Genomic DNA, 45,401 nt, shown 5'->3' with positions numbered 1-45,401 from the left:
GGGGGGGGGGGGGGGGGGGTGGGGGGGGGGGGGGGGGGGGGGGGGGGTGGGGGGTGTCCCCCGCATTCACGGGACTTGCGGCTTTCGCGCGGAGCGCGCCCTCCGGTGAGGACCGATTCACCGACGCCGCGCACAGCCGGGGTTGTGTGGGGGTCAGTTGGACGGATCACTGGGTTGGTTGGGGGGATGTTAGCTAAATGTCTAGAGGGGTTTGGCTTGGGGGGTGGTGGGGGGCAGCATTTCGGGCGTGAGTGAAATGAATCTCTTGGATGGGCGCGAGTTCGTCATGGTCAGTTCTACGGCCAGCGTGGTGGATCCGGCGGGGCCTACGCGGTTCGTCTATGAGGAGGCGGACGGGGTGGTGTGGGGGCGGTATGACGGGGACACGGTGGCGCATGGGCGGTTCGTGGGGACTCGGGAGGGGGACTTGGTCGAGATCTCTTACGTGCATGTGCTGAAGAGTGGGGGGCGGGCAGGGGGGAGGAGCAGCTCGCGGGTGGAGCCACTGACGGATGGGCGGCTGCGGCTGGTGGAGGAGTTCCGGTTCGACGGGGACGACACGCCGCAGGTCAGTGTGTGTGAGGAAGTGCGGTGAAGGGTTAGGGCTCGCCGCGCATCTCGGCGCGGCCTTCGGCGGCGCCGACGAAGCGCATCTTGCCCAGGGGGACGCCGGAGTCGGGGGTGGTGGGCTCGGCGGAGGGGCGGCGGGACTGCTGGCGGGGGGTGCGGTCGGAGGGGAGGACGTAGGGGCGTTTGAGGACTTCGTCCAGGATGAAGACGGTTTCGGTGGCCTTGACGGCGGGGATGCCGGCCAGGCGTTCGGTGACCAGGGCGTGCACGCCGGCCACGTCCGCCATGCGGATCTGGATCATGGCGTCGTGCTGGCCGGTGGTGATGGCGCAGTACTCGACCTCGGGCATCTGGGCGAGCTGCGCGCGGAACTGCTTCCACATCTGCTGGCGGACGGTGACGAACACCAGGGCGGTGATGCCGAGTCCGGCGCGCACGTGGTCGACCTCGGCGGTGAAGCGCTTGATCACGCCGTCGGCGCGCAGGGCCTCGAACCTCGTGTAGGCGCTCGCCCGCGAGATGCCGACCCGTTCGGCCAGGGCGGCGACCGAGATCCGGCCGTTCTCCCGCAGCACCTGCAGGATCTTCATGTGGATGGCGTCGAGCTGCAGCCCGATGCCGATACGTCCAACCAGCCCGCCTCCACGTGATGACCCGCCTGACATTTCGGTCATACCTGATTCCTATCCGCTAGATCCGTCTCGGCTTCCCGCCGCGAACCGGACGTTTCCACCCACAATCCTCGACGACACGCCAACAATCGTCCAGACAGCTTCAATTCCGGAGGACCCAGAATGGCGACCCGTTCGCGGCGCCGCACGGCGTGGCAGGGGAGGGCGGCTCTGCTGCCGGTCCTGCTCGCCGGCGCGCTATCTCTCGCCGCCTGCGGCGGCGGCACGTCCACCACTCCGTCGCAGGGCGGGCAGAGCGGCCCGGCCGCCAAGACCCTGGTCGTCGACGCCTCCTTCACGCTCAAGACCGCCGACCCCGGCCGCAACTACGAGCCCACCGGCCTGATCATCGGCAAGGCGCTCTACGACACGCTGCTGACCTTCGAGGGCTCCGACGTGACCAAGCCGGTCCCGTCCCTCGCCGAGTCCTACGAGCAGTCCGAGGACGGCAAGACCCTCACGCTGAAGCTCCGGCAGGGGGCGACCTTCTCCGACGGCTCCCCGGTCACCGCCGACGACGTGGTGTTCTCGCTGAACCGCGTGCGCGACATGAAGGGCAACCCGTCGTTCCTGCTGGACGGTGTGGAGGTGGCCAAGACCGACGAGTCGACGGTCACGCTCACCTCGAAGATCGCCAACCCGGCGCTGCCGTTCATCCTGCCCAACCCGGCCCTCGGCATCGTCAACTCCAAGGTCGTCAAGCAGAACGGCGGCACCGAGGACGAGTCCGACAAGGCGGAGAACTTCCTCAACGGCACCTCGGCGGGCTCCGGCCCGTACCAGCTGGAGTCGTTCAACGCGCAGTCGCAGGTCGTGCTGACCGCCAACCCCAAGTACTGGGGCCCGAAGAAGCCGACCTACACCAAGGTCGTGCTGCGCAACGTCGAGTCCGCCACCCAGAAGCTGAACGTGCAGCGCGGCGACAGCCAGGTGGCGCTGGACCTGTCCGGCGACCAGATCAAGACGGTCGGCGCCGACTACACGACGGTCAAGACGGCCTCCGCCAACGTCGTCTTCCTGCTCGCCAACCGGGACCCGGCGGTGAGCAAGGTCACCGACAACCCCAAGGTCGTCGAGGCGATCCGCAAGGGCGTCGACTACCAGGGGCTGCTGGAGCTGGCCGGTGAGGGCTCGGTGCAGGCGCCCGGCGTCATCCCGACCATGCTGCTCGGCGCGCTGCCCGCCGACCAGGCCGTCCAGCGGGACGTCGAGGGCGCGAAGGCCGCGCTGGCCGCGTCCGGGGTGAGCAACCCCACCGTCAAGCTGGAGTACCCGAGCGACCTGACCCTGCAGGGCCTGTCGTTCCAGCCGTTCGCCGAGCGCATCCAGGCCAACCTCAAGGAGGTCGGGATCACCGTCGAGCTGACGCCCGCCCCGGTGGCCACCGCACTGGACAACTACCGCAACGGCAAGGAGGAGCTCGGCCTCTGGTACTGGGGCCCGGACTACCCGGACCCGACCGACTACCTGGTGTTCCTGCCCGGCAAGACGGTCGGCCTGCGTGCCGGCTGGAAGGCGGGCGCCGACAAGGAGCTCGAGGCGCTCGGCGACAAGGCCGCCACCACCATCGGTGACGACGCCCGCAAGCCGCTGTACGCCGACATCCAGGCCCGCCTGAACGCCGACAGCCCGTTCATCCCGCTGATCCAGCCGAGCCAGAACATCGTGACCGCCCCGTCGGTCACCGGGCTCCAGTTCCACCCCGTGTGGACGGTCGATGTCGCCGCCCTCGGCGCCAAGTGACCCCACCCCTGGCGGCCCGGCCAAGCGCCGGGCCGCCGGTGGGCGGCACCCGCTGGCCCGGTTCCTGGTACGCAGGATCGTCGCGGCCCTGCTGCTCTGCGTCGGGATCACCCTCGTCACCTTCGTCCTGACCAACCTGGTCCCCGGCGACCCGGTGACCGCCAACCTCGGCCAGCGCGCGATGTCCGACCCGGCGATCGTGGCGCAGTTCCGCGCCGAGCACGGCCTGGACAAGCCGCTGCCCGCGCAGTACCTCACCTACCTCGGGAACCTGCTCCAGGGCGACCTCGGGATGAGCCAGCAGAGCCACCGCCCGGTGCTGACCGACCTCGCGGAGTTCGTGCCCTCCACCATCGAGCTGGCGGGCGCGGCGATCGTGGTGTCACTGATCGCCGGAGTGGCGTTCGGCGTGATCGCGGCGCTGCGCCGCGACCGGCTGTCGGACCACCTGCTGCGGCTGGCGAGCCTGGTCGGCATCTCGGTGCCGACGTTCTGGCTGGCGCTGCTGGCGTTCTACCTGTTCTTCTTCCGGCTCCAGATCGCCCCGGGCAGCGGGCGCATCGCCCCCGACATGAGCGCGCCGCCGCAGGTGACCGGCCTGTTCACCGTGGACGCCGCGCTGGCGGGCCAGTGGGACGTGTTCGCCTCGGCGGTGGGGCACCTGATGACCCCGGCGCTGGTGCTGGCCGCGTACACCATCGGCCTGCTCACCCGCTTCACCCGTTCGGCGGTGCTGGAGGTGCTCGGGCAGGACCACGTGCGGGCGGCGCGGGCCAAGGGCCTGCCGGGCCGGACGGTCCTGTCGCGGTACGTGCTGCGGTCGGCGCTGGTGCCGATCATCACGGTGGCGGGCCTGGCGTTCGGCAGCCTGCTGTCCGGCACGGTGCTGGTGGAGTCGGTGTTCGCCCGCCCCGGCATCGGCCAGTACGCCTACAAGAGCGCAACCACGCTGGACCTGCCGGCCGTCATGGGCGTCGGCCTGGTCGTCGGCTCGGTGTACGTGCTGATCAACCTGGTGGTCGACGTGCTGTACGGCGTCATCGACCCGAGAGTGAGGCTGTCGTGAGGCTCTGGGGGCGCCTGCCGGATGCCTGGCGCCGTCCGCTCGCCGTCGCCGGGGGCCTGGCCGCGCTGGCGTGGCTGGTGATCGCCCTCGCGGCGCCCCTGCTGGCGCCGCACGACCCCCTGGCGCAGGACCTGCCGCGGCTGGCCTCGCCGGGCCCGGGCCACTGGTTCGGCACCGACCAGCTGGGCCGCGACATCCTGTCCCGCGTGATGTACGGCGCCCGGGTGTCGATCCCGCTGACGCTGCTGCTGGTGGCGCTGTCGATGCTGGTCGGCGGGCTGCTCGGCGCGTGCGCCGGGTACTTCGGCCGGTGGGTGGGCGAGGGCATCATGCGCCTGGCCGACCTGGTGTTCGCCTTCCCCACCGTGATCCTCGCCATGGTGGTCGCCGCCGCGCTCGGCGCCAGCCTGACCAACGCGGTGCTCGCCGTGCTGGTGGTGGCCTGGCCCGCGTACGCGCGGGTCACCCGGGGCCTGGTGCTCGGGGTGCGCGAGCGGGAGTTCGTGCTGAGCGGCAGGCTGCTCGGGTTCTCAGCGTGGCGCTCGCTGCGGGTGGACGTGCTGCCCAACGTCACCGGCCCGGTGCTGGTGCTCGCCACGCTGGACATCGGCACCGCGTTGCTGCTGCTGTCCGGCCTGTCCTTCCTCGGCCTCGGCGCCAAGCCGCCGTCCCCCGAGTGGGGCGCGATGGTGGCCTCCGGCGTGGAGGTGTTCGACAGCTGGTGGGTGGCGACGTTCCCCGGCCTCGCCATCCTGACCGTGGTCCTGGCGTTCAACTTCCTCGGCGACACGCTGCGGGACGCGCTGGACCCCCGTACGGCACGGGCCATCAAGGAGCGTGCGCTGTGAGCCTGACGATCGAGGGCCTGAAGGTGTCCATCGGCGGGCACGACATCCTGCGCGGCGTGGACCTCGCGCTCACGCCGGGCCGGGTGCACGGCCTCGCCGGGGAGAGCGGCTCGGGCAAGACCATGACGGGCCTCGCCACCCTCGGGCTGCTCCCCCACGGCGCCCGCGCGTCGGGGCGGATCGCGCTCGGCGACCGCGAGCTGCTGAGCCTGCCGCCGCGCGAGCTGAACCGGGTGCGCGGCCGGGAGATCGCCATGGTGTTCCAGGATCCGGCGACCAGCCTGCACCCCATGCTGACCGTCGGCCGCCAGATCACCGAGCACATGCGGCACCACCTGCGCCTCGGCAAGGCGGAGGCGGACGCGCGGGCCACCGACCTGCTCGGCCAGGTCCGCATCCCCTCCCCCGCCGCCGCGGTGCGCCGCTACCCCCACCAGTTCTCCGGCGGCATGCGCCAGCGCATCGCCATCGCGGTGGCGCTGGCGTGCGGCCCCCGGGTGCTGATCGCCGACGAGCCGACCACCGCGCTGGACGTCACCGTGCAGGCCGGGATGCTCAGGCTGCTGCGGCGGCTGTGCGACGAGCTCGGGCTGGCGGTGCTGCTGGTGACCCACGACCTCGGCGTCATGTCGGCGGTGGCCGACGACGTGAGCGTGATGCGGGACGGCCTGGTCGTGGAGACCGGCCCCCGCGCCCGGGTCCTGCGCGAGCCGGACCACCCCTACACCCGCGCCCTCCTCGACGCGCTGCCCCGGGAGGGCACCGACCTGCCGCAGGAGGGCCCGTGACCCTGCTCGACGTGGACGACCTGGTCGTCGACCACCGCACGCCGGGACGCCCGGCCGTCCGCGCGGTCGCGGGCGCGAGCCTCGGCGTGGCGGCGGGCGAGGTCGTCGGGCTGGTCGGCGAGTCCGGCTGCGGCAAGTCGACGCTGGCCCGCGCGGTGTGCGGGCTCACCCCGGCGACCGGCGGCACCATCGCGTTCGGCGGCACCCCGGTGACACGCCTCGGGCTGCGCCGCAGGGACCGGGCGCTGACCGGGATCCAGATGGTGTTCCAGGACCCCTACTCGTCCCTCAACCCGCGGCGCCGGGTGGGCGCGCAGATCGCCGACGGGCTGGCGGTGGCGGGCGACCGGGCGACCAGCGTGGGCGACATGCTGGAGCGGGTCGGGCTGCCCGCCGGGATGGCAGGGCGCTACCCGCACGAGTTCTCCGGCGGCCAGCGGCAGCGGATCGCCATCGCCCGCGCGCTGGCGGCCCGTCCCTCGCTGCTGATCGGGGACGAGCCGATCTCCGCGCTGGACGCGTCCGCGCAGGCCCAGGTGGCGACGCTGATGCGCACCCTCGCGGTGGAGTCGGGCGCCGGGCTGCTGTTCATCAGCCACGACCTGTCGGTGGTGCGGCTGATCGCCGACCGGATCGCGGTGATGTACCTCGGGAAGATCGTGGAGACCGGCCCGACGGCGGAGGTCTGGGCCGACCCCCGGCACCCGTACACCCAGGCGCTGCTGCGCGCCATCCCCGCCGCCGACGGCCTCGGCACGCTGCCCGAGGAGTTGCCGGGCGACGTGCCGGACCCGGCGGACCCGCCGTCCGGCTGCCGGTTCCATCCGCGCTGCCCGAAGGCGATGGACGTCTGCGCGCGGACCGAGCCCGCGCCGGGCCCGGTGTCCTGCTGGCTGTACCCGCCGGCATGACCGCGGAGGTGGTCGCGGCCGTCCTCGCCAGGATGGCGGAGACAGGCCTGGACGCGATGGTGCTGCGGCCGTCCTCCGACCAGAGGTACGTCGCCGGGCGGGAGGCGGAGGGGTTCCTGGTGCTGGTGCCCGGCCGGGAGCCGGGGTTCGCGGCGGGCGCCGAGGAGGCCGCGGCGCTGCTGCCCGCCGGGGCGGCCAGGGTCGCGGTGGACGGCGAGATGCGGGCCCGCGAGCTGTTCGCGCTGCGGGTGGCGGCCGACCTGGTGCTGGCCTCGGCCGTGCTGGAGCCGCTGCGGGCCCGCAAGCGGCCGCAGGAGGCCGCCGCCATCGGCCGGGCCTCGGCGGCGGCCGACCGGGTGCTGGCCGTGGCCCGCGAGCTGCCCTGGTACGGCGCCACCGAGGAGGGCATGGCGCGGCGGCTGGCCGGGGAGTCCGGCGCCCCCGGCGTGGTCGCGGTGACGGTGGCCGCCGGGGAGAACACCGCGCGGCCCGGCCACACGCCGTCCGGCCGGGTCATCAACCCCGGCGACGCCGTGCAGGTCCGGGTCACGGCCGTGGACGGCGGCTACCACGCGCACGCCAGCCGCGGCTTCGTCGTGGCCGAGCCGCCCGAGGACTACGACGCGCTGCACGCCGTGCTGGTCTTGGCCGGGGACGCCGCGCTGGCCGCCGTACGACCTGGCGCGACCGCCGCCGACGTGGACGCCGCGGCGTGGACCGTGCTCGACGAGAGCGGCTACGGCCCGTACGCGACGCGCGGCACCGGCCACGGCGTGGGCCTGGACCCCCGCGAGCCGCCGTGGCTGGTCCCGGGGGACGGAACCCCGCTGGCGCCGGGGATGACGCTGGTCGTGGAGCCGGGGGTGCACGTGCCCGACCTGTACGGAGCGCGGGTGGGCGACGTGGTGGAGTGCACGGAATCCGGAGGGCGGCCGATGAACCGGGCGCCCCGCGCGCTGCACGTCCTTGATCCATAGTTTCAGCCGTCTTGCCGATTCACTGCCGGGGCCGCGAATGATGCCCATTTAGGGTGATCATGAGGCGGACGGGGGGGCGCGGTGATGCTCTGGCGCGACTGGTCCGTCCGGACCCGGGTGGCGGTCGCCACCGGTGTCCTGACGGCACTGGCCTGCGCGGGCGCGAGCGCGCTCGTCCTGTCCGGCCTGCGGGGAACCGCCGAGGGCGAGCTGCGGCACGAGATCGCCAACACGACCCTGACCATCGCGGCCCTGGCCGAGGGCGGCGTGCTGCCCGCCGTCCTGCCGGTGCAGGCGATCCCCGTGATCCAGGTGATCGACGAGATGACGGGCCGGATCCTCGCGGCGACCCCCCACGTGGCGGGCCGCCCGCAGGTGGCGCGCTTCTCCCCGCCGCCCGGCCGGGCGATGACGTCGGGCGAGGTGTGCCGCTCGCCCGGCTTCCCGGAGGGCTGCGCGCTCGTGGTCGTGCTGCGTTTCCCCCGCGACGAGGGGGAACTGCTGATCTACGGCGCCGACGAGGCCGTCCCGTGGTATGTCGACCGCTGGCTGCTCACCGCGCTGATCGCGGGGTCCGTCGCGCTGACCGGCACGACGGCGTTCAGCGCGTACCGCGCGACCCGGCGGATCCTGCGGCCGGTGGACGCCGTCCGGATCAAGCTGGCCGAGGTCACGGCCGACGAGCCGTCCTGGGGCCTGGCCGCGCCGCCGCTGCGCGAGGAGCAGATGGGCGACCTCGCCGACAGCGTGAACCAGACCCTGGACAAGCTGCGGCAGTCGGTGGAACGCCAGCGCCGCTTCGCCTCCGACGCCTCCCACGACCTGCGGAGCCCGCTCACCGCGATGCGCGCCCAGGTGGAGGAGGGCCTGCTGCACCCGGCCGACACCGACTGGGTGAAGACCGGTGAGGCCCTGATGAGCAGCCTGGACCGGTTGCAGGCCATCGTCACCGACCTGCTGCTGATCGCCCGGCTGGACGCGGGGGAACGGATCGTCCGCGGCTACATCGACCTCGCCGAGCTGGTCCGCACCGAGCTGAACCACCGCACCCGGCGCCGGCGCGTAGTGCTCGGCCTGGAGGCCGGCGTGGTGGTCAGCGGTGACCGCCTCCAGCTGGCCCGCCTGCTGACCAACCTGCTGGACAACGCCGAGCGGCACGCCACCTCCACCGTCACCGTCCTGGTGCGGCACGAGGCGGACAGGGCCGTCATGGAGGTGATCGACGACGGCGAGGGCATAGCCGCCGAGCAGCGCGAGATCGTCTTCCAGCGCTTCACCCGCCTGCCCGCCGGCCGCGCCAAGGACCAGCAGGGCACCGGCCTGGGCCTCGCCATCGCCCGCGAGATCGCCCAGCGCCACCACGGCACCCTCTGCCTGGAGGACTCGCCGACCGGTGCCCGTTTCGTGCTGAACGTCCCCCTGCTCACCATCCGGCCGCGGAAGGAGGCGCCCTCCTGACCTCGGTCACGGGCCGGTGATGCGGTCGCCGATCAGCGCCAGGTTCTGGATGGCCGCCAGGCCGTACAGGGCGGTGGTGTTGGTGGACACCCACGCCGCCTCCTCGGTGGGGTTCAGCGTCGTGGCGACCTTCTCCGACCGCCACGGCAGGTCGGGGGCGTAGCCGTCGCCGGTGTAGAACTCCCGCCAGGCGCGGGCCGCCAGGTCGTCGCGGCCGAGCCGCACCGCGGCGTAGGCGGTGAGGCGGGAGTGGCCCTGCCGCAGGATGAGGTTGCCGAACGCGGCCCCGGTCTCGGCGGTCTGCTCGGCGGCGGTGCCGTTGAACAGGCGGCAGTACTGCAACCACGCCGCCTCGAACTCCGGCATGTCGACGAGGTCGTCGAGCTCGGCGCAGATCTCCACCTGCCCGAACATGGCCGACAGGTGGGACACCGCCACCTTGCGCGCCGCCGGGGCGAACTCGCCGGTGCTGAGGCTGTAGAGCCCTTCGCCGGTGACGAAGCCGTTGGGCATCGCGGCGATGGTCCGCATGGTCGCCCTGAGCTTGCGTTCCGCGACCGGGTCGCCGCCGCGTTCCCACTCGGTCAGCCAGGCCGCGGCGAGGCCGGTCCAGTCGGTGCCGAGGCCGATGGCGAGGGCCTCGGGGTCCGGCTCGTACGGCTCGGTGCGGATCTTGCGCAGCGGGTCGAGCGCCAGGAACGTCCGGTCGGAGTCGACCAGCGCCCGCATCAGGTCGCCGGTGCGCTCGTCGGCGGTGAGGTAGTAGAAGATCCGCCGGTAGACGGCCGTGGAGATGCGCTGCTGCTTGGCGCTGCACCCCCAGTGCTGCACGTTGTGCCGGGTGCCGAGGCCTGCCCAGGGCCCGAGGTGGTACACGTCCACCTCGCCGGTGTGCCGGGTCATCGCCTCGGCGAAGCGGTAGACGTCGGGCCGTCCCGAGCGCAGGTAGGCGTACCAGAGCCACAGGTCCGGCGACAGCTCGGAGTTGTCCCAGGCGTAGCCGCCGACGTCGTACCGCCACACCCTGCGGTCGGTGTCGTAGGTGTGCATGATGTCGCCGTGGTTCCAGAAGCCGTACCAGTGGCGCTGCTCGACCTGCCCCTTGTAGTACGAGAACAGGAAGTCCAGGTGGTCCTCGACGGCCGCGGCGGCCGGGTGGGACCGGTCGGGGGGAGCGAACAGGCCGCCGAACACCTTGGCGGCCACCAGGTGCGCGGCCGGGTTGACCGGCTGCGGCGGGGTGCGCACGGCGTCGGCCATCGCGGCCAGCCGGTCGGCCGCGGGGGTCGCCGCCACGGCCCACAGCGTCAGCTCGCTGGTGCGGGCGATGCCGTACGGCGTGCCGAACCCCGGCTCGTAGTCCTCGTAGGTGATCTCCAGGCCCTGCAGCTGCTCGGGGTAGGTGTCCTGGCCCATGCCGTCGTGGTAGAACCGCGTGTCCATCGGGCCTGCCTCGGGCGACCACAGCCAGAGAGTCACCTCGGCCCGGTCGGACTGGGCGCCGCGGATGTCGAGCTGGGTGGGGTGGCGCTGCCAGAAGTCGCGCAGCCCGAAGACCACCCCGCCGGAGACGCCGCCCACGTACCCGCAGCCCGAGGCGCGCCGTCCCTGGTCGACGTCGACCCAGCCGTACCCCTCGCGGGTGCGCTTGCGCACGGTGAAGCCCTCGGCGGACAGCTGGCTGAGGGTGTGGTCGCCCCAGTCGGGGATGAGGTCGAGACGGCTGCTCACCCGGGTGTCCCAGGTGGCGACGTCCGGGAGCCTCGTCCCGGCGACCTGCGCCGCCCGCACGGCGGCCCCGGGATCGCGGCGCAGGCCGGTGATGCCCTTGACGGCCTCGGCGAGCATGCCGTGGCCCTCCCCCACGAACCGCACGTGCCGGTTGTACGTCTCGTCGCGCATGGGCACCTCGAACCGCACGCCGAGCCCGGCGACGAAGTCCCTCGTCCCGTCGCGGTCGAAGACGAAGGTGTGCACGACGCGGATGCTCTCGGCGCCCGCGTAGAAGTAGAACCGCACGGTGAACGGCAGCCACGCCCTGCCCTTCCTGCTCTGGTGGCGGCCCTCCACGCGGACGACGGCGCGGACCGGGCCGCGCTGCTCCACCGTGACCTTCCGTACGTCGCTCAGGTATCTCTCCCGCCGGGTCTCGCCCTCCTCGTCGTCCTTGATCGCGTCCTGCCGGAGGTTGACCAGGCGCAGCCCGCGCGCGATCTCCACCTCGCCCCGCCGGATGTGCGCGATCAGCTCGGAGCCCTCCTTGCGGACGCGGACCCTGATGACGCCGGTGTCCACGTCGAGGTGGTTCCTGGCGTCGGTGACCGTGACCGGCGTGGCGGGCGCGGCGGCCGTCCCGGGCCCGAGGGTGTAGCTCTCCGCCGGGGCGGCGGCGCCGATGGCGTGCGCGGTCCACTTCAGCGTCCCGTCGGGCCAGTAGGCGAGCGGCCAGCTCTGCACGGGCACGGCGGCGCCGCCGGCGGCGGTCAGCGCGAACGCCTGGTCCCTCGGCACCGCGCCCCTGGGCCAGGGGGTGCCCCAGGTGGCGCCGGCGGGCAGCGCGGGGCGGCCCTCCAGCCAGGTGATCGACACCTCCGGCACGGCGGCGGCCGACGCCGCGGCGGCGCCCTGGAACAGGGCCGGCAGGGGAAGGGCGGCGCCGGTGGCCGCCATGCCCTTCAGCACGTCTCTTCTGGCGATTTCTGGCATGGCTGAACTACACCTCCGTGCTCGGCTGGGTCAGGTCAGGCGTGCATTGCGGACGGCCGTGCGTCCACGGCGGCGGCGGCGAGGACGAGCTGGCCTAGGGCCAGCGGGGTGACGACGGGGAAGACCGAACAGACGACCACGGCCGCGACCACCGCCATGGCCAGCAGCGCCGTGCCGTACAGGTCGGCCCGGAGAGCCGAACGGAACACCTGGGGCCAGCCGGCCCCGGGACGCCACGCACCGGCGCACCGCAGCGCGAGCGCGGCGGCGGCCAGGGCGAGCAGGGGGACCACCACGGCGAACACCTCGCGGCCGGGCAGCCGGGACGTGACCGCCGCCCAGTCGAGGAACAGCACCAGGGCGGTCACGAGCGGCACGGCGAAGCCGAGCGGGCCGGACCTGGCGACGGCGAGCAGGCGGCGGGCGTACGGGCGCACGCCGACCGAGGCGCGGTCGCCGTCGCGCAGCAGAGCGCACCCGGCGGCCAGCGCGGCGAACGCGGTGACCAGCGGGAGGGACGCGAGGAACACCAGCACTCCCAGCAGGAGCGACTCCGACAGGAGCGTGAGGCGGCGGCTCATCCCTTCAGCCCCGAGGTGGCGAGGCCCTGGACCAGGAAGCGCTGGAAGGCGGCGAAGAACAACAGGATCGGGACGAGGGAAAGCACCGACAGGGCGAACATGGGGCCGAACGAGGCGGCGCTCTCCTGCAGGTCCACGAACATGCGCAGGGCCAGCGGCACCGTGAGCCTGTCCGGGGAGGACAGGTAGATGAGCTGGGTGAAGAAGTCGTTCCAGGTCCAGATGAACGTGAAGATCGCCGTCGTGATCATGGCGGGCTTGATCAGCGGCAGCGTGATGTGCGCGAAGATCCGCAAGGGGCCGCAGCCGTCGATCCTGGCGGCCTCGTCCAGGTCGCGCGGCAGCTGGCGGATGAACTGGACCATCAGGAAGACGAAGAACGCGTCGGTGGCGAGGAACTTCGGCAGCACCAGCGGCCAGAAGGTGTCGACCATGCCGAGGCTCTGGAAGATCGTGTACTGCGGGATCAGCACGACGTGCTGCGGCAGCATGATCGTGGCCAGCATGAACGCGAACAGCGGGGTGCGCAGCCGGAACCGCAGCCGCGCGAAGGCGTAGGCCGCCAGGGAGCAGGTCAGCACGTTGCCGAGCACCGCGCCGCCCGCCACGAGCGTGGAGTTGAGGAAGTACCGCCAGACCGGGGTGTCGGCGGGCCCGAACACCTGGGCGTAGTTGTCCAGGGTCAGCGACCCGGCCCACAGGCCGACGCTGGACGCGATGCGCTCGCCGGGCTTCACCGAGCCCGCGACCAGCCACACGACGGGGTACAGCATCACCGCGAGCGCGGCGATCACCCCCGCGTGCCACAGGACGCGCCTCCTCACCGCTCCTCACCTCCGTAGTGGACCCAGGAGCGGGCCGACCTGAAGATCAGCGCGGTGACGAGCGCGATGCCCGCCAGCAGCAGCCACGCCATCGCCGAGGCGTAGCCCATCTTGAAGTCGACGAAGGCCTTCTGCCACAGGTAGAGCGTGTAGAAGAGGGTGGAGTCGCCGGGGCCGCCGGTGCCATTGCTGACGATGAACGCCGCGTTGAACACCTGGAAGGCGCGGATGGTGTCCAGCACCAGGTTGAACAGGATCACCGGGGAGAGCATCGGCAGGGTGATCGACCAGAACCGCCGCCACCTGCCCGCGCCGTCCACCGCCGCCGCGTCGTACAGCTCGAGGGGGATCTGCTTGAGGCCCGCCAGGAAGATGACCATGGGGGCGCCGAACTGCCAGATGCCGAGCAGCACGAGCACCAGCAGGGCCAGGCCCGGGTCGGTGATCCAGCCTCCGGTGCGGACGCCGAACAGGGAAAGCACCTGGTCGGCGGCGCCGCCACCGGCGAACAGCGCACGCCAGACCAGGGCCACCGCCACGCTGGCGCCGAGCAGCGAGGGGGCGTAGAACGCCGAGCGGTACAGGCCCTGGGCACGGCTGGCGCGGTTCAGCAGCATGGCGACGGCGAGGGCCGCCACCAGCTGCACCGGCACCGACAGCACCACGTACTTCACCGTGGCCCACACCGCCGCGAGGAAGTGGGGGTCCGCGGTGAACAGCCTGCGGTAGTTCTCCAGCCCGACGAAGGAGGGAGCGGTGAACAGGTCGTAGTCGGTGAAGGACAGGTACAGCGACGCGAGCATCGGGCCGACGGTCAGCAGCGTCGCGCCCGCGATCCACGGCGACAGGAACAGGTACGCCACGCCGGAGCGCTCGCCGTAGGGGGCCGCGCGCGGCCGCTCCAGCGTGGACGGGCGTGTCATCCGGCGAGGACCTGCAGGGCCTCGGCGTAATAACGCTTGGCGGTGTCGGCCGGGGCGGCCCGGTCGTACATGACCTCCTGGTAGTACTTGTCGAACAGCGTGAAGAGGGTGCCCGCGCCCTTGGGCGGGGCGGGCGGGCCTGTCTTCACCTTGCCGGCGATCAGCTCCTCGTACGCGTAGACCTGCTTCCACGCGCCGGTCAGGGACTGCGAGATGGCCGCGCGGTTGGCCAGGTTGGCGGGCAGGCCGCGCGACATGCCGAGGATCTTCGCGGCCTCGGGGTCGTTGACGATGAAGTCCGCCAGCTTGAGCGCCGCCGCCCGCTGCTTGCTCCTGGCCGACACGCTGAGCAGCATGGGCGGCTCGCCGTACAGCCCCAGCTCGGCGCCCACCTGGGGCAGCGGTGCCAGCGCGTAGTCGTTGTCGAAGGCCTTCCACGCGTCCGGGGCCACTGTCGAGTCCGGCTGGAACTCCGACGCCGACAGCTTGCGCGCCACCGGGCTGCCCGCCGGGTTCACCGCCGTGATCTCCCCCGGCGTGACGGCCCCCGCCTTACGGAACCTCGTGGCCATCTCCCACCAGGTCACCACGTCCTGCTCGGTGTACCCGAGGCTGCCGTCCCGCGCGTACAGGCTCTTGCCCTGCTGGGACAGCCACACCTTGAACCACGACTCGATGCCCCCGAAGTCGCTGGCGCCGTAGACCTTCCGCCCCGTGTGGTCGGACACCTTCTTGGCCGCCACGAAGTAGTCGTCCCAGGTCCACCCGAGGGCGGGCTCCTTGGCCCCCGCCTTCTTCCACAGCACCGGGTCGTAGATCATCACCACCGCCGTCTGCCCGAGGGGCAGGCCGTACAGCTTGTCCCCCAGCGTGCCGAGGCCCATGACCTCCTGCTTCAGCCCGTCGGTGTGGATCTCCTTGCCGACGTGGGGCCGCAGGTCGAGCACCACGTTCCGCTCGGCGTAGTCCTGCAGGTGGCGGTCGCTCATCTGCATCACGTCGGGCGCGTTCCCGCCGGCGGTCTCGGTGGCGAGCTTCTGGAAGTAGGCGTCATAGATGGCGGTGCTCGTGACGACCTTCACGGACGGGTTCTTCTTCATGAACAGCTTCACCGCGTCATTGGTGATCTTCGCTCGCTGGTCGCTGCCCCACCAGGCGAACCGGATGGTCACCGGCCCTCCGCCGCTCCCGCCGTCCCCGCCGCCGCACCCTGCCAGCGCGACCGCGAGCCCGCACGCGATCAATCCCGCCAGTACCTTGCCCCTGCCCATCCCGCCTCCACGGAAAGCGCTTTCCGTTGGTGCGGAACCCATGGGATCCCGCAACCCTGGCAGCACCGACGCCCGCCCACCGAAGGCGTGGAAGAACCCTCACCCTTCGCGGTACGCGATGTTCAAATCCGCTCAGGCGGAGTAAAACGTTCTCAGTCTCCCCGGGCAAGACCCATCTTTCGCCCCCACCCGCACGGCCTGCACCACACGCTCACGGCCACCCCGGGAGCATGAACGTTTCATACCTCCGACGACTCGTAGGCCGATCCGCCGGCGGTCACAGCGGGCTGCGCTGACCTCCCACGGAGGCGCGGGCCTCGTCGAGCGTCGGATACAGGCGGAACAACCGATCGAGCTTGGTGATCTCCAGCAGCCGTGCGACCCTCCCGCCGACCCCCACCAGCGAGAGCTGCCCGCCCATGGCGGCCAGCCGGCGGTGCAGCGCGAGGAACGCCGCCAGCCCCGAGGAGTCGCAGAAGTCCACACCCGACACGTCGGCGACCAGAGCCGCGGGCGCCTCACCGTCGAAGATCGCGTCGATGTGCCGCTGGAACACCGCCCCGGTGTTGTGGTCCAGCGCGCCACACACCGTCAGGACGGCCAGGGGGCCGGTCACCTGATAAGTCACCAGGAGTGCGGGACCACCGGCGGAGGATGGATCTGGGGGCATGGCATCCCTAACTCCAGGTGCGCCTGATACTCGAAGAGCGAGGTAGCACGATGAGCACGGGCACAGACCACGGCCCACACCCACAAGCCTGTTCCCGGCTGTAATTGTTCGTTGACGACATCCATGACGCAAGCCCAACGGCCCCGCGAGTCGCGCGACCCACGCACCCCGTCCCTCAAAGGCGGGCCACACGATCAAACGTACACGGCACCCGCACCCCCGCGCCCCATCCACCACACGAGCGGGCCCCCCACAGACTCCTCCGATGAACCAAGCGAGACCCCGCTCTCCGATGAACTAGGCGAGACCCCGCCCTTCGATGAACCAAGCGAGACCCCGCCCTTCGATGAACCGACGAGACCCGCCGAACCCAGGCGAGACCGGCGCCGAAACCCGACCGGCCGCCGACGGTGGGCAAGAGACCGCCGCCGAACCTACTCCAGGCCCCGCCACCCAACAGGCGGGACCCGCCACGGGAACTACGCGAGTTCCGCCGCGTACACCGACACGTCCACCGCCGTGACGTCCTCCGCCCCCATGGCCCGCGCCATCTTCCGGTACAGCTCCGCCTCCTCCCCCCGGCTCCGCCGATCCAGCGTCCGCGCCAGCGCCTGATAAGCCCACCCGTTACACGGATCGAGCTCCACAAGCCGCCGGAACACCCCCTCGGCCCGCCCGAGCTGAGCGCTGTGAAAATACGCCCGCCCAAGCAGCTCGACCACGGCCCTGTTCCCCGGCTCCAGCTCCACGACCGGCTCCAGAATCCGCGCCGCCTCCCGATAGTCCTTCGCCTCGAAGAACATCACCCCACGCTGGAACTCCTCGTAACTCACCACACACCCCCTCCAACGAACCCACCCGATCGACAACGGGTTTGACGTCCGTGCAACACCGCCCCACCCCCCGAACTTCCCCCCTGCTCAGGCCACTGGCGGTACACCGGACCAGCACTCGGGTCAGTCCCAGCTCGCCCGGCTCGCCTCAACGTCAACAGCCTCGGTGAGCCCGGGAATCGCGCCGACGAACCTGCTGAGGCGGCGGTCCTTCATGTCATCGATAAAAGCGCGCCACTCGACGCCGGGGAAGACCGTGCACATCCCCTTGTCCTTACTGTCCCGGACCGCGCCTGGGCGGAGGTCTCGGGCGCGCCCGGGGGCCGGGCCGGTGACGGGGCGGGTCACCGGTTGACGGGTCCCTCGCCGGCACGCTCTCCGGTCCCCTCGCCGGCACGTTCTCCGGTGCCCTCGCCGGGGCGGTCGCCGGTCCCATCAGCGGTCCTCCCTGGGGTTCCCTCTCCGGTGTCGTCCGGGGTGGCGTCGTCGTCGGGGGCGGGGGGCTTGGGTTGGCAGTGTTCTGCGCAGCCGCCGAAGCGGTTGGTGTTCAGGGGGGTGAACTGGGTGGGGGGGACGTTCTTGAGGGCGGTGAGCATGGTGTCTCGCCAGATGGGGCCGGGGAGGGTGGCGCCGTAGACGGCGGGGTAGTACCTACCGCCGATGGTGACGTTGTTGAGTTTGTGGGCTATGGCGCCTCGGGGGTCGCCGATGCTGACGGCGCCGGCGAGGTCGGGGGTGAAGCCGGCGAACCAGGCGCTGGACTGGTCGTCGTTGGTGCCGGTCTTGCCGGCGGCGTCGCGGGATATGCCGCCTACGGCGCGCATCGTGCCCTTGGTGAAGACGCCGGAGAGGATCTGGGCCGTGGCGTCGGCCACTTCGGGGTCCAGGGCCTGGCGGCACTTCGGGCTCAGGTCGGTGGCCTCGCCGTTGCGGTCGACCACCTGGGTGATGGCCATGGGGGTGCAGTACTTGCCGCGGGCGCCGATGGCGGCGTAGGCGTTGGCGACGGTCACCGGGTCCATCTCGTTGATGCCCAGGGTGAAGGTCTCGTACTGGCGGAGGGGGTTGCCGTCGGCGCGTTTGATGCCGAGTGACCTGGCGGTCTGGACGGTGTCGCAGAGGCCGACGCGGTGTTCGAGTTCCATGAAGAAGGTGTTGACGGACTGCCAGGTGCCGGTCTCCAGGGACTTGAAGCCGGGGGAACCCTCGTCGTTGGTGACGGTGTGGGTGGGGTCGCCGACGTTGCCGCCCGCGCAGTTCTTGAAGTCGGGGTAGCCGGAGGCGCGGTAGCCGTTGCCGACGGCGAAGCCGTCGCCGACCTTCATGCCCTGCTTCAGGGCGGTGATCAGGGTGAAGGTCTTGAACGTCGAGCCCGCCTGGAATCCGCCGATACCGCCGTGCTCGTTGTCGGCCACGATGTTGTACGACACCTGGTGACGGCGCGCGGAGGTGCCGTACGCCCGGCTCGCGGCCATCGCCTTGATCATCCCGGTGCCAGGCTGGACCAGGGCCTCGGACGCCACGGGGTCGTCGGAGGCGTGCACGTGCGCCCTGAGGGCCTTCTCGGCCGCCGCCTGCATGCCGGGGTCCAGCGTCGTCCTGATGGTCAGGCCGCCGCGGTCGAGAAGCCGGGCGTTCTCCTGCTCGGTGGCGCCGAACGCGCGGTCGCGCAGGAACTCCGCGCGCACGTACACGCAGAAGTACGGATACGGGCTGTCCGCGCAACCGCCGGGCAGCGGGGTGCCCTTGTAGCCGAGCTTCTTGGACTTGGCCTCGGCGGCCTGCGCCGGCGTGATCTTCCCGAGCTGCACCATGCGGTCGAGCACGACGTCGCGCCGCGCCAGCAGCCGCCGCCGGTTCCGCGCGCCGCCCTCGGGGTCGGTGGCGGTGGGCAGCTGCACCGCGCCCGCCAGCGTGGCGGCCTGCCCCAGGGTGAGCCGGGACGCGTGCACGCCGAAGAACCGCTTGGCCGCCGCCTCGATGCCGTTCGCCCCCGCGCCGAAGTAGGCGATGTTCAGGTATTTCTCCAGGATCTGGTCCTTGGTGTACTTCTGCTCGACGCCCATCGCGTACCGCAGCTCGCTGAGCTTGCGCGCGTAGCTGGACTCCAGGGCCTTCCGCTTCTGCTCGTCGGTGACGGCCGCGTTCAGCAGCACCTGCTTGACGTACTGCTGCGTGATGCCGGACCCGCCCTGGCTCACGCCGCCCGACTGGAGGTTGCGCGCCATCGCCCGCACGGTGCCTTCGAGGTCGATGGCGCCGTGCTCGTAGAAGCGGTAGTCCTCGATGGAGATGATGGCCGTCTTCATGGCGCCGGACACCTGGCTGAGCGGCACGACCTCGCGGTAGGTGTCCCAGAACTGCGCGATCGGACGGCCCCGGGTGTCCAGGACGGTCGTCTTCTCGGCCAGCGGGGGCTCGGGGAGCTCGACCGGCGTGAGGTCGCCCGCCGCGCCGACGATCACCGCGCCCGCGCCCCCGACGGCGGGCAGGGCGAGCGCGGCGGCCAGCAGTCCCGCCGCGGCCCCCGCCACGACGAGCCGTACGACCTTCGTCCCTATATCGCGCCGCCGCATCAGAGCGTGCCGAGGCCGCGGGCGAGGATGGCGGCGGTGTCCGCGACGACCTTGTCGGCGACGGGGGCGTCCGCGGCCCTGCGGTTGGTGTAGATCGCCATGATGACGGGCGCCGCCCCCTTGCCCGGCCAGACGATCGCGATGTCGTTCCCCGCGCCGTACGCCGAGCTGGTGCCGGTCTTGTCGCCGATCGTCCAGGTCTTCGGCAGGCCCGCCCGGATCCGCGCGTCCCCGGTCTGGTTGGCGACCAGCCAGGCGATCAGCCGGTCCCGGTCCTTGACGGTGAGGGCATTCCCCGTCGTGACGGCCCGCAGGTCACGGCCGGCGGACGCGGGGGTCGTGGTGTCGCGCCTCTCCTTGGGGCTCCAGTCGTTGAGCTCGGTCTCCCACCGGTCGAGCCGGGAGCGGGGATCCTTCAGCGTGCGGAAGTACCTGGTCAGGCCGGCGGGGCCGCCGATCTGCCGCAGCACCATGTTGCCCGCGGTGTTGTCGCTCTGGGTGACGGCCGCCTCGCACAGCTTCGCGACGCTCAACCCGTCCTTCACGTGCTTCTCGGTGACCGGGGAATGTTCCTGAAGGTCGGCCTCCGTCCAGTGCACGACCTTGCCCATCAGCCCCGGGCTGATGGTGCGGGCCTTGTGCAGCACGGCCGCGCACGCCACCGCCTTGAAGGTGGACAGCAACGGGAAGCGTTCGCCCGAGCGGTACCCGATGGTCTTCCCGGTGCCGGTGTCGACGGCGTACGCGCCGATGCGGCCCTTGAAGGACGCCTCCAGCGCGCGTAGCTCCTTGATCGCCTGGTGGACACGCGTGGGCGCCGGGACGGTGGACGCGCCGTGGGTCGAGGCCGCGCCCGTCAGGGGGACGAGCGCGAGAGAGGCCAACGCCGTGAACGTGGCGCGCCGGAGGAACCGCATGGATGAAGCCTTCCGTCAGGGGACGTGACTGCAACGGGAAGTCTCGCGCCACCGCCCGATGCCGTCAAAGACAGAAACAGGCCGGCCCATGCTGTTATGGCATAGTCTTACCCCTCGTGGATCTCCTCGGAGCGTGGCGGGCTTTCGTCAATGTCAGCGAGCGGGGCAGCTTCACCGAGGGCGCGGCGGCCACCCGGGTGCCGCAGTCGGTCGCGAGCCGCCGCGTCGCCGCGCTGGAGAAGCACCTCGGCGAGCGCCTGTTCGACCGCTCGTCGCGCGGCGCGGCGCTCACCCACTTCGGCCGCGACATGCTCCCCCTGGCCAAGCGCCTCATCCGCCTCGCCGACGACATGGAGCACGAGGCCGAACGCGCCAGGCTCAGCCCTCTGCGCTTCGCCGTCCCCGACACCTGCACCGTCCGCGACCTCGCCCGCCTGGACGCCGAGGCCCGCCGGGACGGCGTCTACCTCGACCTCCACACCGCCCCGCCGGCCGAACGCGCCGAACTCGCCCGTTCCCGCGAGGTCCGCGCCGCCCTCACGGCCGTGCCGCCCGCCGACGCGCTGTGGTCGGTGCCCCTCGGCCTCGCCGGCGCCGACGACCGGCTCCCGGGCACCGTGTACGTGGAGACCCTGCGCGCCGGCCGGACCGGGCGGGCGTCCCGCAGGACCCGCGTCTGGATCCAGCCCGAGGACGACGTCCCCCACATCCGCGACCCGTTGTTCCGCGTCCGTGACGCCGTCGGCCTCCAGCCGGCACAGGTCACCGTCGCGGTCACGCTCACCGCCGCCACCGCGGAGGTCCTCACCTCGACGGACCTCCTCCTGTGCTCCAGCAGGCAGGCCATGGACCTCGGACTACACTGGCGGCCCATCGGCGAGCTGCGTCTCGCCCGCGGCTACGGGGTGACGGCCGCCGCGGGCGACGACGCCGAGCGCGTCCGCACCCGCCTGCGGCGCGCCGTCGCCCGCTGCCTCGGCGCCCCCGACGAGAACGGAGAAGCACCATCAAGGTCGAGCACCTGATCCGCGGACTCCGGCGCGACCTCGACGACGCCGGGCTGCGCGGCTCGTTCCTCGTCCACGACCTGCACACCGGCGACGAGCTCGGCATCGACCCCGACCTGGAATTCCCCATCGCCTCCCTGGTCAAGATCCCGCTCGCCGTCGCCACCCTCGAACGCATCCGCACGGGCGAGCTCGACGGCGCCGCCCGCGTCCTCGTCCAGCCCGGCCACGTCACCACCGCGGGCCCCACCGGCCTCAGCAAGTTCCGCCACCCCGCCGAGGTCGCCGTGGACGACCTGCTCTACCTCAGCACCTGCATCAGCGACAACGCCGCCGCCGACGCGCTCTTCGCCCTGACCCCGCCCGCCCAGGTCTCCGCGATCATGCGGGCGCACGGCCTGACCGGCATCACCGTCCGCCACACCCTCCGCGAGCTCGTGGAGACCCCCGCCGAGCACCTCCCTCCGGCGGACATCCACCTGGCCCACTTCCTCGCCATCGAGGCGGGCACCGCGGGCCGCGGCCACCACCTCCCCCAGCTGGACGTCACCCGCGCCAGCTCCGGCACCGCCCGCGCCTTCGTCGACCTCCTGCGCGCCCTGTGGACGCCGTCCCGCGTCGACCCCGCCGTCGCCGCCCGCGTCCGCGCCCTGATGGCCGACAACGTCCTGCGCCACCGCCTGGCCCCCGACTTCGGCTCCGACGCCGCCAAGTGGTCCTCCAAGACCGGCACCCTCCTCAACCTCCGCCACGAAGCGGGCGTGGTGGAACACTCCGGCGGCCACTCCTACGCGGTCGCCGTCCTGACCGAATCCCGCGTCCCCGCCACCACCCAGCCCGAGGCCGAGGCCCTCATGGCCCACGTCGCCCGCACCCTCCGCGACCGGCTCCGCGACGTCTGAGCGATACGCCCGGTTTTTTGCCCCTTTTGACGGTGGTGTGGGGGCGACCGGGATCCCCGGCGGGTTTCATGGCGCGCCCGCGAAGAGTTTTTGATCGGTGGCCGCACCGGCGGGGCATAGCGTTGAGTCAGTGGCCACCGAGTGCTGCGACCTTGCCCTCCAGCGACTTCCGGGGCTCGGGCGAGCCCCCGCAGGGATTGCCATGACTAGTTTCTGGGATCTGAAACATCAGCTGTCCGACGCGATCAACTCGCACGATCTGCAGCGGGTGCTCGACCTCTACAGCCCCGACGCCGTCTACGTCTCACCGGCGGGCGTGGCGGAGGGACACGAGCAGATCGGGTGGATATACGAGCAGTTCTTCAAGGGCTTCCCGGACCTGCACCTGACGGCGTGGTTCGAGGTCGAGGACAGCGACAACCCCGCGGTCACGGAATGGACGATCACCGGCACCCAGACGGGGCCGTTCCTGCTGCCCGACGGACGGGAACTGGAACCGACCGGCCGTCATATCGTCCTCCGCGCCACATGCTCCACGTTCGTCCAGAACGGCAAGATCAGCACCCATCGGGAGTACTACGACCAGCTGGAGCTGTTCGTCCAGCTCGGCCTATGCCTGACGAAGATCGATTAGGCGTCTCCTCCGCGCGGGGGGCGCGGAGGAGACGAGCGTCCGGTTCGGCGCCTACAGGGAGGGGCGGAGTGGCCGGCTGGGCAGGACGTACTCCACGATCACCGGTGAAGTGCTGCCGGTGAACGTGGCCGTGCCGATGAAGACAGCTCTGATCCGATGGGTTCCGGCGGGAAGCCCGAAGGTGGTCAGGACCGCGCGGCCCGTGCCGTCGAGAGGGACGGCGCCGAGAATGGTCCTCCGGCCATCGGTGAACACCACCAGGCCTGCGGGGACGGCCGTACCGGTGGCGGCTTTCACCGTGGCGACGAAACTGACGCGCTGGCCCACCGGGGTGGGGTTCGCCGAGGACGTCAGCGTGGTAGTGGTGCTGGTGGCCGATTTCGTGCATCTCGGGACGGTGATCGTGTCGGTGTCCAGCGTGACCGCGGCGCCGCGGGCCAGCACCCGGCCGTCGACGATCACCCCCGTCGTGACGGTGATCGAGGCCTGCGCCAGGACGTTCCCCCGCAGGGTGGAGTTGGTGCCGAGCGTCGCGGAGCTGCCGACCGCCCAGAACACGTTGCACGCCTGAGCGCCGTTGACGAGGTCCACGCTGCTCGCCGACGCCGTGATCAGCGTGGACGCGGCCTTGAAGATGAACACGGCGTTCGGGTCGCCCTCGGCGTCGAGGGTCAGATTTCCGGTGATCCCGAAGGTGCCCGCAGGAGACTCGTACACGCCGGGTGTCTTGGTGGTGCCGCCGAGTTCCACGGGGACGGTGGCGGTACTCGGGCGCGCCTCGGCGTCGTCGTAGGCGGTGGCGAGGTCGTTCTTGGCCTGCGCCGCGACGGCATCCGCCACGTGCTGGACGCCACTGACCTCGCCGGGTGGAAAGCCGGTCACCGAGGTGCCGGGGCTCAGCCCGAGATCACCGTTGATCGTGGTGGGGCCGGTGTTGGTGACGGTCGATCCGGCGAGAACCGCGAAGCCGGCGGCCGCACCCAGTGACACGGGCGGCGTGGGCGCGCTCGCGCTCGCGCTCGCGAATCCGGCCGTACCGATCAGGACACCGGTCGCACAGACCAGAACCAGGGCGCGGGGCAGCCGGGATGGTGAGGCGAGCCGGCGGACGGCACCTGCGAGACCTCTTGTCGCCATGGGCTTCCTTTCACGAAGGGCGCGTTGCCGCGCACGGCCGATCTACGAGACCGCGCGGTCACGGATCTGCCCGAGGCAAAACCAAAACGATCTTCACAGGCCGCAAAGAAAAGCACTGGCGATTCGCCCCGGCCGGCCGGGTTCGACCACGTGGCTTCGGGTCGCGGGCGGGTATCTGTGATTAACCTTTTCGTGGCCGGCGCGGCCCTTTCTCCGGCGCCGGGAGTGGCCGTCGTCGAGCGCTCGGCCGCTGGAAGCGCCGCCGGGCGGTAAGGGCATGTTCTCGTTTATTCGAAGACGGCGACAAGCTTCATCTCGCACATGTCGGGCGACGAGAAGCGGGCCGGTGATTATTGAGATCCTTGATACGGCGCGTCATCGGCAATGCGCCTGGTGAATCACGCAACAGGAAAAGGGTGTTCGATGACAGACGCCGGTCGCCCTCGACCCGTGGCGGGAGACTTCGCTCGATCCTTGCTGGCAGGAGCCGTCACGGCTCTGATCGCGATGGTGTTCGTGGCCGCGACGCCCCGTACCGCGAACGGGATGGCCGCCGCACCGGTCGTGCTCGGCACGGCCGCGGAGTTCGCGGTCCTCGGCGGGACCACGGTCACGAACATCGGGGCCACCGTCGTGACCGGAGATCTGGGAGTGAGCCCGGGTGCCACGGTGACCGGCTTCCCGCCCGGCACCCTGATCGGAACCCTTCACGTCGCCGACGCCACCGCCGCGCAGGCCCAGGCCGACCTGACCGCCGCCTACAACGACGCCGCATCCAGGACTCCTGACGCCACCATCCCGACACAGCTGGGCGGGACCACCGTGACACCCGGGGTCTACAACTCCGCCGCGGGCACATTCCAGCTCACCGGGAACGTGACGCTCGACGCCCAGGGCGACCCCGACGCGGTCTTCATCTTCCAGGCCGCCTCCACTCTCATCAGCGCCGCCGGCAGTTCGGTGACGCTCGCCGGGGGAGCACAGGCGTGCAACGTCTTCTGGCAGGTGGGCAGCTCGTCCACCCTGGGAGCCGACACCGAATTCGCGGGCGACATCCTCGCGCTGGTGTCGATCACGGTGGGCAACGGCGTGACCGTGAACGGGAGGACCCTGGCCCGTACCGGTGCCGTCACGCTGGACACCGACAGCATCACCCTGTCCACCTGCGCGGGTCCCCCGGACAGGACCACGACCACCACGGTGAACTCGTCGTGCGCCATCAACCAGGACAGTCCGATCACCTTCATCGCGACGGTGAAAAACCCGAGCGGGATCGTTCCCACCGGCCCCGTCGAATTCTTCAGCGACGGGGTGAGCATCGGCACGGCCCAGCTCGACTCCACCGGCCACGCCCAATTGACCGTCGGGAACCTCTCCGAAGGCGCGCACGACATCACCGCCGTCTTCCCGGGCACGGCCGATCTGGACGGCAGCACGTCACCGGTGTTCATCCAGCGTGTCGACGCGGAGGGCTTCTGTCTCGTGGAGGAGTGCTGGAGCCAGACGTGCGCAGGCGCGCCCGCGCCTCAAGCCAGGCCGGCGTCCAGGAAGCCTGGGGCATGACCCACCGCCCGCACCCGGCACCCCCGGATCACGATGATCCGGGTCCCGTCCCGCGGTCGTGCGATGAACGGCCTTTCCTATTCAACGTTCACCGTCCAGGTCAACGTATTCCGGAAAACTCAGCGGGCATCCAGTGGCCCCTGCCCATGCGCCCGCCGCGGCCACCCTCTCAGGCCCCCGACCGACACGGAATGACATGAATTCGAGTGATAACGGATATGCCGTGGCTCTTGAATCCGGCAGGCGCACCCGTATGAGGAGCATCGCGATTCTCCTCATCTATGCTTTTCTGACGATATCCTGCTCGACTCCAATGAACGCCGTGAAAGACAGATCTGCCACCCCTCACCAGATTTCCCACATAAAAAAGGACAAGCCCCGCAAACACTGCCCTCGCCCCCCCAATTCCCGAAAACACCACCCCCACCCGAAGAGGCACTGCCACCCAAGATGCTGCAAGCCCTGCAAGTGCAACCACAAGCACTGCGCATGCCACCGCAAACCCCACCACCCAAACACCAGAAAGCCCGCTAAGCACACCCGAACCACCTACCCCGCCCCCCGCGGCACCCGCGGCCCCTCCGGCCCCGAAGGCCCGGAGGGCCCGGAGGGCCCGACCGGCCCCGTGGGCATGGACGGCCAGACCGGGCCGATGGGCCCGGCGGGCATGGACGGCCCGACCGGCCCCGTGGGCCCAGCGGGCATGGACGGTCCGACCGGACCGATGGGCCCCGCGGGACCCGAAGGCCCAGCCGGCCCAGCCGGTCCGATTGGTGCCCAGGGTCCGGCCGGACCGGCGGGCCCTGCCGGTGTCACCGGCGACCCGGGACCGGCAGGCCCGGCAGGCCCCATAGGCCCGCAGGGTGTCCCCGGTCCTGCAGGTACAACAGGTCCGGCGGGCGTGCCAGGTCCCGCAGGCCCTCAAGGTCCAGCGGGCCCGGTTGGTGCGACGGGCCCCGAAGGCCCGGAAGGCGCCACCGGCGCGACAGGCCCCGAAGGCCCGATAGGCGCCACGGGGGCGACAGGTCCGGCAGGCCCCCAGGGCACCCGCGGCCCGCAAGGCGCCGAAGGCCCCCCGGGTCCCGTCGGCGCGACAGGTCCCGCAGGCATACAAGGTCCCGCAGGATCAGCGGGACCACAAGGCGAAACGGGCGCCACCGGCACCCCAGGACCGGCCGGACCAGTCGGCGCGGAAGGCCCCGCCGGACCACAGGGCGAGACAGGTCCCGCAGGGCAGATAGGCCTGACCGGCGCCACGGGGGCAACAGGCCCGGCAGGGGCGACAGGCCCCCAGGGCGTCCCCGGCCCAGCGGGCAGCGAAGGCCCCGTCGGCCCGCCAGGGCCCGCAGGCGTACAAGGCCCGGAAGGTCCGGAAGGCCCGACGGGACCAGCGGGACCACAAGGCGAAACAGGCGCCACAGGACCGGCCGGGCCAGCCGGTCTGGAAGGCCCCGCCGGGCCACAAGGCGAAACAGGCCCCGTAGGACCAACAGGCCTCACCGGCACCACGGGGACAACAGGACCGGCAGGGCCGACAGGACCGGCAGGGCCGGCAGGGCCGACAGGCCCCCAAGGCGTCTCCGGCCCGCAAGGCGCCGCAGGTCCCACGGGACCCATCGGCGCGACCGGACCCGCAGGCGCACAAAGCCCCGCCGGACCAGCAGGACCACAAGGCGAAACAGGACCCATAGGACCAACAGGCCTGACCGGCACCACGGGGGCAACAGGCCCGGCAGGGCCCACAGGATCCCAAGGCGTCCCCGGCCCGCAAGGCGCCGCAGGTCCCACAGGACCCATCGGCGCGACCGGACCCGCAGGCACACAAGGCCCCGCCGGACCAGCAGGACCACAAGGCGAAACAGGACCCATAGGACCAACAGGCCTGACCGGCACCACGGGGACGACAGGCCCGGCAGGGCCGACAGGCCCCCAGGGCGTCCCCGGCCCAGCGGGCAGTGAAGGTCCCGTCGGCGCGCCAGGGCCCGCAGGCGTACAAGGCCCGGAAGGTCCCCAAGGTCCGGAAGGCCCGACGGGACCAGCGGGACCACAAGGCGAAACAGGCCCCGTAGGACCAATAGGCCTGACCGGCGCCACGGGGGCGACAGGCCCGGCAGGGCCCACAGGATCCCAAGGCGACCCCGGCCCACAAGGCGCCGCAGGCCCCACAGGACCCATCGGCGCGACCGGACCCGCAGGCACACAAGGCCCCGCCGGACCAGCAGGACCACAAGGCGAAACAGGCACCACAGGCGCCACAGGACCGGCCGGACCGGCCGGGGTTGAAGGCCCCGCCGGGCCACAAGGGGAAACCGGCCCCACAGGACCAACAGGCCTCACCGGCGCCACGGGAGCGACAGGTCCAGCAGGGCCCATAGGACCCCAGGGCGACCCCGGCCCGCAAGGCGCCGAAGGGCCCACAGGACCCATCGGCGCGACCGGACCCGCAGGCACACAAGGCCCCGCCGGACCAATAGGACCACAAGGCGAAACAGGACCCGCAGGACCAACAGGCCTCACCGGCGCCACGGGGGCGACAGGACCGGCAGGGCCGACAGGATCCCAAGGCGACCCCGGCCCGCAAGGCGCCGAAGGTCCCACGGGGCCCGTCGGCGCGACCGGACCCGCAGGCGTACAAGGCCCGGAAGGTCCGGAAGGCGCAACTGGACCCGCGGGGCCACAAGGCGAAACAGGCGCCACAGGTGCGACAGGACCGCCCGGTGTGGAAGGCCCCGCCGGACCACAAGGGGAAACCGGCCCCACAGGACCAACAGGCCTCACCGGCGCCGTGGGGGCGACAGGTCCGACAGGGCCCGCAGGCCTCCAAGGCGACCCCGGCCCGCAAGGCGACGAAGGGCCCGCCGGGGCTGAAGGTCCTGCCGGACCGCAGGGCGAAACCGGCCCCACAGGACCAACAGGCCTCACCGGCGCCACCGGCGCCACAGGACCGGCCGGGGCCGAAGGCCCCACCGGGCCACAAGGGGAAACCGGCCCCGTAGGACCGATGGGCCTGACGGGCGCCACGGGGGCGACAGGGCCCGCAGGGCCCCAAGGCGACCCCGGCCCGGAAGGGGCTGAAGGGCCCACGGGGCCCGTCGGCGCGACTGGACCCGCAGGCATACAAGGCCCCGCAGGACCAGCTGGGCCACAAGGTGAGACAGGCGCCACTGGTGCGACAGGTGCGACAGGACCGGCCGGGGCCGAAGGACCGGCCGGGCCGCAAGGCGATACCGGCCCTGCAGGACCAATAGGCCTCACCGGCGCCACCGGCGCCACAGGACCGGCCGGGGCCGAAGGCCCCACTGGGCCACAAGGGGAAACCGGCCCCGTAGGACCGATAGGCCTCACCGGCGCCACCGGCGCCACCGGTGCCGCAGGACCCGAAGGGCCGGCCGGGCCGACCGGGCCCGAAGGGGTGGTGGGGGCTCAAGGGGCGGTGGGGCCGGGGGCGGGGGTTTGTTGTTCTGATAGGTGGGGGGTGATTGGGCGTAGTTCGGATGGGGGGCCCAGTGCGGTTTATCGGGTGGGGCCTTATGGGCGGAGTTCTGCTGGCGAGTCTGCGGCGACGGTGCCGCCGCCGTATGGGGTCGGGAGTTTGGGGGTCATTGTGGGGGACGGTTCGGATGAGATCGCTTTTGGGAATGAGACGGACTTCGCGGAGTTGCCGATCAGTGGCATCACCGCTTTGAAGTACTGGGCGTACGCGGGTACGAACTCGCTGGAGGACGTCTCGGTGCCGGGGCTGAGCATAGAGGTCGATCCCAATGTGGGGTCGACGGACTACTCGAACCTGATCTACCTGCCGGACACCTCGACCGGGCCGTCGGCACCCGCCACCCGGGTGCCGAACACCTGGCAGCAGTACGACGCGAGCGCGGCCGGTAGCCAGTGGTACGCCACCGGGGCGACGGGCGTCCTGATCGGCTGTACCCAGACATCACCGTGCTCGTTCGACGACCTCAAGGCCAGGCTGCCGAACGCGGTGATCACCCTGAGTCTCGGGTTCACGGAGGACACGCCCTTCATCGGGGCGCTGGACGGGTTGCAGGTGAACAACACGGTCTACGACTTCGAGCCTCTTGGAACCCGGAAGCTGGTCCTGACGCCCTAGGGCATGCTCCCGCGGTCAGGTGGCGGGCAGCGGGGCGTATTCGAACCAGTCGAAGTCGGCCGAGTTCCGGCTGGGGTGGCCCTCGCTGGAGGTGTACATGCCGATGTAGGCGCCGGTGAAGCCGCCGGCGACCGTGGGGCTGAGGACCCGGCCGTCGACGGGGTCGCCCAGGGGGTGCCAGTGGCCCGGCCCGGTGGCGTAGGACATCTGGTAGTCCTGGCCGTGGGCTTCCACGCCCAGCCAGAGGCGGCCCGGGGGGACGGGGGTGCGGGTCAGCAGGCGGGTGACGCCTGCTTCGCGTCTGAGCACTTCCAGGCCGTCGGCGGTGCGGACGAGGAGGATGTGGAAGGCGTCGTTCTGGATCAGGACCAGGCCCGCCCGGTCGTCGGGGCCTTCGGGGGTGAAGTCCATCGCCGTCCGGGCCGTGAAGTCGATGTGCTGCTGGCGGCGGGCTATGAGGCTGGGGTCGCTGTGGCGGGTCACCGACTCGGGGCGGGTGCGGAGGCGGAGGTGGCCGGGGCGGTCGGTGAGGCTCCAGTACTGGTCTCGCGGGGTGCGCAGGTGGTTCCAGTGGGGGGCCAGGTGGGGGGCTTCGAAGTTGTCGCAGGCCGGGGGCGCCGGCCAGAGCCGCGGGGGAAGGGACGGGGCTTCCGCTGACGGCTGGATGTGGGGGATGACGGGCCAGCCGTCCTCCCAGTGGACCGGGGTGAGGAAGGTCTCCCGGCCGAGGTTGTAGTGGTAGCCGCCGTAGGGGCGCATGGCGAGCAGGAGCGCCCACCAGTCGCCTTGCCGGGTCTGGACCAGGTCGGCGTGGCCGGTGCCGACGATGGGGTGGGACCTGCCGAGGTTGCGGTGGGTGAGGATGGGGTTGCGGGTGCTGCCGGTGTAGGGGCCGGTGACGGTGTCCGATCTGGCGGCGCTCAGGGCGTGGTCCTGGGCGGTGCCGCCCTCGGAGGCCAGGAGGTGGTAGGTGCCGTCGATCTTGTAGAGGTGGGGCCCTTCGGCCCAGGTGGCGCCCTTCACCGCGCCGTCCCAGAGGGTGTGCTCCTCGCCGACGAGCTTCATGGTGTTCAGGTCCAGCTCGCGGAGCCAGACGTCCATGTGGCCTTCGTACTTCTGCGGGCGGGCCGGGCGGGCGCCGTGCATCCAGGCCCTGCCGTCGTCGTCGAAGAAGAGGGACGGGTCGAAGCCTTCCGTCTCCGGGAACCAGTACGGGTCGCTCCAGGGGCCCGCCGGGTTCGTGGCGGTGACCAGGAAGTCGCCTTCGTTCGCCTTGCCGTCCACCAGTGTGGTGATCATGTAGAAGACGCCGTCGTGGTGGCGGAGGGTGGGGGCGTAGATCCCGCCGCTCGGGCGGATGCCGTCCAGGTTCAGCTGGGAGGGCCGGTCGAGGACGTGGCCCAGCTGCCGCCAGTGGACGAGGTCGCGGCTGTGGAAGATGGGGACCCCGGGGTACCACTCGAAGGTCGAGGTGACGAGGTAGTAGTCGTCCTCCACCCGGCAGACGGACGGGTCGGGATAGAAGCCCGGCAGGATCGGGTTCTCGAATCGCACGGCTGACTACGGCCCTTTCTTCGGTTCCTTATCTTTTCCACGCGCACCGCACCGGTGAGACCCCGTGTGTGGACCGGTAGCCCGGCTCCCGCTCACCGCGGGGGCCGGGCTACCGGGTTGGTTGACAGGGATATCAGTTACTTGGCCAGTTCCACGACGCCCCAGCGGGCGGTGTTGAGGTAGGACTGGCCGGTGGGGTCGTTCCAGGTGGCGGCGGCGGTCCGGGTCGGGCCGGTGGCGTCGTTCACCTGGAGGTCGAAGCCCAGGAACCTGCCCTTGGCGGGAGTGATGGTGGGGAGGTCGATGGAGGCCTCCACCACGTAACCGCCGGGGACGAGTTTCACGGCGCTCTTCAGGTTGTCCTTGATGCCGAAGGCGTCGAAGGTGCCGCCGATGGTCTGCTTGTTGGTGAAGGAGATCCGGTACTGGCCGTCATCGTCGTCGTAGCCCTTGGTCTTGTTGTTCTCGGGGTCCACGAAGATCTCGACCGAGTCCTGCTGGTACGCGTCGGGGGACTCCTCGCTGAGCTGGGGATCGGTGACCTTGGCGAGGACGTACAAGCGCTTGTTGTCCCACAGGACGCGAACCTTCGCGGTGGCGCCGCTGGTCCCCTGCACCCAGGTTGCGGTGCGGATCTCCGGCGACTTGGACCACAGGGACTCGGCGACGCCGTCCAGGACGGGGGTGCCCTTGGCGGCCTCGGTGCGTGCCACCTGGGGGGTGAGGGTCAGCGCGCCGGTCCAGGTGATGTCCTTGCCGGTCTTGGCGTCGTGCGCGACCAGCTCGAACGGCACGGTGCCGCCCGCGGCCACGGTCGCGGGCACGGACGCCTCCACGCGGTAACCCCCGGTCAGGGCCTTGGTGCGGTACCACGTGGCGCTGCCGTCACGCTTGGCGGTGCGGCTGGTGGTGCCGACCTTCAGCGTGACCGCGTCGTTCCGGTCGCACGTCGCGTCGACGACCTCGGCCAGCACGCTGACACCGGACGGCGACCAGCGCGCCTGGAACGTGGCGGACAGGTTCCCGACCCGCGCGATCGGCGTGTCGGGCAGCATGTCCCACTCGGCCTCCCGGCTGCCGTCCAGCTTCACGGTGCCGCGCGGCGCGTCCTGCTTGCGCACCAGGGCGGGCAGCCTGGCGGGGTCGACCACGCCCCAGTACGCCGGCTTGGCCTGCAGCTCGTCGTCGAACAGCAGCGGCGGGTTGAGCCGGGTGATGGGGAACGTCGACAGCCAGGTGGAGTCGTCGGCCAGGCCCCAGATGGTGACCGAGGACAGGCGGGACGCCTGCCGCCGGAACACGTCGAACAGCTCCTTGTAGCGGTACCCCTGCAACGCCAGCACCTCGGCCGGGACCGTGGTGTAGGACGAGACGAAGTCGGTGTACACGCTGATGTCCAGCTCGGTGATCTGCTGGTCGAGCCCGAGCGCGGCGAAGTACTCGATCGTCTTCTCCACCTCGGCGGTGGGGGCCTGCTCGATGTTCATGTGCAGCTGGTGGCCCACCGCGTGGATCGGCACGCCCTCGGCCTTGAGCTTCTTGACCAGGTTGAACAGGGCCACCCGCTTGCGCGGGAACTCGGTGTTGTAGTCGTTGATCACGAGCTTGGCCGCCGGGTCCACCTCGTGGGCGACGCGGAACGCGGTGCGGATGAAGTCGTACCCGGTGATCTGGAACCAAGGGCTGCGGCGCATGCCGTCGGGCTGGTTCTCGTCGACGACCTCGTTGACGACGTCCCAGACCTTGATCTTGCCCTTGTAGCGGCCCACCACGGTCCTGATGTGGTTCTCCAGCCGCGACAGCAGCAGCGCCTTGTCCTCCGGCGAGCTGGTCAGCGCCCGGTCGCCGTCCTTGAAGACCCAGTCGGGCGTCTGGCTGTGCCAGGCCAGCGTGTGGCCGCGGAACTCCAGGCCGTTCTGCTGGGCGTAGTCGACCAGGTAGTCGGGGTCGGTGAAGACGAACTGCCCCTCGGTGGGCTCGGTGGCGTCCCACTTGAGCGCGTTGCCGGGGGTGACGCTCTCGAAGTGCTTGGTCAGCAGCTGGCCGTGCTCACCGAGCGTCGTGGCCCGCGCGACGGTGGTGCCGAGGGTGAACGGCACCGTGTCCTTCACGCTCGGGATGTCGGTCTGGATGGGCTTCGGCGCCACGTACGTCAGCGCGAAGTCGTCGATGTAGAACGGGAACGTGCCACTGGACGACTCGACGTACACGCTGAGGAAGTCCACGTCGTAGGCCAGGGTGTAGGAGCCCTTCAGCAGCACCCACTCCCCCGCCGGTATCACCCTCGGCGCGGCCACGCGGTCGTAGCTCGGGGTCCCGTTGGTGCGCCGCTCGATGGACATCCCGAGCTCCCCGGCGGTGGTGTCCGGCCCGAGCCGCACCCACACCGACAGGTCGTACTTCGACCCCTTGTTCATCTTGCCGAGGACCCGCAGCGACGGCCCGTCCCAGAAGTCCTGCCTGCCGGTGGACAGCAGGCTGCGGGTGCCGCCGTGCGCCTGGTCGGCGGTCACGGTCAGCACGGCCGAGGCCCGGGACACCCAGCCCTGGGCGCTGCCGCCCTCGAAGTCGGTGGACGCGCCGGACTGCCCGGGGTCGGTGTCGGAGGTGATGACGATGTCGTCCAGGTAGAACTGGCCGGTGGGGTCGGAGCTCTCCGCGTACAGCTCCAGGGTGGACTCCGCGGCGAACGAGTACGTGCCGGAGATCTCGACCCAGCCGGCGTCGGTGACCGTGGCGGCGCCGACGCGCTCGAAGGTGGTGGTGCCGCCCGACGTGCGCTGCGCGGTGAGGGCGACGGTGGCGGCGGGCTGCCCGGTGACCAGGCGGGCGTACGCGGTGACCGCGTACTGCACGCCCATCTCCAGCGGCGGCGCGATGGAGGCGCCGTTCCAGTTGGCGGTCCTGCCGGTGGTCAGCAGGGAACGTTCCCCGCCGTGGGCCGCGTCGGTGGTCGCGGCGACCGTGACGCCGTCGCCGCGGGCGTACCAGCCCTGCGCGGTGCCGTCCTCGAAGTCGTACTTCGCGATCTGGGTGGCCGCCGCGAAGACGGCCGTGGCGAAGGTCAGGGGTAGGGCCAGGCACAACAGGATGGCCGCCACCCGTGATCGGGGGAGGATCAAGCCGGTCTCCTCATGTCAGGTAAGTGGAAAACGGCACCAGGCCACCGGCCGTCCCCTCGGCCGGTGGCCCGGTGTGCGCCCTCGCGGGCTCAGGTCAGATTGGCGGTGAGCAGCTCGATGAGCCGCTCACGGCGCACACAGCCGTCCAGCGAGAAGGACTCGGCGAAGGCGGTCAGCCCGGCGTCGTCCACCCCTTCGAACCGCTCGGCGTACTCGGGCACCAGGGCCTGCGCGATCAGGATGTGCCTGATCAGGTCGTCGGTCTGGTACCTGGCCCCCCAGGGGTAGGGGGTCCAGGACGGGAACTCGTTGTCCACGAGCTGGTGCAGCGGGGTCAGGATGTCGCCGGACTCCTCCATGGTCGAGCCCCACCGGTCGGCGCCGAGCCGCTTCTTCTTGGCGATGAAGTCGCCGAAGCGGCTCATGTACGGCCCGGCGGGGTCGGCGTGCACCAGTCCCTGGAGCCCCACGTCCTTGTACGTCCACAGCGACCAGCCGGCCTCGTACCCGTCGAAGATCTCCAGCTGGTCGGAGAGGACCTGGTAGCGCATCTCGTCGACGGCGGGGTCGCCGGTGTACACCGGGCCGAACTCGCCGACCCACAGCGGCGTGCCGGTCTCCCGCTGGAAGGAGGTGCGCTTCTCGAACGCCCGCTCCAGGTGCCCGCGGTCCACCCACTCACCCAGCGTGTATCCGGGGTACGGCCCGCCGTGCGCGAAGCCGGCCAGCGCGTAGTCGTGGCAGACGAACACCGTGTTCTCGTAGACCTCACGGAAGATCGAGAAGTCGGTGGAGTAGGTGTTGCCGTCCAGGAAGAGCACGTGGCCGGGGTCCACGGCGCGCAGCGCCTTGACCAGCCGGTCGTAGAACGGCCCGATGACGCGGCCGCTGACGTCGCCCGGCTCGTTGACCGGGTTGTACCCCGCGACCCACGGGTTGTCCTTGTACCGGTCGGCCATGTACTCCCACAGGTGGACCACGCGGTCCTGGAAGTGCCGGTGCCGCCAGAAGGACGCCACGTGGGTCGGGTTGTCGGAATGCCAGTGCTGGTTCTGCGAGCCGGGCAGCGCGTGCAGGTCGATCACGCTGTAGATGCCGTGCTCGCCGAGCAGCCCGATGACCCGGTCGAGGTGCCGGAAACCGGAGTCGATGATCTCCATCGGACGTTCGTCCGACTCGAAGTGCCGGTAGTTCACCGGGATGCGCACGCAGTTCATGCCCATCTCCGCGAGCAGGGCGGCGTCTCCCGGGCCGAAGAACGTGCCGAGGAACCGGTCGAAGAACGCCTCTGCCCGCTCCTCCCCGAGCACGTCGCGCACCGCGTCGCGCATCGAGGACTCGTTGGCCGGGTAGCCGGTGATGAAGTTCTCCATGTTCATCCAGCCCCCGAGGCCCACACCGCGCAGCCGCACCGGGGTACCGTCGGCCGCGACGAGGCGGGATCCGGACACACGCAGGTTCATCAATACTCCTTGGTGGAAGCGTTAGAGGCCGTCGCTGCTCTCGTGCGGTGGTGGCGAGTGGGACCCTGAGGGCCGCGGGGCGCCGCAGCGGGCCGTGCCCGTGCGGATCATCCCTTGGTCGCTCCCGCCGTCAGACCGCCGATGAGCTGGCGTTCGGCCACGGAGTAGAACGCGAGGGCAGGTACCATCGCGAGCACTACATAGGCGAGCACGCGAGCCGTGTCCGAGGAGTACTGGCCGTAGAACTGCTGGACGCCCAACGGGACGGTCCACCAGTTCGGGTCGTTGAAGATGACCAGCGGCAGAAAGAAGTTGTTCCAGCTCGCCACGATCGTGAGCACCGACACCGTGGCCAGCGCCGGCCTGGCCATCGGCAGCAGGATCCTCCAGAAGAACCCGAAGGTGCTGCATCCGTCGATGGTGGCGGCCTCCTCCACCTCGCGCGGGATCGTGCGGAAGAACGCCCGCAGGATGATGATCGTCACCGGCAGGCCGAACGCGGCCTGCGGCAGGATCACACCGAACGGGTTGTCGAGCAGCCCCATGTACCGCAGCAGCACGAACAGCGGAAGGATCGCCACCGCGAACGGGAACATCAGGCCGATGGTGAACAGCACGAACAGGAACTCCCGGCCCCGGAAGGCGAACCGGGCGAACACGAACGACGCCATGGCCGACAGGGCGACCACGATGGCGGTCGTGGTCAGCGCCACGAAGACGCTGTTCCCCACCTGACGCCAGAACCCGCCGGAGAAGATCACTTCGGTGTAGTTCCCCGGCACCCACGGGTCGGGCAGGCCGAACGGGTTGGTGGAGAGCTGGGCGGTGTTCTTGAACCCTCCGACCACGCCGAACAGGAGCGGGATGACGACGAGCGCGCCGAGCACGATGGCGATCGTGTGCAGGGAGACCGCCTTCAGCGTGTTGCGCCTGCGTGGCCGGACCGGGCGTGCGTGGCGGCGGCCGTCGACGGTGGTGGTCATCGCGCGTCTCGCATGGTGGTGATGGCTCCTTCTGTGTCACGGCGCATGACGAAACGCTGATAGCCGAGCGCGAAGATCAGGCTGATGAGGAACATGGCGACGCTGATGGCGCTGGCGTAGCCGATGTTGGTGCGTTTGAAGCCGAACTGGAACATGGTGATCGCCATCGTCTCGGAGGAGTGGATCGGGCCTCCGGCGGTGAGCACCCAGACCAGGTCGAACAACTGGATGGTGCCGATGATGGACAGGAAGATGCTGATCCGGATCGTCGGGCCGAGCAGCGGCAGCGTGACGTACCGGAACTGGGCCCAGGTGCCGGCGCCGTCGATCGCGGCGGCCTCGTTCAGTTCCCGCGGGATGCTCTGGCGCCCGGCCAAGTAAAGGATCATGTGGAAGCCGAAGTACTTCCACGTCATGACGATGAACACCGAGTACATCACGGTGGACGGCTCGGCGAGCCACGACGATTCCAGGGACGAAAGACCGATGGCCCGCAGGATCTGGTTGGCCAGGCCCCCGTCCGGAGAGAGGATCATGGTGAACAGCACACCGGTGATGACCTCGGACAGAACGTACGGCGCGAAGAACAGCAGCCGGTAGAACGCCCGCCCGCGCATGCGCTGGTTGAGCAGCATGGCGAGACCGAGGGACAGCGGGAGCTGGATTATCACCGACAAGACGATGAGCAGGCCACCACGCCACAGGTCGCCGAGGAAGACCGGGTCCTCCAGCAGGCGGGTGTAGTTGTCGAGCCCGATGAACTGGGTGGGAAAGCCACCGAGGCCGTTCCACTTGAAGAAACTGGTGTAGCTCGCGATCAGGATGGGCGCCAGCACCAGCAGGCCGAACAGCACCAAAGCCGGTAACAGGAACAACGTGATGGTGACCAGACCCTTGGCCTTGCGACGGCGAGCCGTCGGCGTGACCGGTCGGCGTACCCCGCCCGGCGGTCTCTCCGCGATCCCCCGTCGATCATCCGTCAGCGCCGGACGTGTCATCTCACTCCTTAACGTGCGGGACCGCTCGCACCGGTCCCGCACGTCTTCTACTGAGCCCGGGTGGCGCCCGGCGCGTGCCGCCTCGCCCCGTTGCGGGGTGGAGGGCGCTCACGCGCCGGGCGCCACACTGGCGCGCCTATTCGGACTTGGCCACCTGCGTGATGGCATCCGCGACCTGCTCGGGCGTCTTCTGGCCCGCGATGAGGGCGGCGACGCTGTCGTTGACCTCCGCGCCGACCGCCGGCGGGTAAGCCTGGTCCAGGTAGAGCTGGAAGCCGCTCGCCCCGGCGAGCTGGGTGGCGACCACGGAGAGGTTCGGGTCCTTGACGATGCTCTCCTCGCCCTTCAGGACGGGCAGCACCGCGCCGGTCTCCACCGTCTGGCGGTGGATGTCGGCGGAGGACAGGAACTTCAGGAAGTCGACGGCCGCCGCAGGGGCGTTGGCGCCCACCGCGTAGCCGCCGCCACCGCCGAAGGCGTCGGCGACGTTGCCCTTGCCGCCCTCGACCGCGGGGAACGGGAAGAAGCCGAGGTCGTCGCCGAGGCCCTTTCCTGCGTCCTTCTGCACGGTCGGGGCCCACTGGCCCATCAGCTCCATGGCGGCCTTGCCGTTGCCCATGACGGCGGCTTGGCCGTCAGGGGTGCCGTAGCCGGCGCCGAGGAAGCCCTTCTGGAACGGCTGAAGGTCGACGAGCTCCTTGAGCTTGGCGCCGGCCGTCACGAAGTCGGGCTTGTTGAAGTCGTCGTCGACCGCGGCCTGCTTGAGGGCGTCCAGGCCGGCGACGCGCATGGCGAGGTAGGCCCAGTAGTAGTGGCCGGGCCACTTCTCCTTGCCCGCGAGGGCGATCGGGGTGATGCCCGCGGCCTTCAGCTTCTTGACCGCGTCGAGGTAGGCGGTCCAGGTGCCGGGCGGCTCGGTGATGCCGGCCTTGGCGAAGAGCTTCTTGTTGTACCAGAAGCCCACCATTCCGATGTCGTTCGGAACCGCGTAGGTCTTGCTGTCGAACTGGTACGCCGACAGCGCGGCGGGGGTGAAGTCGGCGAGCCAGGTCGCCGCCTCGGAGGAGAGGTCCTTCACGAGACCCGCGTCGACCTGCTGCTTCAGGACACCGCCGCCCCAGGTTGTGTAGAGATCGGGGGTTTTGCCCGATTGGGTGACGGTGGAGAGCTTGGCCTTGAAGGCCTCGTTCTCGATGGGTACGTTCTTAATCGTGACGTTGGGGTGTGCGGCCTGGTATTCCTTGACCTTCTGTACCCAGAACGACTTGAGCGGCTCGGTGGTGGAGATGTTCCACCACTCGACGGTGACCTTGGCGTTCGCGGAGGACGCGGGCGCCGCGCCCGTGTCCCCTCCGCCGCCGCCACAGCCTGCCATGAGCAGCGCGCTCGCCGCCAGTAACACCACACCTCGCCGGCTCAACGACATCGCAGTGGTTCCCTTCTTGATCAACGGGCAGGGCCGCTCATGATGCCAGGCCAATCCCGCGAGTTTCTGAAACTTTCTTTGGCAACCCCGAATGTTTCGTGACCCGGAGAGTACGTAAAACGCTCGTAACGCGTCAATAGCCAGGCCGGAACCGTTACAGGAACATGAACCCGCATGCGGCGGCCCTTGCGAAGTTCCAGTTCGTGCTCTAACGAGCCGGAACCGAAAGCTTTCGGATAAACTCCCAGGCATGTCAGTGAAGAGGCGGGTCACCATCGCCCTGATCGCCGAGCAGGCCGGGGTCTCGGTCCCGACCGTCTCCAAAGTCGTCAACGGGCGGCCCGAAGTCGCCCCCGATACCCGCCGGCGGGTGGAGCGCCTGCTTCACGAGCACGGTTACCGGCGGCGCACCGGCCAGGGCGACGGGCCGGTCGGCCTGGTCGACCTGGTGTTCGCCGAGATCGAGAGCCCATGGGCCATGGAGATCATCCGTGGCGCGGAGACCGCGGCCCGCGAGGCCGAGGCCGCCGTGGTCGTCTCGGTGCTGCACACCCACTCCGGCCCCGGACGCGACTGGCTCGACCGCATCGCGGCCCGGCGCACCGACGGCGTGGTGCTGGTCGCCTCCCGGCTGACCCGCAGGCAGCACGGGCAACTCCTGGCGCGCTCCATACCTTTTGTCATTGTGGACCCCGAGGGCGAGCCCGCCCCGGACGTCGCCTCCGTCGGCGCGACCAACTGGCACGGCGGCCTGGCGGCGACCCGCCATCTCCTTGAGCTCGGGCACCGCCGGATCGGCATGATCGGCGGCCCGCCCGAGATGTTGTGCAGCCGGGCGCGCATCGACGGCTACCGCGCCGCGCTGGAGACCGCCGGGGTGCCGGTCGACCCCGAGCTGATCCGGTACGGCGACTTCCTCGTGAACTCCGGCCACCTGTTCGGCAAGGAGTTCCTGGAACTGCCCGACCCGCCGACCGCGATCTTCGCGGGCAGCGACATGCAGGCGTTCGGCGTGTTCGAGGCGGCCCGGCGCGCCGGGCTGCGGGTGCCGGACGACCTGAGCGTGGTCGGGTTCGACGACCTCCCCTTGGCACGCTCGGCGTGGCCGCCGCTCACCACGGTGCGCCAGCCGCTGGAAGAGATGGCGGCGCTCGCCACCCGCATGGCGCTCGACATCTCACGGGGCGAGACGCCGGAGACCCGGCGGGTGGAGCTCGCCACCGACCTACTGATCAGAGACAGCACCGTCGCACCCCGCCCCAGGTAGAGCCCCGGAACCGAAAGTTTCTGGACCCGCGCCCGCAAGGGTGCGGGTCTTGACGTTTACCTCGATCCGGCTTAGCTTCAGGGCGCGAAAAGTCTCGTAGATTCTTTGAAACTTTCGGAGAGGGTTCCGTGCCCACACGAGCACACGCCGCCATCGTCGCCGGCACCGTGCCGGAGCCTCCGGCCACCCTGCCCGTGACCCCGAGCGCCGCAGCCGGCGAAAGCCACGTGCCATGATCCGCGTCGCCATCGTCGGGACCGGGGGTATCGCCGCCGCCTGCCACATGCCCGCCCTGGCCGCCGAGCGGCACCGCGTCCAGGTGGTGGCCGCCGTGGACGTCGACTCGGTGCGGGTCAAGGCGTTCTGCGGCGAGCACGGAATCCCGCAGGCGTACACCGACATCGGCGAGATGCTCGCCAGGGAACGCCCCGACCTGGTGCACATCTGCACGCCGCCGCACGCGCACGCCCGGCAGGTCGTCGACTGCCTGAAGGCGGGCGCCTGGGTGTGGTGCGAGAAGCCGCCGTGCCTGTCCCTGGCGGAACACGACCGGATCACGGCGGCGGAGAGCGGCACCTTCGCCGCCGTGATCTTCCAGCACCGCTTCGGCTCCGGCGCCCGCCACCTGCGCCGCCTGGTGGAGACCGGCGAGCTCGGCCGGCCCATGGTGGCCCTGTGCGTCACCGCCTGGTACCGCGACCAGACCTACTACTCCGCGCCGTGGCGGGGACGCTGGGACACCGAGGGCGGCGGCCCCACCATGGGCCACGGCATCCACCAGATGGACCTCATGTTGTCGATGTTCGGCGACTGGGAGGAGATCCGGGCGATGGCCCGCCGGGTGGACCGCTCGATCGAGACCGAGGACGTGTCGGTGGCGTCGGTGCGGTTCGCCAACGGCGCGATGGGCTCGGTGCTCAACAGCGTGCTGTCCCAGCGCCAGGAGAGCTACCTGCGGTTCGACTTCGCCCGCGCCACCGTCGAGCTGCGGCACCTGTACGGCTACCACAACGACGACTGGACCTGCTCGCAGCCCGACCTGTGGCAGCCCCCCGACGACGTGCCGAGCTCGCACGCGGCCCAGCTCGGCGCGCTGCTCGACTCCTACGAACGCGGGGAACGGCCCGCCATGAGCGGCAAGGACAGCCGTACCACCCTGGAGTTCGTCACCGGCCTGTACGCCGCGGCCTTCACCGGCCGCCCGGTGCGGCGGTCCGAGCTCACCATGGACAATCCCTTCTACCACCGGCTGGACGGAGGCACCACGCTGTGAACGGCCTGGCCACCGGCGCCATCCCCCTGGCGGACACCGGGACCGAGCTGGTCGCCGAGGCGGACGGCGTCGAACTCCTGCGGTACGCGCACCGGCCCGACATGCCGCCGCGCGAGGGCCGCAAGCCGTACTTCCACCCGCTGCGCACCCTCGCCGGGGACGTGGTCACCGGCTACCGGCCGCACGACCACCGCTGGCACAAGGGCCTGCAGATGACCGTCTCCCACCTGTCGGGGCAGAACTTCTGGGGCGGCCCGAGCTACGTGCGCGACCGCGCGGGGTACGTCGACCTGCCCAACGTCGGCACGATGCGGCACGAGGGGTTCGACGGGCCCGGCCGCGAGCGGCTCGGCTGGCTCACCCAGAGCGGCTCGCGGTGGGTGGACGAGCTGCGCGAGTTCGCGGTGCGCGAGGCCGGGGACGACGCCTGGGCGCTGGACTTCACCACCGCGATGACCAACGTCAGGGGCGAGCCGCTGCGCTTCGGCAGCCCCTCCACCCACGGGCGGCCGATGGCCGGGTACAGCGGCCTGTTCTGGCGCGGCCCGCGCTCGTTCACGGGCGGCCGGGTGCTCGCGGGCAACGGCCTCACCGGGCCCGAGACGATGGGCCGCACCACCACCTGGCTCGCCTACACCGGGACGCACGACGAGGTCGACCGCTCCTCCACGCTGCTGTTCCTCGCCGAGCCGGGCACCGTGTGGTTCGTGCGGACCGAGCCGTTCGCCGCGGTGAATCCCTCGCTGGCGTTCCACACCGAAGTGGTGCTGCCACCCGGCGAGACGCTGCGGCGGCGGTACCGCGTGGTGGTCGCCACCGGGACCTGGGACCGGGACCGGCTGGAGGACTACGTCGGAGCGCATCCCCTGGAACGGTGAGAAGGGAGCTGGGCATGACCTTTCCCGGCGGAGTCGGGGTCTCGGGCCTGCGGGTGTACGAGTGGGCCGCGGCCGACGGTGTCTGCGGCGGCTCCCCGCACATGCACCTGCTGTGCTCCGAGGCGTACGTCGTGGTGGAGGGCGCCGGTGCGGTGCAGACCCTGACCTGGGACGGCTACACCGAGACGCCGCTGCGGGCCGGGTCGGTGGTGTGGTTCACGCCCGGGACGATCCACCGGCTGGTCAACGACGACGGGCGGCTGCGGATCGTGGTGGTCATGCAGAACAGCGGACTGCCCGAGGCCGGGGACGCGGTGTTCACCTTCCCGCCCGCCGTGATGTCCGACCCCGAGATGTACGCCGAGCTGGCCGAGCCCGGGGACGCCGCCCGCGTCCGGCGGCGGCGCGACGTGGCGATCGAGGGGTTCCTCACCCTGCGCGAGAGCGGCCTCGGCGCGCTCGGCGCCTTCCACCGGCAGGCGGCGGGCCTGCTGTCCGGCAAGCTGGACGACTTCGAGAAACGGTGGCGGCAGGGCGCGCTGACGGCGGCCGAGGAGACAGGCTCCCACCTGCGGGCCCTGCGCGAGGGCGACACCCGCCACCTGCGCGCGGGCCGGGTGCGGACCGCCGGCCCCGAGCCGCGGCTCGGGATGTGCGGCGTCCTGGACACCTACCCCCTCGACCGCTGAGGCCGCTCGCCCGGACCGGCGGCACCTCGACCGGGTGCCGCGGCGGCCGGCCATCCGCACCGCATATCAGGGGACGGTGCGGATGCGCCGGACGAACACGGCGCCGAGCAGGGACAGCAGGCCGGCGGTGAGGTACAGCACCGGGTAGCCGCCGAGACCGGCCACGATGGGACCGGCGATCACCGGGCTGATCACCTGCGGCCCGGAGTTCGCGATGTTGATCACGCCGAGGTCCTTGGCGCGGCCCGTCGCCGCCGGGAGCACCTGGGTGACCAGGGCGTTGTCCACCGACAGGTAGATGCCGTAGCCGACGCCCATCAGGACGGCGCCCCCCATGACCACCGGCCAGTCCTGCCACACCGCCATCAGCACCATCGGCACCGCGCTGATCACGCCGGACGCGGTCACCAGCGCCTTGCGGCGGCCCAGCCGGTCGGACACCGCGCCGAAGGCGACCGTGGTCAGCACCACCGCGGCCGTGTAGATCAGGATGAGCACCAGCAGGCCGTCCTCGGCCCGCTGGCCGGGGAACAACTGCTCGTAGTGCACGGCGTCGGTGAGGAAGTACAGCAGATACAGCAACGCGAGGGCGTTGCCGAGCTGCATGAGGAAGCGGGTCAGCCACGCCCACGCGAAGTCGGGGTGGGCGCGCGGGCTGATCCAGAATCCCCGAAGGAAGCCGCGGAGGTCGAACGGCGGCCGGTACTCGGCCGGCAGCCGCGGGTCGGGGGTGGTCAGCACGAACGGCAGCGCGAACAGCGGGATCAGCGCCGCGATCAGCAGATAACCCGACTGGATGCTCGTGGCCACCATCGTGACCAGCACGACCGCGATCACCACGCCTAGCGTCTGCGGCACGCCGATCCACCCGGAGACCGCGCCGCGCTGGTTCACCGGCACGTGGTCGGGCACGCCCGCCGTGAGCGACGCCTGCAGCGCGTTCAGCCCGGCCTGCACCAGGCACCAGCCCACCACCACACCCCACACCGACCCCTGGAAGGCGAGGAACGCCATCCCCAGCGCGCCCAGCAGCGCGCCCGCCAGCGTCCACGGGTGCCGCCGCCCGAACCGGCTCGTCGTCCGGTCCGACAGCGCGCCCGCGAGCGGGTTGGCCACCATCGCCACCGCCGCCCCGATGCCCGTCACCCACGCCAGCACGGTCTCCTTGCCGACAGGCGACGCGGCTTCGATCTGGCGGGGTAACAGCACCTGTAACGGGCCGATGTACCCCATCCACAGGGCCAGGTTGACCAGGGAGATCAGGGCGACCCACAAGGCGCCGACCCGCTTCACGGGCTCGGCGAGGGCCGCTGGAAGCTCGCGCGGTGTCACCGGGGGGATAGCACTCACCAGCATGGCTCCATGTATGAGAGGTGCTGGGATCGTAGTGGCCCCGCCTCGTGGCGGGAACCCCCACGATCAAGATATCCGGGGGCCGTGGGTCAGCGGCGGGCGATCAGGACCTCGGTGGCGATCTCCTCGGGCCAGCCGCCGGGCGGGACGGCCTCCTCCAGGGCCTCGGCGAGGGCCTCCACGAAGCCGGGGAGGCGGGAGCCCAGGCGGGTGGGGGTGGAGTACGAGAAGGACAGCTGCAGGCCGATGACGGCCTCGGCGTCGCGCCGGGCCATGCGGCGGAAGGTCGCCGCGGAGAGCCTGCGGAACCGGGAGTCCGCCAGGAGGTCCTGGTGGCGGCGGCCGGACTGGTGGTAAGACTCGGAGTTGGCCCGCCACTCCAGGCCGAACCGCTGCCGCACGGACTGCACCACCGGCTCCCACGGGGGTTCGGCCGGGTCGCGGGTCGGGCCGGCCAGGACGACCGCGCCGTGCGGGGGGAGCATCGCGTCGAGGTCGGCGAGCACGCGGACGCGGTCCATCCAGTGGAACGAGCGGCCCATGACGGTGTGGTCGAGGCGGCCGAGCGGCAGGTCCCGCAGCCGCGAGGAGTCGCCCTTCATCCACCGGATGTTCTGCGGGGCGCCGCGCGCGCCCTCCTCCAGCATGTCGTCGCTGGGGTCGACGGCGATCACCCGGCCCGCGAACCGCGCGAGGGGGATGGCCAGCGTG

General features: G+C 71.1%; 36 protein-coding genes (1 of these 36 running past the window's edge). 16 read left to right on the top strand and 20 right to left on the bottom strand.

The window, feature by feature from the left end; translation table 11 throughout:
- Window positions 1–599 precede the first annotated feature (599 nt).
- Entirely contained in the window at window positions 600–1,244 is a 645-nt protein-coding gene (locus tag ACFP1K_RS12170; RefSeq protein WP_380750824.1) for an Lrp/AsnC family transcriptional regulator, read from the bottom strand.
- A 120-nt stretch (window positions 1,245–1,364) separates the two neighbouring features.
- Here ACFP1K_RS12170 and ACFP1K_RS12165 point away from each other — a divergent pair, with 120 nt between their 5' ends.
- From ACFP1K_RS12165 to ACFP1K_RS12135, 7 genes are all read left to right on the top strand, one after another.
- Complete coding sequence (locus ACFP1K_RS12165; RefSeq protein ID WP_380750821.1) at window positions 1,365–2,984, top strand: ABC transporter substrate-binding protein; 1,620 nt, start codon at window positions 1,365–1,367, stop codon at window positions 2,982–2,984.
- On the top strand, window positions 2,959–4,050 hold the full coding sequence (locus ACFP1K_RS12160) for an ABC transporter permease (RefSeq protein ID WP_380750818.1): 1,092 nt from the start codon (window positions 2,959–2,961) through the stop codon (window positions 4,048–4,050). Before ACFP1K_RS12165 ends, ACFP1K_RS12160 begins: the two co-directional genes overlap by 26 nt.
- A complete protein-coding gene (locus ACFP1K_RS12155) occupies window positions 4,047–4,898 on the top strand; it encodes an ABC transporter permease (protein ID WP_380750815.1) in 852 nt (283 codons plus the stop codon). The genes ACFP1K_RS12160 and ACFP1K_RS12155 overlap by 4 nt, the downstream gene beginning before the upstream one ends.
- Complete coding sequence (locus ACFP1K_RS12150; RefSeq protein WP_380750812.1) at window positions 4,895–5,686, top strand: ABC transporter ATP-binding protein; 792 nt, start codon at window positions 4,895–4,897, stop codon at window positions 5,684–5,686. Before ACFP1K_RS12155 ends, ACFP1K_RS12150 begins: the two co-directional genes overlap by 4 nt.
- Entirely contained in the window at window positions 5,683–6,597 is a 915-nt protein-coding gene (locus ACFP1K_RS12145; protein WP_380750809.1) for an oligopeptide/dipeptide ABC transporter ATP-binding protein, read from the top strand. Before ACFP1K_RS12150 ends, ACFP1K_RS12145 begins: the two co-directional genes overlap by 4 nt.
- A complete protein-coding gene (locus ACFP1K_RS12140) occupies window positions 6,594–7,574 on the top strand; it encodes a M24 family metallopeptidase (protein ID WP_380750806.1) in 981 nt (326 codons plus the stop codon). Before ACFP1K_RS12145 ends, ACFP1K_RS12140 begins: the two co-directional genes overlap by 4 nt.
- An 84-nt stretch (window positions 7,575–7,658) precedes the next feature.
- On the top strand, window positions 7,659–9,032 hold the full coding sequence (locus ACFP1K_RS12135; RefSeq protein ID WP_380750802.1) for a sensor histidine kinase: 1,374 nt from the start codon (window positions 7,659–7,661) through the stop codon (window positions 9,030–9,032).
- Between the two features lie 6 nt (window positions 9,033–9,038).
- On the opposite strand, the gene ACFP1K_RS12130 is transcribed toward ACFP1K_RS12135, so the two are convergent.
- The 10 genes from ACFP1K_RS12130 to bla all read right to left on the bottom strand — a co-directional run bounded on the left by ACFP1K_RS12130 (window position 9,039) and on the right by bla (window position 20,333).
- Entirely contained in the window at window positions 9,039–11,738 is a 2,700-nt protein-coding gene (locus ACFP1K_RS12130; protein ID WP_380750799.1) for an exo-rhamnogalacturonan lyase family protein, read from the bottom strand.
- 35 nt (window positions 11,739–11,773) lie between these two features.
- On the bottom strand, window positions 11,774–12,319 hold the full coding sequence (locus ACFP1K_RS12125; protein WP_380750796.1) for a hypothetical protein: 546 nt from the start codon (window positions 12,317–12,319) through the stop codon (window positions 11,774–11,776).
- Entirely contained in the window at window positions 12,316–13,143 is an 828-nt protein-coding gene (locus ACFP1K_RS12120; protein WP_380750793.1) for a carbohydrate ABC transporter permease, read from the bottom strand. The genes ACFP1K_RS12125 and ACFP1K_RS12120 overlap by 4 nt, the downstream gene beginning before the upstream one ends.
- Window positions 13,140–14,066 (bottom strand): carbohydrate ABC transporter permease, encoded by a 927-nt coding sequence (locus tag ACFP1K_RS12115; protein ID WP_380750790.1) that lies wholly within the window; start codon window positions 14,064–14,066, stop codon window positions 13,140–13,142. The genes ACFP1K_RS12120 and ACFP1K_RS12115 overlap by 4 nt, the downstream gene beginning before the upstream one ends.
- Window positions 14,063–15,337 (bottom strand): ABC transporter substrate-binding protein, encoded by a 1,275-nt coding sequence (locus tag ACFP1K_RS12110; protein ID WP_380750787.1) that lies wholly within the window; start codon window positions 15,335–15,337, stop codon window positions 14,063–14,065. The genes ACFP1K_RS12115 and ACFP1K_RS12110 overlap by 4 nt, the downstream gene beginning before the upstream one ends.
- Window positions 15,338–15,614: 277 nt before the next feature.
- Window positions 15,615–15,965: an STAS domain-containing protein gene (locus tag ACFP1K_RS12105; RefSeq protein WP_380750784.1), complete on the bottom strand. Its 351-nt coding sequence runs from the start codon at window positions 15,963–15,965 to the stop codon at window positions 15,615–15,617.
- A gap of 521 nt (window positions 15,966–16,486) precedes the next feature.
- A complete protein-coding gene (locus ACFP1K_RS12100; RefSeq protein WP_380750837.1) occupies window positions 16,487–16,810 on the bottom strand; it encodes a tetratricopeptide repeat protein in 324 nt (107 codons plus the stop codon).
- 153 nt (window positions 16,811–16,963) lie between these two features.
- Window positions 16,964–17,104, bottom strand: coding sequence for a hypothetical protein (locus ACFP1K_RS12095; protein ID WP_380750781.1), 141 nt, complete (start codon window positions 17,102–17,104; stop codon window positions 16,964–16,966).
- A gap of 80 nt (window positions 17,105–17,184) precedes the next feature.
- Entirely contained in the window at window positions 17,185–19,416 is a 2,232-nt protein-coding gene (locus ACFP1K_RS12090) for a transglycosylase domain-containing protein (RefSeq protein WP_380750778.1), read from the bottom strand.
- Window positions 19,416–20,333, bottom strand: a complete 918-nt coding sequence (gene bla, locus ACFP1K_RS12085) for a class A beta-lactamase (protein ID WP_449329150.1) — start codon at window positions 20,331–20,333, stop codon at window positions 19,416–19,418. Before bla ends, ACFP1K_RS12090 begins: the two co-directional genes overlap by 1 nt.
- Before the next feature lie 116 nt (window positions 20,334–20,449).
- Here bla and ACFP1K_RS12075 point away from each other — a divergent pair, with 116 nt between their 5' ends.
- From ACFP1K_RS12075 to ACFP1K_RS12065, 3 genes are all read left to right on the top strand, one after another.
- A complete protein-coding gene (locus ACFP1K_RS12075) occupies window positions 20,450–21,358 on the top strand; it encodes a LysR family transcriptional regulator (RefSeq protein ID WP_380750775.1) in 909 nt (302 codons plus the stop codon).
- Window positions 21,340–22,242, top strand: coding sequence for a serine hydrolase (locus tag ACFP1K_RS12070; RefSeq protein WP_380750833.1), 903 nt, complete (start codon window positions 21,340–21,342; stop codon window positions 22,240–22,242). Before ACFP1K_RS12075 ends, ACFP1K_RS12070 begins: the two co-directional genes overlap by 19 nt.
- A 202-nt stretch (window positions 22,243–22,444) precedes the next feature.
- The gene (locus tag ACFP1K_RS12065) at window positions 22,445–22,876 is read left to right on the top strand and encodes an ester cyclase (RefSeq protein ID WP_380750772.1); all 432 of its coding nucleotides are present in this window, start codon (window positions 22,445–22,447) and stop codon (window positions 22,874–22,876) included.
- Window positions 22,877–22,927: 51 nt separating this feature from the next.
- Here the strand turns inward: ACFP1K_RS12065 and ACFP1K_RS12060 are convergent, their stop codons facing one another.
- Window positions 22,928–24,013 (bottom strand): ice-binding family protein, encoded by a 1,086-nt coding sequence (locus ACFP1K_RS12060; RefSeq protein WP_380750769.1) that lies wholly within the window; start codon window positions 24,011–24,013, stop codon window positions 22,928–22,930.
- 474 nt (window positions 24,014–24,487) lie between these two features.
- Here ACFP1K_RS12060 and ACFP1K_RS12055 point away from each other — a divergent pair, with 474 nt between their 5' ends.
- Together ACFP1K_RS12055 and ACFP1K_RS12050 are read left to right on the top strand one after the other, a co-directional pair.
- A complete protein-coding gene (locus ACFP1K_RS12055) occupies window positions 24,488–25,576 on the top strand; it encodes an ice-binding family protein (RefSeq protein WP_380750766.1) in 1,089 nt (362 codons plus the stop codon).
- A gap of 3,658 nt (window positions 25,577–29,234) precedes the next feature.
- A complete protein-coding gene (locus ACFP1K_RS12050; protein ID WP_380750762.1) occupies window positions 29,235–29,684 on the top strand; it encodes a hypothetical protein in 450 nt (149 codons plus the stop codon).
- Between the two features lie 15 nt (window positions 29,685–29,699).
- On the opposite strand, the gene ACFP1K_RS12045 is transcribed toward ACFP1K_RS12050, so the two are convergent.
- The 6 genes from ACFP1K_RS12045 to ACFP1K_RS12020 all read right to left on the bottom strand — a co-directional run bounded on the left by ACFP1K_RS12045 (window position 29,700) and on the right by ACFP1K_RS12020 (window position 39,230).
- Window positions 29,700–31,238, bottom strand: coding sequence for a glycoside hydrolase family 43 protein (locus ACFP1K_RS12045; RefSeq protein ID WP_380750759.1), 1,539 nt, complete (start codon window positions 31,236–31,238; stop codon window positions 29,700–29,702).
- Window positions 31,239–31,375: 137 nt separating this feature from the next.
- Window positions 31,376–34,360, bottom strand: a complete 2,985-nt coding sequence (locus ACFP1K_RS12040) for an endo-1,4-beta-xylanase (protein WP_380750756.1) — start codon at window positions 34,358–34,360, stop codon at window positions 31,376–31,378.
- Window positions 34,361–34,449: 89 nt separating this feature from the next.
- Window positions 34,450–35,823, bottom strand: a complete 1,374-nt coding sequence (locus tag ACFP1K_RS12035; protein ID WP_380750753.1) for a glycoside hydrolase family 5 protein — start codon at window positions 35,821–35,823, stop codon at window positions 34,450–34,452.
- A 107-nt stretch (window positions 35,824–35,930) separates the two neighbouring features.
- The gene (locus ACFP1K_RS12030; RefSeq protein ID WP_380750750.1) at window positions 35,931–36,806 is read right to left on the bottom strand and encodes a carbohydrate ABC transporter permease; all 876 of its coding nucleotides are present in this window, start codon (window positions 36,804–36,806) and stop codon (window positions 35,931–35,933) included.
- Complete coding sequence (locus ACFP1K_RS12025) at window positions 36,803–37,804, bottom strand: carbohydrate ABC transporter permease (RefSeq protein WP_380750747.1); 1,002 nt, start codon at window positions 37,802–37,804, stop codon at window positions 36,803–36,805. The genes ACFP1K_RS12030 and ACFP1K_RS12025 overlap by 4 nt, the downstream gene beginning before the upstream one ends.
- 136 nt (window positions 37,805–37,940) lie before the next feature.
- Window positions 37,941–39,230: an extracellular solute-binding protein gene (locus tag ACFP1K_RS12020; RefSeq protein WP_380750744.1), complete on the bottom strand. Its 1,290-nt coding sequence runs from the start codon at window positions 39,228–39,230 to the stop codon at window positions 37,941–37,943.
- A 250-nt stretch (window positions 39,231–39,480) separates the two neighbouring features.
- Between ACFP1K_RS12020 and ACFP1K_RS12015 the strand changes: the two genes are divergently transcribed.
- From ACFP1K_RS12015 to ACFP1K_RS12000, 4 genes are all read left to right on the top strand, one after another.
- Window positions 39,481–40,497, top strand: coding sequence for a LacI family DNA-binding transcriptional regulator (locus tag ACFP1K_RS12015; protein WP_380750741.1), 1,017 nt, complete (start codon window positions 39,481–39,483; stop codon window positions 40,495–40,497).
- A 232-nt stretch (window positions 40,498–40,729) separates the two neighbouring features.
- Window positions 40,730–41,770: a Gfo/Idh/MocA family protein gene (locus tag ACFP1K_RS12010; RefSeq protein ID WP_380750738.1), complete on the top strand. Its 1,041-nt coding sequence runs from the start codon at window positions 40,730–40,732 to the stop codon at window positions 41,768–41,770.
- Complete coding sequence (locus ACFP1K_RS12005) at window positions 41,767–42,648, top strand: DUF6807 domain-containing protein (RefSeq protein ID WP_380750735.1); 882 nt, start codon at window positions 41,767–41,769, stop codon at window positions 42,646–42,648. Before ACFP1K_RS12010 ends, ACFP1K_RS12005 begins: the two co-directional genes overlap by 4 nt.
- A gap of 14 nt (window positions 42,649–42,662) precedes the next feature.
- Window positions 42,663–43,337 carry a cupin domain-containing protein gene (locus ACFP1K_RS12000; protein WP_380750732.1) on the top strand — a complete coding sequence of 225 codons (675 nt, stop codon included), beginning with the start codon at window positions 42,663–42,665 and terminating at the stop codon, window positions 43,335–43,337.
- Window positions 43,338–43,403: 66 nt separating this feature from the next.
- Here ACFP1K_RS12000 and ACFP1K_RS11995 read toward each other — a convergent pair whose 3' ends face one another.
- Together ACFP1K_RS11995 and ACFP1K_RS11990 are read right to left on the bottom strand one after the other, a co-directional pair.
- The gene (locus ACFP1K_RS11995; protein WP_380750729.1) at window positions 43,404–44,693 is read right to left on the bottom strand and encodes an MFS transporter; all 1,290 of its coding nucleotides are present in this window, start codon (window positions 44,691–44,693) and stop codon (window positions 43,404–43,406) included.
- Window positions 44,694–44,779: 86 nt separating this feature from the next.
- A protein-coding gene (locus ACFP1K_RS11990) for a class I SAM-dependent methyltransferase (protein ID WP_380750726.1) crosses the window boundary here: on the bottom strand, window positions 44,780–45,401 show its 3' portion. The gene runs 146 nt beyond the window's last position; only the last 622 of its 768 coding nucleotides appear in the window; its start codon lies beyond the right edge, outside the window — the gene reads right to left on this strand; it ends in the stop codon at window positions 44,780–44,782.

It is taken from the genome of Sphaerisporangium aureirubrum, from assembly GCF_042658925.1.
GTDB classification, from domain to species: Bacteria; Actinomycetota; Actinomycetes; order Streptosporangiales; family Streptosporangiaceae; genus Sphaerisporangium; species Sphaerisporangium aureirubrum.
This window is presented reverse-complemented; position numbering and strand designations above follow the sequence as displayed.

Coding starts and splice junctions, on each gene's coding strand:
- ACFP1K_RS12170 (WP_380750824.1), bottom strand. CDS start 1,244: ATGACCGAAATGTCAGGCGGGTCATCACGTGGAGGCGGGCTGGTTGGA.
- ACFP1K_RS12165 (WP_380750821.1), top strand. CDS start 1,365: ATGGCGACCCGTTCGCGGCGCCGCACGGCGTGGCAGGGGAGGGCGGCT.
- ACFP1K_RS12160 (WP_380750818.1), top strand. CDS start 2,959: ATGTCGCCGCCCTCGGCGCCAAGTGACCCCACCCCTGGCGGCCCGGCC.
- ACFP1K_RS12140 (WP_380750806.1), top strand. CDS start 6,594: ATGACCGCGGAGGTGGTCGCGGCCGTCCTCGCCAGGATGGCGGAGACA.
- ACFP1K_RS12135 (WP_380750802.1), top strand. CDS start 7,659: ATGCTCTGGCGCGACTGGTCCGTCCGGACCCGGGTGGCGGTCGCCACC.
- ACFP1K_RS12130 (WP_380750799.1), bottom strand. CDS start 11,738: ATGCCAGAAATCGCCAGAAGAGACGTGCTGAAGGGCATGGCGGCCACC.
- ACFP1K_RS12125 (WP_380750796.1), bottom strand. CDS start 12,319: ATGAGCCGCCGCCTCACGCTCCTGTCGGAGTCGCTCCTGCTGGGAGTG.
- ACFP1K_RS12115 (WP_380750790.1), bottom strand. CDS start 14,066: ATGACACGCCCGTCCACGCTGGAGCGGCCGCGCGCGGCCCCCTACGGC.
- ACFP1K_RS12110 (WP_380750787.1), bottom strand. CDS start 15,337: ATGGGCAGGGGCAAGGTACTGGCGGGATTGATCGCGTGCGGGCTCGCG.
- ACFP1K_RS12100 (WP_380750837.1), bottom strand. CDS start 16,810: ATGTTCTTCGAGGCGAAGGACTATCGGGAGGCGGCGCGGATTCTGGAG.
- ACFP1K_RS12095 (WP_380750781.1), bottom strand. CDS start 17,104: ATGTGCACGGTCTTCCCCGGCGTCGAGTGGCGCGCTTTTATCGATGAC.
- ACFP1K_RS12090 (WP_380750778.1), bottom strand. CDS start 19,416: ATGCGGCGGCGCGATATAGGGACGAAGGTCGTACGGCTCGTCGTGGCG.
- bla (WP_449329150.1), bottom strand. CDS start 20,333: ATGCGGTTCCTCCGGCGCGCCACGTTCACGGCGTTGGCCTCTCTCGCG.
- ACFP1K_RS12065 (WP_380750772.1), top strand. CDS start 22,445: ATGACTAGTTTCTGGGATCTGAAACATCAGCTGTCCGACGCGATCAAC.
- ACFP1K_RS12060 (WP_380750769.1), bottom strand. CDS start 24,013: ATGGCGACAAGAGGTCTCGCAGGTGCCGTCCGCCGGCTCGCCTCACCA.
- ACFP1K_RS12035 (WP_380750753.1), bottom strand. CDS start 35,823: ATGAACCTGCGTGTGTCCGGATCCCGCCTCGTCGCGGCCGACGGTACC.
- ACFP1K_RS12030 (WP_380750750.1), bottom strand. CDS start 36,806: ATGACCACCACCGTCGACGGCCGCCGCCACGCACGCCCGGTCCGGCCA.
- ACFP1K_RS12025 (WP_380750747.1), bottom strand. CDS start 37,804: ATGACACGTCCGGCGCTGACGGATGATCGACGGGGGATCGCGGAGAGA.
- ACFP1K_RS12020 (WP_380750744.1), bottom strand. CDS start 39,230: ATGTCGTTGAGCCGGCGAGGTGTGGTGTTACTGGCGGCGAGCGCGCTG.
- ACFP1K_RS12015 (WP_380750741.1), top strand. CDS start 39,481: ATGTCAGTGAAGAGGCGGGTCACCATCGCCCTGATCGCCGAGCAGGCC.
- ACFP1K_RS12010 (WP_380750738.1), top strand. CDS start 40,730: ATGATCCGCGTCGCCATCGTCGGGACCGGGGGTATCGCCGCCGCCTGC.
- ACFP1K_RS12000 (WP_380750732.1), top strand. CDS start 42,663: ATGACCTTTCCCGGCGGAGTCGGGGTCTCGGGCCTGCGGGTGTACGAG.
- ACFP1K_RS11995 (WP_380750729.1), bottom strand. CDS start 44,693: ATGCTGGTGAGTGCTATCCCCCCGGTGACACCGCGCGAGCTTCCAGCG.